55 protein-coding genes and 4 pseudogenes (1 of these 59 cut by a window edge) are annotated in these 55,125 nt (G+C 68.8%); 18 read left to right on the plus strand and 41 right to left on the minus strand.

Annotation, left to right across the window (positions count from 1 at the left end; genetic code table 11):
* Together AB0I23_RS08915 and AB0I23_RS08920 are read right to left on the minus strand one after the other, a co-directional pair.
* Positions 1-151, minus strand: partial view of a lipopolysaccharide biosynthesis protein gene (locus tag AB0I23_RS08915; protein ID WP_359108216.1) — the beginning only. The gene continues 1,544 nt to the left of window position 1, outside the view; 151 of the gene's 1,695 nt are visible here — the first part of the coding sequence; it begins with the start codon at positions 149-151; its stop codon lies beyond the left edge, outside the window.
* Complete coding sequence (locus tag AB0I23_RS08920) at positions 148-1,410, minus strand: glycosyltransferase (RefSeq protein WP_359108218.1); 1,263 nt, start codon at positions 1,408-1,410, stop codon at positions 148-150. Before AB0I23_RS08920 ends, AB0I23_RS08915 begins: the two co-directional genes overlap by 4 nt.
* A 213-nt stretch (positions 1,411-1,623) precedes the next feature.
* Here AB0I23_RS08920 and AB0I23_RS08925 point away from each other — a divergent pair, with 213 nt between their 5' ends.
* Positions 1,624-2,073, plus strand: coding sequence for an adenylyltransferase/cytidyltransferase family protein (locus tag AB0I23_RS08925; RefSeq protein ID WP_359108220.1), 450 nt, complete (start codon positions 1,624-1,626; stop codon positions 2,071-2,073).
* Here the strand turns inward: AB0I23_RS08925 and AB0I23_RS08930 are convergent.
* Together AB0I23_RS08930 and AB0I23_RS08935 are read right to left on the minus strand one after the other, a co-directional pair.
* Complete coding sequence (locus tag AB0I23_RS08930) at positions 2,039-2,776, minus strand: CDP-alcohol phosphatidyltransferase family protein (RefSeq protein ID WP_359108221.1); 738 nt, start codon at positions 2,774-2,776, stop codon at positions 2,039-2,041. The genes AB0I23_RS08925 and AB0I23_RS08930 overlap by 35 nt on opposite strands.
* Positions 2,777-2,907: 131 nt before the next feature.
* On the minus strand, positions 2,908-3,603 hold the full coding sequence (locus AB0I23_RS08935) for a ribonuclease H family protein (RefSeq protein WP_359108223.1): 696 nt from the start codon (positions 3,601-3,603) through the stop codon (positions 2,908-2,910).
* Positions 3,604-3,743: 140 nt separating this feature from the next.
* Between AB0I23_RS08935 and AB0I23_RS08940 the strand changes: the two genes are divergently transcribed.
* A complete protein-coding gene (locus AB0I23_RS08940; protein WP_359108225.1) occupies positions 3,744-3,935 on the plus strand; it encodes a DUF6381 family protein in 192 nt (63 codons plus the stop codon).
* Positions 3,936-4,275: 340 nt separating this feature from the next.
* Here AB0I23_RS08940 and AB0I23_RS08945 read toward each other — a convergent pair whose 3' ends face one another.
* A complete protein-coding gene (locus tag AB0I23_RS08945) occupies positions 4,276-4,743 on the minus strand; it encodes a GNAT family N-acetyltransferase (RefSeq protein WP_359108227.1) in 468 nt (155 codons plus the stop codon).
* Positions 4,744-5,097: 354 nt separating this feature from the next.
* Between AB0I23_RS08945 and AB0I23_RS08950 the strand changes: the two are divergent.
* Positions 5,098-5,316, plus strand: a pseudogene (locus tag AB0I23_RS08950) (VOC family protein); the annotation flags it as partial.
* Positions 5,317-5,349: 33 nt separating this feature from the next.
* On the opposite strand, the gene AB0I23_RS08955 reads toward AB0I23_RS08950, so the two are convergent.
* The 6 genes from AB0I23_RS08955 to AB0I23_RS08980 form a co-directional block, all read right to left on the minus strand.
* The gene (locus tag AB0I23_RS08955) at positions 5,350-5,589 is read right to left on the minus strand and encodes a DUF6296 family protein (RefSeq protein ID WP_359108229.1); all 240 of its coding nucleotides are present in this window, start codon (positions 5,587-5,589) and stop codon (positions 5,350-5,352) included.
* 433 nt (positions 5,590-6,022) lie between these two features.
* Positions 6,023-6,532: a mycothiol transferase gene (locus AB0I23_RS08960; RefSeq protein ID WP_359108231.1), complete on the minus strand. Its 510-nt coding sequence runs from the start codon at positions 6,530-6,532 to the stop codon at positions 6,023-6,025.
* 84 nt (positions 6,533-6,616) lie between these two features.
* A complete protein-coding gene (locus AB0I23_RS08965; protein WP_359108233.1) occupies positions 6,617-7,081 on the minus strand; it encodes a hypothetical protein in 465 nt (154 codons plus the stop codon).
* A gap of 373 nt (positions 7,082-7,454) precedes the next feature.
* A complete protein-coding gene (locus tag AB0I23_RS08970; RefSeq protein WP_359108235.1) occupies positions 7,455-8,492 on the minus strand; it encodes an ABC transporter substrate-binding protein in 1,038 nt (345 codons plus the stop codon).
* Positions 8,493-8,536: 44 nt separating this feature from the next.
* A complete protein-coding gene (locus AB0I23_RS08975) occupies positions 8,537-9,400 on the minus strand; it encodes an ABC transporter permease (RefSeq protein ID WP_359108237.1) in 864 nt (287 codons plus the stop codon).
* Positions 9,390-10,205, minus strand: a complete 816-nt coding sequence (locus tag AB0I23_RS08980) for an ABC transporter ATP-binding protein (RefSeq protein ID WP_359108239.1) — start codon at positions 10,203-10,205, stop codon at positions 9,390-9,392. Before AB0I23_RS08980 ends, AB0I23_RS08975 begins: the two co-directional genes overlap by 11 nt.
* 217 nt (positions 10,206-10,422) lie before the next feature.
* On the opposite strand from AB0I23_RS08980, the gene AB0I23_RS08985 reads away from it, so the two are divergent.
* Both AB0I23_RS08985 and AB0I23_RS08990 read left to right on the plus strand, forming a co-directional pair.
* Positions 10,423-12,021, plus strand: coding sequence for a sensor histidine kinase (locus tag AB0I23_RS08985; protein ID WP_359108241.1), 1,599 nt, complete (start codon positions 10,423-10,425; stop codon positions 12,019-12,021).
* Positions 12,018-12,716 carry a response regulator gene (locus AB0I23_RS08990; RefSeq protein ID WP_359108243.1) on the plus strand — a complete coding sequence of 233 codons (699 nt, stop codon included), beginning with the start codon at positions 12,018-12,020 and terminating at the stop codon, positions 12,714-12,716. The genes AB0I23_RS08985 and AB0I23_RS08990 overlap by 4 nt, the downstream gene beginning before the upstream one ends.
* Before the next feature lie 141 nt (positions 12,717-12,857).
* On the opposite strand, the gene AB0I23_RS08995 is transcribed toward AB0I23_RS08990, so the two are convergent.
* The 6 genes from AB0I23_RS08995 to AB0I23_RS09020 are packed head-to-tail and all read right to left on the minus strand — an operon-like array spanning position 12,858 to position 18,507.
* Positions 12,858-13,622 carry an ABC transporter ATP-binding protein gene (locus AB0I23_RS08995; protein WP_359108245.1) on the minus strand — a complete coding sequence of 255 codons (765 nt, stop codon included), beginning with the start codon at positions 13,620-13,622 and terminating at the stop codon, positions 12,858-12,860.
* Positions 13,622-14,419, minus strand: coding sequence for an ABC transporter ATP-binding protein (locus AB0I23_RS09000; RefSeq protein WP_359108247.1), 798 nt, complete (start codon positions 14,417-14,419; stop codon positions 13,622-13,624). The genes AB0I23_RS08995 and AB0I23_RS09000 overlap by 1 nt, the downstream gene beginning before the upstream one ends.
* A complete protein-coding gene (locus tag AB0I23_RS09005; RefSeq protein WP_359108249.1) occupies positions 14,416-15,243 on the minus strand; it encodes an ABC transporter permease in 828 nt (275 codons plus the stop codon). The genes AB0I23_RS09000 and AB0I23_RS09005 overlap by 4 nt, the downstream gene beginning before the upstream one ends.
* Positions 15,240-16,205 carry an ABC transporter permease gene (locus tag AB0I23_RS09010; RefSeq protein WP_359108251.1) on the minus strand — a complete coding sequence of 322 codons (966 nt, stop codon included), beginning with the start codon at positions 16,203-16,205 and terminating at the stop codon, positions 15,240-15,242. Before AB0I23_RS09010 ends, AB0I23_RS09005 begins: the two co-directional genes overlap by 4 nt.
* Entirely contained in the window at positions 16,205-17,722 is a 1,518-nt protein-coding gene (locus tag AB0I23_RS09015; protein WP_359108253.1) for an ABC transporter substrate-binding protein, read from the minus strand. The genes AB0I23_RS09010 and AB0I23_RS09015 overlap by 1 nt, the downstream gene beginning before the upstream one ends.
* 47 nt (positions 17,723-17,769) lie before the next feature.
* Positions 17,770-18,507: a DUF1684 domain-containing protein gene (locus tag AB0I23_RS09020; RefSeq protein ID WP_359108255.1), complete on the minus strand. Its 738-nt coding sequence runs from the start codon at positions 18,505-18,507 to the stop codon at positions 17,770-17,772.
* A 456-nt stretch (positions 18,508-18,963) separates the two neighbouring features.
* Here AB0I23_RS09020 and AB0I23_RS09025 point away from each other — a divergent pair, with 456 nt between their 5' ends.
* Both AB0I23_RS09025 and AB0I23_RS09030 read left to right on the plus strand, forming a co-directional pair.
* A complete protein-coding gene (locus AB0I23_RS09025; RefSeq protein ID WP_359108257.1) occupies positions 18,964-19,263 on the plus strand; it encodes a hypothetical protein in 300 nt (99 codons plus the stop codon).
* A 212-nt stretch (positions 19,264-19,475) separates the two neighbouring features.
* Complete coding sequence (locus tag AB0I23_RS09030) at positions 19,476-19,934, plus strand: CBS domain-containing protein (RefSeq protein WP_359108259.1); 459 nt, start codon at positions 19,476-19,478, stop codon at positions 19,932-19,934.
* 35 nt (positions 19,935-19,969) lie between these two features.
* Here the strand turns inward: AB0I23_RS09030 and AB0I23_RS09035 are convergent, their stop codons facing one another.
* Together AB0I23_RS09035 and AB0I23_RS09040 are read right to left on the minus strand one after the other, a co-directional pair.
* Positions 19,970-20,674, minus strand: a complete 705-nt coding sequence (locus AB0I23_RS09035) for an anti-sigma factor family protein (RefSeq protein ID WP_359108261.1) — start codon at positions 20,672-20,674, stop codon at positions 19,970-19,972.
* The gene (locus AB0I23_RS09040; RefSeq protein WP_359108263.1) at positions 20,667-21,251 is read right to left on the minus strand and encodes an RNA polymerase sigma factor; all 585 of its coding nucleotides are present in this window, start codon (positions 21,249-21,251) and stop codon (positions 20,667-20,669) included. The genes AB0I23_RS09035 and AB0I23_RS09040 overlap by 8 nt, the downstream gene beginning before the upstream one ends.
* A 278-nt stretch (positions 21,252-21,529) precedes the next feature.
* On the opposite strand from AB0I23_RS09040, the gene AB0I23_RS09045 reads away from it, so the two are divergent.
* Together AB0I23_RS09045 and AB0I23_RS09050 are read left to right on the plus strand one after the other, a co-directional pair.
* Positions 21,530-21,976: a hypothetical protein gene (locus AB0I23_RS09045; protein ID WP_359108264.1), complete on the plus strand. Its 447-nt coding sequence runs from the start codon at positions 21,530-21,532 to the stop codon at positions 21,974-21,976.
* A gap of 363 nt (positions 21,977-22,339) precedes the next feature.
* Complete coding sequence (locus tag AB0I23_RS09050) at positions 22,340-22,780, plus strand: hypothetical protein (protein ID WP_359108266.1); 441 nt, start codon at positions 22,340-22,342, stop codon at positions 22,778-22,780.
* Between the two features lie 367 nt (positions 22,781-23,147).
* Here the strand turns inward: AB0I23_RS09050 and AB0I23_RS09055 are convergent, their stop codons facing one another.
* The 8 genes from AB0I23_RS09055 to AB0I23_RS09090 all read right to left on the minus strand — a co-directional run bounded on the left by AB0I23_RS09055 (position 23,148) and on the right by AB0I23_RS09090 (position 30,524).
* Positions 23,148-24,047 carry a serine/threonine-protein kinase gene (locus tag AB0I23_RS09055; RefSeq protein ID WP_359108268.1) on the minus strand — a complete coding sequence of 300 codons (900 nt, stop codon included), beginning with the start codon at positions 24,045-24,047 and terminating at the stop codon, positions 23,148-23,150.
* Positions 24,044-25,906: an ABC transporter ATP-binding protein gene (locus AB0I23_RS09060; protein WP_359108270.1), complete on the minus strand. Its 1,863-nt coding sequence runs from the start codon at positions 25,904-25,906 to the stop codon at positions 24,044-24,046. The genes AB0I23_RS09055 and AB0I23_RS09060 overlap by 4 nt, the downstream gene beginning before the upstream one ends.
* Positions 25,907-26,620: 714 nt before the next feature.
* Positions 26,621-26,872 (minus strand): hypothetical protein, encoded by a 252-nt coding sequence (locus AB0I23_RS09065; protein ID WP_359108272.1) that lies wholly within the window; start codon positions 26,870-26,872, stop codon positions 26,621-26,623.
* A 50-nt stretch (positions 26,873-26,922) separates the two neighbouring features.
* The gene (locus AB0I23_RS09070) at positions 26,923-27,168 is read right to left on the minus strand and encodes a hypothetical protein (protein ID WP_359108273.1); all 246 of its coding nucleotides are present in this window, start codon (positions 27,166-27,168) and stop codon (positions 26,923-26,925) included.
* On the minus strand, positions 27,152-27,403 hold the full coding sequence (locus AB0I23_RS09075) for a DUF6400 family protein (protein WP_359108275.1): 252 nt from the start codon (positions 27,401-27,403) through the stop codon (positions 27,152-27,154). Before AB0I23_RS09075 ends, AB0I23_RS09070 begins: the two co-directional genes overlap by 17 nt.
* 749 nt (positions 27,404-28,152) lie before the next feature.
* Positions 28,153-29,295, minus strand: a complete 1,143-nt coding sequence (locus AB0I23_RS09080) for an alpha/beta hydrolase (RefSeq protein WP_359108439.1) — start codon at positions 29,293-29,295, stop codon at positions 28,153-28,155.
* Between the two features lie 554 nt (positions 29,296-29,849).
* Positions 29,850-30,065, minus strand: coding sequence for a hypothetical protein (locus AB0I23_RS09085; RefSeq protein WP_359108276.1), 216 nt, complete (start codon positions 30,063-30,065; stop codon positions 29,850-29,852).
* Positions 30,066-30,191: 126 nt separating this feature from the next.
* On the minus strand, positions 30,192-30,524 hold the full coding sequence (locus AB0I23_RS09090) for a hypothetical protein (RefSeq protein WP_359108278.1): 333 nt from the start codon (positions 30,522-30,524) through the stop codon (positions 30,192-30,194).
* Positions 30,525-30,897: 373 nt separating this feature from the next.
* Between AB0I23_RS09090 and AB0I23_RS09095 the strand changes: the two genes are divergently transcribed.
* A complete protein-coding gene (locus AB0I23_RS09095; RefSeq protein WP_359108280.1) occupies positions 30,898-31,452 on the plus strand; it encodes a TetR/AcrR family transcriptional regulator in 555 nt (184 codons plus the stop codon).
* Positions 31,453-32,108: 656 nt separating this feature from the next.
* The gene (locus AB0I23_RS09100) at positions 32,109-33,491 is read left to right on the plus strand and encodes an MFS transporter (RefSeq protein ID WP_359108282.1); all 1,383 of its coding nucleotides are present in this window, start codon (positions 32,109-32,111) and stop codon (positions 33,489-33,491) included.
* Positions 33,492-33,554: 63 nt separating this feature from the next.
* On the opposite strand, the gene AB0I23_RS09105 is transcribed toward AB0I23_RS09100, so the two are convergent.
* Both AB0I23_RS09105 and lnt read right to left on the minus strand, forming a co-directional pair.
* A complete protein-coding gene (locus AB0I23_RS09105) occupies positions 33,555-34,034 on the minus strand; it encodes an NUDIX hydrolase (RefSeq protein WP_359108284.1) in 480 nt (159 codons plus the stop codon).
* A gap of 30 nt (positions 34,035-34,064) precedes the next feature.
* Positions 34,065-35,660 (minus strand): apolipoprotein N-acyltransferase, encoded by a 1,596-nt coding sequence (gene lnt / locus AB0I23_RS09110; RefSeq protein WP_359108286.1) that lies wholly within the window; start codon positions 35,658-35,660, stop codon positions 34,065-34,067.
* A gap of 206 nt (positions 35,661-35,866) precedes the next feature.
* Between lnt and AB0I23_RS09115 the strand changes: the two genes are divergently transcribed.
* Positions 35,867-36,997: an O-antigen ligase family protein gene (locus tag AB0I23_RS09115; protein WP_359108288.1), complete on the plus strand. Its 1,131-nt coding sequence runs from the start codon at positions 35,867-35,869 to the stop codon at positions 36,995-36,997.
* A 22-nt stretch (positions 36,998-37,019) separates the two neighbouring features.
* On the opposite strand, the gene AB0I23_RS09120 is transcribed toward AB0I23_RS09115, so the two are convergent.
* Complete coding sequence (locus tag AB0I23_RS09120) at positions 37,020-37,583, minus strand: hypothetical protein (protein ID WP_359108289.1); 564 nt, start codon at positions 37,581-37,583, stop codon at positions 37,020-37,022.
* A 69-nt stretch (positions 37,584-37,652) separates the two neighbouring features.
* The gene (locus AB0I23_RS09125) at positions 37,653-38,438 is read right to left on the minus strand and encodes a glutamate racemase (protein WP_359108291.1); all 786 of its coding nucleotides are present in this window, start codon (positions 38,436-38,438) and stop codon (positions 37,653-37,655) included.
* A 58-nt stretch (positions 38,439-38,496) separates the two neighbouring features.
* Here AB0I23_RS09125 and AB0I23_RS09130 point away from each other — a divergent pair, with 58 nt between their 5' ends.
* Positions 38,497-39,675, plus strand: coding sequence for a glycosyltransferase (locus AB0I23_RS09130; RefSeq protein WP_359108293.1), 1,179 nt, complete (start codon positions 38,497-38,499; stop codon positions 39,673-39,675).
* Positions 39,676-39,727: 52 nt separating this feature from the next.
* Here the strand turns inward: AB0I23_RS09130 and AB0I23_RS09135 are convergent, their stop codons facing one another.
* Entirely contained in the window at positions 39,728-41,041 is a 1,314-nt protein-coding gene (locus AB0I23_RS09135; RefSeq protein WP_436846899.1) for a TerD family protein, read from the minus strand.
* A gap of 262 nt (positions 41,042-41,303) precedes the next feature.
* Here AB0I23_RS09135 and AB0I23_RS09140 point away from each other — a divergent pair, with 262 nt between their 5' ends.
* On the plus strand, positions 41,304-41,453 hold the full coding sequence (locus AB0I23_RS09140; protein WP_359108297.1) for a hypothetical protein: 150 nt from the start codon (positions 41,304-41,306) through the stop codon (positions 41,451-41,453).
* A 104-nt stretch (positions 41,454-41,557) separates the two neighbouring features.
* Here AB0I23_RS09140 and AB0I23_RS09145 read toward each other — a convergent pair.
* The 4 genes and pseudogenes from AB0I23_RS09145 to AB0I23_RS09160 all read right to left on the minus strand — a co-directional run.
* Positions 41,558-41,917, minus strand: a pseudogene (locus tag AB0I23_RS09145) (hypothetical protein); the annotation flags it as partial.
* Positions 41,914-42,405, minus strand: a pseudogene (locus AB0I23_RS09150) (hypothetical protein). The pseudogenes AB0I23_RS09145 and AB0I23_RS09150, both read right to left, overlap by 4 nt.
* A 178-nt stretch (positions 42,406-42,583) precedes the next feature.
* Complete coding sequence (locus AB0I23_RS09155; RefSeq protein ID WP_359108298.1) at positions 42,584-43,084, minus strand: DUF3224 domain-containing protein; 501 nt, start codon at positions 43,082-43,084, stop codon at positions 42,584-42,586.
* Positions 43,085-44,257: 1,173 nt separating this feature from the next.
* Positions 44,258-44,929, minus strand: a complete 672-nt coding sequence (locus AB0I23_RS09160; protein WP_359108441.1) for a helix-turn-helix transcriptional regulator — start codon at positions 44,927-44,929, stop codon at positions 44,258-44,260.
* A gap of 595 nt (positions 44,930-45,524) precedes the next feature.
* Between AB0I23_RS09160 and AB0I23_RS09165 the strand changes: the two genes are divergently transcribed.
* Positions 45,525-46,187: a hypothetical protein gene (locus AB0I23_RS09165; RefSeq protein ID WP_359108300.1), complete on the plus strand. Its 663-nt coding sequence runs from the start codon at positions 45,525-45,527 to the stop codon at positions 46,185-46,187.
* A 65-nt stretch (positions 46,188-46,252) separates the two neighbouring features.
* On the opposite strand, the gene AB0I23_RS09170 is transcribed toward AB0I23_RS09165, so the two are convergent.
* Positions 46,253-47,044: a DUF4158 domain-containing protein gene (locus AB0I23_RS09170; protein ID WP_359108302.1), complete on the minus strand. Its 792-nt coding sequence runs from the start codon at positions 47,042-47,044 to the stop codon at positions 46,253-46,255.
* A 141-nt stretch (positions 47,045-47,185) separates the two neighbouring features.
* Between AB0I23_RS09170 and AB0I23_RS09175 the strand changes: the two genes are divergently transcribed.
* On the plus strand, positions 47,186-47,884 hold the full coding sequence (locus tag AB0I23_RS09175; RefSeq protein WP_359108304.1) for an amidohydrolase family protein: 699 nt from the start codon (positions 47,186-47,188) through the stop codon (positions 47,882-47,884).
* A 28-nt stretch (positions 47,885-47,912) separates the two neighbouring features.
* Entirely contained in the window at positions 47,913-50,747 is a 2,835-nt protein-coding gene (locus AB0I23_RS09180) for an ATP-binding protein (RefSeq protein ID WP_359108306.1), read from the plus strand.
* Positions 50,748-50,868: 121 nt separating this feature from the next.
* Here the strand turns inward: AB0I23_RS09180 and AB0I23_RS09185 are convergent, their stop codons facing one another.
* Positions 50,869-51,705: an alpha/beta fold hydrolase gene (locus AB0I23_RS09185; RefSeq protein ID WP_359108308.1), complete on the minus strand. Its 837-nt coding sequence runs from the start codon at positions 51,703-51,705 to the stop codon at positions 50,869-50,871.
* 97 nt (positions 51,706-51,802) lie between these two features.
* A complete protein-coding gene (locus AB0I23_RS09190; RefSeq protein WP_359108310.1) occupies positions 51,803-52,492 on the minus strand; it encodes an alpha/beta hydrolase in 690 nt (229 codons plus the stop codon).
* Between the two features lie 143 nt (positions 52,493-52,635).
* Here AB0I23_RS09190 and AB0I23_RS09195 point away from each other — a divergent pair.
* A pseudogene (locus tag AB0I23_RS09195) lies at positions 52,636-53,562 on the plus strand (IS701 family transposase); the annotation flags it as partial.
* A gap of 75 nt (positions 53,563-53,637) precedes the next feature.
* Here AB0I23_RS09195 and AB0I23_RS09200 read toward each other — a convergent pair.
* A complete protein-coding gene (locus AB0I23_RS09200) occupies positions 53,638-54,207 on the minus strand; it encodes an alpha/beta fold hydrolase (protein ID WP_359108312.1) in 570 nt (189 codons plus the stop codon).
* The gene (locus AB0I23_RS09205) at positions 54,197-54,748 is read right to left on the minus strand and encodes a bifunctional DNA primase/polymerase (RefSeq protein ID WP_359108442.1); all 552 of its coding nucleotides are present in this window, start codon (positions 54,746-54,748) and stop codon (positions 54,197-54,199) included. Before AB0I23_RS09205 ends, AB0I23_RS09200 begins: the two co-directional genes overlap by 11 nt.
* Positions 54,749-55,125 lie beyond the last annotated feature (377 nt).

Raw genomic sequence — 55,125 nt, forward strand, 5'->3', positions numbered from 1 at the left:
CCTCACCGCTGAGGGCGAGCCAGCCGCTGCCCAGCAGTCCGACGACCACGCCGACGGCGAGGAGTGCGCGGTAGCGCAGGAGTTGCCGGAACTGGTCGCGCAGCAGGGCGGGTTCGTCCTGCTCCTCCAGCGCGCGGATCGGATGCGTCATCGGCGTGGTCTCCCTTGTGGGTCTTCGAGGACCTCGGTGAGCAGGGCGTCGAACCGGGCGAGGCCCGCTTCGCGGCTCAGGTGACGTGCGACGTACTCCGGCCCGCGGGCGCCCAGCGCGTCCGCTTCGGCCGGTCCCCCGACGAGCTTCCGTACGGCTGCCAGCAGCGCGCCGGGGTCCTCGGGTGCGACCAGGATCCCGGCGCCGGAGCGGCGCACCTCCTGGGCGGTGCCGCCCTCGTCGGCCACCGAGGCGACGACGGGGCGGCCGGAGACGAAGTACGAGGTGAGTTTGGACGGCACGCTCATGTCGAGTACGGAAGCGCGCTGCGTCACCGCGAGGACGTCGGCGGCTGCCAGCACGTCGGTGAACTCGTCCGCGCCGGCGGGCGGCAGGAAGTGAAGGTTGGGCAGGCCGGCCGCGCGGGTGCGCAGTTCCTCGCGCTGATTGCCGTCGCCCATCAGCACGACGCGCACATCAGGGGCCAGTCGGGCCACGTCGACGAGGACGTCGAGCCCTTGTTTGAGCCCCATGTTCCCGGAGTGCAGCACCACCGGGGTGTCCGCGCGCCAGCCGAGCCGGGCCCGGGTGGCGGAGCGGTCGGCCGAAGGCCGCTGCACATGACTCCAGTTGGGAACCACGCGGACGCGTCCCGGGGCGACGCCGTAGGCGGTGACGCGGGGGACGAAGCTCTCGTGGATGACGCCGACGAGGGAGGCGGAGCGGAGCGCATAGCGCTCGGCCCTCGCGGCGACGGCTGCCGCCCGGTCCCCGCCGCGGATGCCGCTCTGCGCGGCGGCGGCGCCCATCAGGTCCTGCACGACGGGTAGGTACGGGACCCTGTGGCGGCGGGCCAGCCGGGCGCCGATGACACCGCCGGCCAGGCTCGGCATCTGGGAGACCACCGCGTCCGGCCGCGCCCCGGGCGGTGCGAGCAGACCGTGCGCGAGGACGGTTGCCTCGAACGCACCTCTGCGGAGGGCGGTCTGGTGGTGCGGCACATAGTGTCTTCGCCGATGGACCAGCACTCCGGCGCGGTTCTCGGCAGTGCGCCAGACCCCTCGGTAGTCGGCGTCCGTGCGCCAGGAAGGGTAGTGCGGCATGCCGGTCAGGACGTGGGTCTCCGCTCCGGACGCGGCCCAGTGCTCGGCGAGTTGTGCGGCGTACGGGCCGATTCCGGTCAGCTCCGGCGCATAGTTGGTCGACACCACGAGAAGCCTGCGGTATGCGAACGGCTTGTGTTGATCAGCATGGGACATCGAGCAACCACCTTCCCCCCGGTACAGCCTCTGTTCCCTCGAGGGAACAACCCCAAAAGTGAGCTTATCCGTTCACGTGATGCGCAAGTGGTCTTCACAGTAAGGTCATTGCACCATCAGCACGGATACCGATATCCCGCAGGACCGGACGCCATGTCCGGACACCTGTGGCCGGAACACGGACATCATGTTCACCGTGGGGGGAGAGAACGGATGGTGCACAGGGTCGGCTACGCGCCGGGGGTCTACGACCTGTTCCACGTAGGGCACCTGAACATCCTGCGGCACGCCCGCAGCCAGTGCGACTACCTCGTGGCGGGCGTCGTCTCGGACGAGATGGCCGCGCTCGCCAAGGGGCACAGGCCGGTGATCCCGCTGCCGGAGCGGCTGGAGATCGTCCGCAGTGTGCGCTATGTGGACGCAGCTTTCGTCGAGACCGTGCCCGACAAGGTCGAAACGTGGCAGCAGGTCAGGTTCGACGTCATCTTCAAGGGGGACGACTGGCGGGGCACGGAGAAAGGGGAACGGCTCGAGCGCGACTTCGCCGAGGTCGGTGTGGAGGTGGTCTACTTCCCGTACACCGTGCACACGTCCAGCACCCAGTTGCGCCGGGCGCTGGACACCCTCGTCAGTCCGCGGCCCGGAGCCCTTTCAGCTCCCTGAACCACTTGCCGAGGAACGCCACCAGGAACAGCGCGTGCACGCCGGCGAGTACGGCATAGCCGATGCGGAACGCGGTCTCGTCGCCGTACAACAGGAACACCAGGCAGAACACCCCGTAGTCCGCGGGGAGCAGTGCCACGGCCCGCACCCGGGACACCGGGGCCGGAGCCGTGGCACGGCCGGCCGGTGCGGGGCGGGCCGCCGCCTTGCCGAGCTGTTCGCGCAGCAGACCGGCGCAGAAGGTGAGCACCGCGACGAACAGAAAGCCCAGCGGCAGCAGGAGCCAGCCCTCGTCGGGCAGCTGCGCAAATCGTTGGAACGCGATCAGGACGGCGGTGTGGACGAGGATCAGCTTGGCGCAGTCCACGACATGGTCCAGCCATTCTCCGTCCGGCCCGCCGCGTCCGGTCAGCCGGGCGAGCTGCCCGTCGGCCGAGTCGAAGGCGAAGCCGACGGCCAGTCCCGCGTACACGGCGAGGGCGAGCCCCCAGGAGGGCCGGACCAGCGCCACCGAGGCGACTGCGGTGAAAGTGAATGCCGCGCTGACCAAGGTGACTTGATTGGGCGTCAGCCCGATCCGGTACGCACCTGCGGCCAGCACCCGCCCGGCCGGGCGGTTCACATACCGCGAGTAGAGCGACACACCCTTTGCGGTCTTCTGTGCGCCGCGCAACTCGCGCAGCACCGTGACTGTGGATCCCATCCGCCCCCCAGCGTCCAGCCGTTCCCGCAGCATCGGCGGAACGCCAGAGCGCCGCGGTCGGAGCCGCATCATGGCACGGAGAACCCCTGTCAGGTGAGCACTCCCCCTGTCCCGCCCCGAAGGCTGTCGGCTCAGGCAGGTGCGGACCCGCACTCCGGGTGGCCCCATCCGTTCGGATGCTTCGCGATCATGTCCTTCTCCGCGTACGGCTTTCCGCAGTGGCAACGCCCGGCGAACTTGGCCCGGATGGTGGCCCCGGTGCGGGCGGGGCGTGCCCCGCCCGCCGTCCTCTTCTTCGCCGCCGCGCCGCCGCTTCGGCTGTCGGAGGCCCTGGCCGGCGCGGGCGTCGGCAGCGGGGAGCCGTGCGCCGTACCGGCCGCCTGTTGCCTCACGGCGGCCTCGCCGGCTGCCTGGTCGGCAAGGGCGTTGAGCGGATCCCCGTCCACCTGATGGGCCGGCACATAGACGAAGCGGACGGTCCGGCCGCTCAGCAGATCGTCGATGCGGACCACCAGCTCCTGGTTGGCCACGGGCTTGCCGGCCGAGGTCTTCCAGCCGTTGCGCTTCCACCCCGGCAGCCACTTCGTCACCGCGTTCATCGCGTACTGCGAGTCCATCCGGACCTCGGTCTCCACGGCCGGGTCCGTGGACTCCAGAAGCGACTGGAGTGCGGTGAGCTCGGCGACGTTGTTCGTCGCGGTGCCCAACGGCCCCGCCTCCCAACGCTGCGGACTCCCCTGGGCATCGGCCACGACCCATGCCCAGGCCGCAGGCCCCGGATTCCCCTTCGATGCCCCGTCACACGCGGCGATGATGCGCTCGTTCATACCCCTGATCATGCCAGCGCCGATCCGGTCCACGGCCCCACGGCCGACCGGTAACGCAGCGTAGCGGTTCGGAATGCGGCGACAGCCGGACGCTGGTTCTCTGAATGAGCCCGCTCTTCCCTACCGTCCTAGGAGTGACGATGAGCGTTGCAGGCGAAACCAGTGGCCGCGCCCAGGAGATGCGCGACAAGGCCCGGCATCTGACCGAGGCCGCGGAGCGCGCGACCGACCCGGAGCAGCGTCAGCGGCTCCAGGAGAAGGCGCGGAAGCTGCAGGAGCAGAGCGAGCAGCTCGGCAACATGGGCTCCGGCGACGTGCGTCGGTCCAAGTAGCAGCCGCACCACGTGAACGGTCGATGGTCTGCCGCTCTTCCATGAGTGAGTGGCAGGCCATCGGCCTCGCTCTCCGTTCGGATATGTTTCAGACCCAGACACGTGCCATTGCTGCGCGCTCCTTCACGTACTCGGGGTGGCGCCGGGTGAAGCGGACCACCGGAACCAGCAGGGCGACGGGGCTGATCCAGTCGAGCCACATACGCCACCGACCTTAGGGAAGCGACCAGTTGGCTCCCCGCCGACAACCCGGGATCGGGTCCGGTCGCCCGGGTCCGCATCCCCGTACGCGTGCCACTGGGTCTGCACGGCAACCGGCTCCCCACCCAGGAGCACACGCTCAGTCCATGACCGGCAGCGTGTAGCGGATCTTCTCCTTGGCCCGGGCGCCGAGGCGGTCGTAGAACCGGATCGCTCCTTCGTTCCACGCGGGAGTCTGCCACTGCACCTCGGCGAGCCCCAACTGCTGTGCCTCGACGGTCATGGCATCCATGAGCAGCGCCCCGAGGCCCAGTCCCCGGTTGCCGTCGCGGAGGAACAGGCAGTCCATGTGGAGGTACTCGCGCCCCTCCCAGGTGGACAGCTCGGGCATGCAGGTCGCGTACCCGACGAGCTCTCCATCGGCCCGCTCCGCCACGAGGCAGCGCAACCGCGGGTCCGGAACGTCGAAGAGGAGCACCGCGAGCCGCTCCGCCAGGCCCGGGGACGGCGGGGCGTCCTTCTCGTACGCGGCGTGCTCGGCCGCGAGTTCGGCGATGCGTGGCAGATCGGCGGGGCGCGCGTGCCGTACGTGGGGAGCGCCGTTCATCGGATACCTCCGGTCATGGTGGTCAGGGCGACCCTCTGGTGGTGCGGCCATCATCCAGGAGCCGCCCCGGCCGCCTCTCGCGGGTCGGGCACGGGCGCGAGGGTGCCGAAACAGCCGACGGACGGTCCGCAGACGCCCGACGGGCGGTGGCACCATGCCGCCCCGACACGCGGACGACGGTGTTCACCCTGGGCCGTGCGGCTCGGTTTCTCCTGGACTCCGGGGACGAGGAGCGCGCGTGGCGGGGCAGTCCGGCACAGCTGGCGGTGCTCGCACGGGCCACCCGGACGGATCCGGCAGAGCGGTTCACCGCGGTGCAGCGGTTTGCTGCCGAATGGCGGACCGTAACCCGTCGAGGTGGACTACTGGAGCAGGCTCTGCGAAGGCGGCGAGGAAGGCCCTTGCGGGTGGCTCAAGGACAAGTACGGCGTGTCGTGGCAGGTCGTGCCGAACATGCTCATCGACTGGATCGGCGACCCCGATCCAGTGAAGACGAGCCGCACCACCGAAGCGATGATGACGATGAAGAAGCTCGACATCGCTGCACTTCAGAAGGTGCACGCGGGTGTCTGAGGTCCACGCGGCGCTTGAGACGGCGCGGTCTCCTCAGGGCTCGGTGGGCTCGGTAACCGCGCGGACCTGCGGTGATCCGAACACCTGGTGCCCGCCGCTGGCCACCATCCGTACCTCACCGAGTTCACTGATCTCCGCACGGACGATTCCCGTCTCGTCCTCGTAGATGGGATAGCCGCCGGCGCCCTCTTTCGCGGTGCGGCGAACGATCACGGTGTCGTCCTCGACGGCGGACGCCTGAAATACCAGCTCGTAACTTTCCGGGTAATCCATGGGGGTCTCCGGACGGGAATCGGCGGCTGCGAGTGTCCTGCCTGCGTCTTCCATTGTCGCCCACAGCGGGGCGCCGTGCCTCAGGGCGGATCGATGCGGAGCCACGGAGTCGGAGGTTTGCCCTGGATACGCGCCGGGCCGGACTCAGCGCCGGACCGTCGAACCGGGCGATTCAGGGCCCGGTGGCTCGCGCCGCGGGCACGATGGACGGGGCCTCGGGAGCAGCGGTCGACGGGTCGTCTTCACAGGCCGTCGGCATCGCTGCCGACGGCTGCGCGTGAATCGCGGGCGGCTACGACGGTCCGGGCGGGCGACTCGGACCGGTCGGCCCCACCGCCACCGCCCGCACCACCCGCAGGGCTCTCGACACCGCGGCCGACGCGCGTCTGCGGACCGCGGGACACCTGGGCGGCCGTCCCGTAGATGTCCGGTTCTACCGACGCTCGACCGAGCCCCGGACGAATGCAGCCTGGCCTGCGTGCTGGAGGTCGTCCGCGATGACGCTGATCAGGCGGACGCCGAGGGTGACCGGCGGCGACCAGGCCTCATCCACGATGCGGTCCAGGGACCTGGCGTCGAGCCCGTGAATGAACTCGACGCTCTGCTCATGGACCGCGTCGTAATAACCGAGCAGCAGTTCGGGCGAGCCCACCCGCACGGACGCGACCTGTTTACTGCTGTGCCCGTACCCGGTGGCTCCCCTCTCGAAAGGCAGATCGAAACGGGAGGCCCAGTCCTGGGAGAACCAGATCTGCTCCACACCGAACGCGTCCGAGACGTGGTCGTCCTGAATCCGAGTGAGGTGCCACACCAGCCATGCGATCGAATTGGCTCCGTCATCGAGCCGAACGTGCAGGTCGTCGACGGAAAGGCCCTCGACCGCCGAGTGCACCGATTCCTGAACCCGTGTGAACGCATCCGTCAGAAGGTCTGCGCTTTTCATGCCACCACCCTCGTCGCTCCCCCATCCGGGCCCTGCCGTCGAGACACGTCGAAAAGCACCGCCGGTCCGGCTTCGGCCGTCCCGTCAGTGCCGTCGGCACCGGCGCCGCCGGCACCGGGTCGCGCATCCACCTCCCCGGTGCGATGCCGCGCTCAGGAAGCCGATTCCCATCCCCAGCATCCAGAAGTCCTTGGCCAGCGGGATGCCGTTCTGCGTCGGTCGCAGACTGCCGGGCTCCCGCATTCCGGGGACACGCAGGTACAGGCCGACCAGCCCCCCGGAGAACCCGGTCAGCGCGAGTCCGGCCAGCGGGGTCGGAACGAAGGGAGCCAGCAGTGTTCCGCCGACCGCGATCTCCGACCAGGCGAGCAGCCGGGTGAAACGCTGGGGGTCCAACTTCTTCAGGAACGGATACGCCACGCAGGCCATGCCGTGCATGCCCACGGCCGTCTCCTCGTCCGCCTTCAGTTTGCTCAACCCGGAGTTCAGGATGAACGCACCAGTGGCCAGGCGCGGGGCGACATCGCGTGTGTCAAGTTTCATGATCATGGGAGCCTCCGTCGATCCGTTGCTCGGCCCCTCGTCGACCATAGCCAGAAGGCGTCGAAGGCGCCTCGCGGAGAGGGCCGGACTCTCGGTGCCGGATCACGCACGCTGTCTCTGTCTGGGGCCCCGTCGCTGTCGCCCCGGCCGCGTGCCGCGCGTTGCGCCCACGGCGTCCAGCGCTTCGGCCGTTCGGCCGTTCGCAGGAAGCGGAGCCCCCGAGGAGAACGATTTGTCCGCCGAGGCGAGACGTTCGAGTTCGGAGGCTCCGCCACCCAGTGGGTACGCCGTGCGCGCCGTCGCGTGAGCCGGAGGCGCCTGCGCACCGGGTGTACGGGCGAGCAGCCCGCCGGTGCGCAGGCGCGATCGACGCGTGCGGTCAGTGCGCGTTCTTGACGAACTCGGTGGTGTAGGTCTTGGCGAGGTCGACCTTGGCGTTCTGCAGGTTCGGGTTGAAGGCCTTCAGCACGCGCTCCACGGTGGCGGGTCCGTCGGCGGGCATGACCCCGTCCGTGGTGAACATCGGCAGCGTGCTCTTGATGGCCTGCGCGTACAGAGCCTTGCCGCCTCCCTGTGCGTAGTCGGCGGGCATCTTGGCCGCGATTTCGTCGGCGCTGTGCGTGGACATCCACTTCAGCGTCTTGACGAAGGCGTTGGCCAGCTTCTGGACGGTCTCCTTGTGGCTGTTGACCCATTCGGTCTGCATGTAGAGGCTGGAGGAGGGGTAGAGCCCGCCGAGCGCCTGCTTGGAGCCTTCGGGGGTGCGCATGTCGATGAGAATCTTGCCGAGCTTCTTGTCCAGGATGGTGGCGACCGTCGGGTCCGTGGTCATGCCGCCCTGGATGGAGCCCTGCTGGAGGGCGGAGATGAATGTCTGCCCCGCTCCGACCGCCACGGGCGTGAATTCGCTCGTCTTCACATCGTTGCTCACGGCAAGGTACTTCGTCAGGAAGTCGGTCGAGGAGCCGATGCCCGTCACTCCGAGCTTCTTGCCCTTGAAGTCCTTCGCCGACTTGATGTCGTCCGCCGCCTGGTTGGAGACGATCTCGACTTCGCCGGGAGCCTGTGAGAACTGGACGACCGACTGGACCTGCTTGCCCTTCACCTGAAGGTCCAGGGTGTGGTCGTAGAAGCCGACGGTGCCCTGTACATCACCGGAGACCAGGGCCGTCTCGGCCTGGACGCCCGCGGGCTCGGTCAGAAGCTGGACCGACACTCCTTCGTCCTTGAAGTAGCCCAGGCGCTCGGTGAGCATCGCGGGCAGGTAGATGACCTTGTCGAGGCCCCCCACCATGATCTTGACCTTGACGTCCTTGTCGCCGGAGGCGGAAGTGGAGTCTCCGCCACACGCGGTCAGAGTGGTCAGGGCGAGTGCGCCTGCGACGGCGGCGGCCGAGATCCGGGTGTATCTACGCATCAGTTTCACGTCCTTGTGAAGAAACAATGGGTTGGCGGGAGATGTCAGCGCGCGGTGTCGGCGTCAGCGGGTTTCCAGCGGAAAAGCCGCTTCTCGAGGAAGGTCAACAACCCTTCGGCCAGCAGCGCGACGATCGCCAGGATGACCATGGCGGCATAGACGCCGGCGGCGTTGAAGGTGCCCTGGGAGGCGGCGACCAGCAGTCCGAGGCCCTTGGTGGCGCCGATGTACTCACCGACGATGGCGCCGATGAGCGCGAAGCCGAAGCTCACGTGCAGGCTGGTGAAGATCCACGACGTGGCCGAGGGGATGACCACCTGGAGGGTGACCTGACGGTTGCTGGCGCCCAGGATGCGGGAATTGGCAACAAGGTTGCGGTCCACCTCCCTGGCGCCCTGGAAGGCGTTGAAGAAGACGGGGAAGAACACGAGGACGACCGCGGAGGCCACCTTCGATGCGGGGCCGAGGCCGAACCAGATCAGGAAGATCGGGGCGAGCACGATACGCGGCAGGGCGTTGAGCACCTTGATGTACGGGCCGAGGACATCGGCGGCGAAGCGGATGCGACCCAGCGCGATACCGAGCAGCACACCGGCGATCACACCGATGATCCAGCCGAGCAGTGCTTCGTAGAGCGTGTACCAGATCTGCTCCCACAGGGAGCCCTGGGCCGTGCCGTCGACGACCCAGGTACGGATCTGATCCCAGATCTTCGACGGCATGGAGAAGTTGAACGGGTCGATGACCGCGGTCCTGGCCAGCCACTCCCACAGCCCGATGACCGCGAAGAGCAGTGCGATCCGGCTGCCGAGCACCAGGAGCCTGCGGTTGCGGGTGGCCCGCGCTCTGGCCTGGGTCCGCTCGGTCTTGGTCACGGCGGCGCTCGCGGTGATGGATTCAGGCGGCATGGAGAGCGCCCCTCTCGCGGGTGATGCGAACCTCTTCGCCGAGCGAGGACCAGATCTCCCGGTAGATCTCGAGGAACCGGGGCTCCAGACGCACCTGTTCGACCTTGCGCGGGCGGGGCAGGTCTATCTCGAAGACCTCCTTGACGGTGGCCGGTCCCGCAGTCATGACCACGACTTTGTCGGCCAGCGCTATGGACTCCTCCAGGTCATGGGTGACGAAGACGACGGAGGCGCCGGTCCCGGCCCACAACTCCAGCAGTTCGTCCGACATCAGGGCCCGGGTCTGCACATCGAGTGCGGAGAAGGGCTCGTCCATGAGCAGGATCTCGGGATCATTGACGAACGTGGCCGCGAGCGCGACACGCTTGCGCTGACCGCCGGACAGCTGGTGGGGATAGCGGTCCTCGAAGGAGGACAGGCCGACCCGGGCGAGCCACTCCCGGGCGCGTTCCTTCGCCTCGGGCTTCGGCACCCCCCGGAAGCGGGGACCTGCCATCACGTTGGAGAGCACGGTGCGCCAGGGGAAGACCGCATCCTGCTGGAAGACGAAGCCGACCTTGTCGCCGATGCCGCGCACCGGCTCACCGGCCACCAGCACCTCGCCCTCGGTGGGCTCCTCCAGGCCGCTGACCAGGGTCAGCGTGGTCGACTTGCCGCATCCGGTCGGTCCCACCACGGCAACGAACTCACCGCGCCCGATCGTGAGGTCCAGATCTCGTACGGCGGTGTGGAGCGCCCCCGACGGTGTCCGGAACGCTTTGCTCGCGCCCCGCAGCTCGATGGCGGGGCTCGTTTCGCTGTTCATGAGGCGGGACGCTAGGTGCGTCCTGGGCACGGCGGCACCCTTGCGCTCACAACTCCCGCTTCTGCCCATAACCTGCGGTTCTGCTCGTTCTGCTCACGCTCGCAGAACGAAAGCGCAACGAGGGCTAGTCAGAGGCGGCGGCGACGTTTACGTTGCGTTAACACAAGGCAAAACGGATCTTCGGGTTCCAGGCTGGCGGAAGGCAGAGGGTGAACGCATGCGGATTCACTGGCCCCGCCGTGTCTTCGCGCAGGTCCTGCTCACTCAGGTGGCCATCACGACCGGGGTGGTCATGCTCGTCACCGGACTCTTCCTCGCCCCGCTCAGCCACCAGCTGGACGACCAGGCGATGCGTCAGGCCCTGTCCATCGCCGAGACCACTGCCGCCGAACCCGGGCTGGTGCTCCACCTGACGAGCACCGAGCCCAGCCCCAGCGGACCGGTACAGGCCGAAGCGGAACGGATCCGGCGGGCCACCGGCGCTCTCTACATCGTGGTCATGGACACCCGCGGGGTCCGCTGGTCGCACACCGACACCCGACAGATCGGCAAGCACGTCTCCACCGATCCCAGCACGGCCCTGGCCGGCCGGGAAATCATGCAGATCGACGACGGAACCCTGGGCCGCTCCGCGCGCGCGAAGGTCCCCCTCCGCAACAGGCGCGGGACCATCGTCGGTGCCGTCTCGGTGGGCATTGCCTACGACAGCGTCCGCGAGCGGCTGCTCGGAACCATTCCCGGACTTCTGCTCTACGCGGGGGCTGCCCTCGCCGCGGGTGTGCTGGCTGCCCTGGCCGTCTCACGACGCCTGCAGCGCAGCACGCATGGACTGGCCTTCGCCGACATCTCGGCGCTGCTGGACGAGCGCGAGGCCATGCTGCACAGCATCCGCGAAGCAGTTCTCGCCCTCGACGCCCGGGGGCGGATCCGGCTGCTGAACGACGAGGCGCAGCGTCTGCTGGAGCTGACGCCGGACGCCGTCGGACGTGCTCTGAGCGAGGTGCTGCCGCCGGGCCGTGCGGCAGAGGTGCTGACGGGGCAGGTCGACGGCGCGGACCTGCTCACCGTGTGCAGGGGACGCGTGCTCGTCGCCAACCGCATGCCGACCGGTGACGGCGGGGCTGTGGTCACCCTGCGCGATCGCACCGAATTGGAGCTGCTCGGCCGCGAACTGGACTCCACGCACGGCCTTCTCGACGCGCTCCGCGCCCAGGACCACGAGCACGCCAACCGGCTCCACACCCTGCTCGGGCTGCTGGAACTCGGGAGGCACGACGCGGCGGTGGAGTTCGTCGCGGAGGTGGCCCATGGTCACCGGGCGTCGGCGGAGCAGGTCGCGGAACGCGTCAATGACCCTCTGCTGTCTTCGCTGCTGGTGGGCAAGTCGGCCATCGCCGCAGAGCGGGGCGCGTCGTTGCGCATCTCCCCCAGCACCCTGCTCCCCGACGTGGTGGTGGACCCGCGCGATCTGGTGACCGTCCTGGGCAACCTGATCGACAACGCACTGGACGTCGCTTCAGCCATCGAGGTCGAACTCTTCGCGGAGGGCACCACAGCGGTCCTGCGGGTGAGCGACAACGGTCCGGGCGTAGCACCCGACCTGCGCGAACAGATTTTCACCGAGGGCTGGTCCACCAAGGAGTCCCCCGCGCACCGGGGTCGTGGGCTCGGCCTGGCACTGGTACGCCGTCTCGCGGAACGTTACGGCGGCGTGGCCCGCGTCAGCGCCAGGGCCGGCGGTGGCGCGGTCTTCACCGTCGTCCTGCCCGAGACACTCGCCGTCCGGCAGCTGACCGAAGTGGGAGAGTTTCAATGATCGACGTCCTGGTGGTGGACGACGACTTCCGTGTGGCCGAGATCAACGCGGCGTACGTGGCCAAGGTGCCCGGCTTCCGTGTCGTCTCCCGCGCCCACACCGCCACGCAGGCACTGTCCGTGCTGGAGCGCGAGCATGTCGACCTCGTACTGCTCGATCACTATCTTCCGGACGAGACGGGACTGACGCTCGTACGGCGACTGCGCCAACGCGGCCACACGGCAGACGTGATCATGGTGACGGCCGCCCGGGATGTCACGACTGTGCAGACCGCCATGCGCTACGGCGCCCTGCAGTATCTGGTCAAGCCCTTCAGTTTCAGCGGTCTGCGGTCCAAGCTGGAGAGCTACACCGCCCTGCGCCGCACCCTCGAAGGCGTGGGCAGCGGCCGGGGCGAGGCCGGGCAGGAGCAGGTCGACCAGATCTTCGGGGCGCTTCGCACCCCGCAGGCCGTTCCTGCGGCCGGCCTGCCCAAGGGACACTCCGCGCCCACCGCCGACGTCATCCGCCACGTCCTGTCGGCAGCCGACGAACCGCTGTCGGCACACGAGGTCGCTGTCCGCGCCGGGTTGAGCCGCTCCACTGCCCAGCGATACCTCAAGTATCTGGAGAGCGCGGGTCGCATCAGCCTCAGTCTCAAGTACGGCGACACGGGCCGACCGGAACACCGCTACGCATGGACCAGGACGAGCTGAGGACCGTGAGGCGCTGAGGCATCCGGCACCATCAGCAGCGCTCGGCCCGGCTGTGGCGTTGACGGAGATCACGCCCGACCGACCGCCGGACGCAATGGGTCGGCCCAGGCGATGCAGGAGCCCGGAGATCGAGCCCACCGGTCATACGGGCAGTCGCGGCACGCTGTCGACCAGGCGACGTGTGTACGGGTGCGCGGGAGCACCCAGCACCTGCCCGGTTTCGCCCTGTTCGACAATGCGGCCGCTCTCCAGGACGGCGGTGCGTTCGCACAGCGAGGCCACCACCGACAAGTCGTGGGAGACCATGACGAGCGTGAGGCCCTGTTCCTGCTTCAACTCGTTCAGCAGGTCGACGACTTTGACGCGGGTCGTGACGTCGAGTGCGCTGACGGGCTCGTCGGCGAGCAGCACCCGCGGGTCGCACACGGTCGCGCGGGCAATCGCGATGCGCTGGCGCTGGCCGCCGGAGAACTCGTGCGGATAGCGCTCGGCGGCGTCGGCCGGAAGTCCGACCCGCTTCAGGGCCTCGGCCACCTTGGGCGCGGCCGTGCTCCGGCTGTCGATACCGAGGGATCGCAGTGGTTCGGACACGATGCTGCCGACGCGGCGACGCGGGTCCAGCGACGAGTACGGATCCTGGAAGACGCACTGCACGCTGCGCCGGAAACGTCGCATCTGCTCGTGGTCGCGCGGTTTCAGCTCGTCGCCGTCGAACCGGACGGTGCCGGAGGTTGCCCGGGCGAGTCCGAGCAGCAGCCGCAGCAGAGTCGTCTTGCCCGCTCCCGATTCGCCGACGAGGGCGAGGCTGTGCCCGGTCTCGACGGTGAAGGAGATGTCCTCGACGACGGGCGCGGTGTGTCCGCGGTAGGCGAAGGAGGCTCCGTCCAGTTCCAGTACGGGCGTCATCACGCGTTCCTCAGGTCAAGAGCCGATTCCAGCTGCCGCGCGCTTGCCACCAGCGCCTTGGTGTACTCCTCACGCGGCTCCCGCACGATCGTGCGGACGTCGCCCTCCTCCACGGCGCGGCCGTCCTTCATCACCACGACGCGATCGGTGACCTTCGAGACGACCGCGAGGTCGTGGCTGACGAAGAGGACGGCCATGTCCCGTTCCCGTACGAGGGTGTCGAGCAGGTCGAGCATGTCGGACTGCACGGTGACGTCGAGTGCGGTGGTCGGCTCGTCCGCGATGAGCAGCTTCGGGTCGCATGCCAGTGCCATGGCGAGTGCGACGCGCTGCCGCTGACCGCCGGAGATTTCGTGCGGGAAGGCGCGGGCGATGCGGTCGGGCTCGGGCAGCCGCACCTGCTCCAGCGCGTCCACGACGGCCCGCTCCAGCTCGGCCCTCCTCAGCCCTCGCCTTCTGCCCAGCGGTTCGGCGATCTGCCTGCCGACACGCATCAGCGGGTCGAGTGCGGTGAGCGGCTCCTGGAAGACGATGGCGGCGTCCCGGCCACGCACACCCGTGAGCTGTTTCTCGCTCGCGCCCACGATCTGGGTGCCGGCGAGTTCGACGCCGCCGGTGGCCGTCATGCCGTCGGGCAGCAGGCCGAGCACGGCGAGGGTGGTCAGCGACTTCCCGGAACCCGACTCTCCGATGAGGCCGAGCCGTTCGCCGGGGGCGATGGTCAGCGAGAGGCCGTCGACGAGCGTGCGCCCGTCGGCCGTACGGATCCCGAGGTCGCGCACGTCGAGGATGTTCATGCGCGCCTCCGTCGGGCCGCCGGGTCGAGGGTGTCGCGCAGTCCGTCGGCGATGAGGTTCACGCCGATGACGAGCAGGACGAGCAGGATGCCGGGCGCCAGCGCGCCGGCCGGGGCCGTGGTGAAGGTGGCCTGTGCCTCCTGGAGCATGCGGCCCCACGAGGCGTTGGGCGGTGGCGCTCCCAGACCCAGGTAGGACAGGCCCGCCTCGGCCAGCACCGCGAGCCCGAACTGGAGGGCCAGGTTCACCACGAGCGTCGGCCAGATGTTGGGCAGCACATGCCCGGCCACGATCCGCGGCCACGAGGTGCCCGACGTGCGCGCGGCCGTGATGTAGTCCTGCGCCAGGACCCGCTTGACCAGGATCCGCACGAGCCGTCCCACGACCGCGCTCTGCGCGAGGCCGATCGCCAGCACGGCCGACCCCAAGGTGGCCGAGTGGGCGGCGACGATGAGCATCGCCAGCAGCAGCGTCGGAAAGGCGATCAGGATGTCGAGGAACGCGGAGAGCGTGTCGTCCAGCCAGCCCTGGGCGAACGCGGCCAGCACCCCCAGCGTGACGCCGACCGCGGCCGCGATGAGAACCGAGCCCAGGCCTGCCTCGAAAGCGACCCGGGAGCCGGTCATCAGCTGGGTGAACAGATCACGGCCCAGCTTGTCGGTGCCCAGCAGATGTCCCGCGCCGGGGCCCGTGAGCCGTCCGCCGGACGTGTCGTCGGCGGCGTACGGGACCCAGAGGGCCGAGACCAGCGCGAGCAGAGCGATCAGGCCGGCCAGTACGCATCCGACGCTCAAGGTGTACGAGCGCGTCGTCGACTGCTTCACCGGTTACCTCCCGAGAGCCTGCCGCGCAGCCGCGGATCGATGATCCGCTGAACGAAGTCGGCCGCGAAGCCGATGATGAGCACCGCGAGCGTGGAGACGAACAGCACGCCCTGGATCACCGGATAGTCGTGCTGTGCGATGCCGGTCGCGAGAAGGGAGCCGAGGCCGGGGAGCGCGTACACGGACTCCACGACCACCGCGCCCAGCAGCGTGGACGCCAACTCGATGCCGAGGATCGAGATCACCGGTACCGAGGCGTTGCGCAGCCCGTGCCGCCACATGGCCTGTCCGAACGACGAGCCCAGGGCTCGCGCGGTGCGGAGATAGTCGCTGTCCAGTACGTCGAGGGTGGCCGACCTGACGTAGCGGATCAGTGAGGCGCTCATCACGAGCGCGATGGTGATGACGGGCAGGGCGAGTGAACGGATCGCCTCGGCCGGCTGCGACCAGCCGTCCTGCGGGAAGCCGCCCGCGGGAAGCCAGCCGGCGTTCAGCGCGAAGACGGCTATCAGGATCATCCCGAGCCAGAACACGGGGACGGCGATGCCCAGTTGGGAGACCCCGCTGAGCAACGCGCCGTACCAGGTCCTGCGCCGGTGCGCCGCCACGAAGCCGACCGGGACGGCGATGAGGACCGCCAGGACGAATGCGGTGAGCGTGAGCGGGATGGTGACGTTCAGCCGCGAGCCGACCTCGGGCCCCACCGGCAGCGAGCTGACGAACGACGTACCGAGGTCACCGCTCGCCAACTGCCCGATCCAGTGGACGAACTGTTCGGGCAGCGGTTTGTCGGAACCGATGGAGTGCCGCGCCGCCGCTATCTGCTCGGGGCTGGCGCCCACCGAGGTGAGTGCGTTGGCGGGGTCGCCGGGCAGCATCCGCAGCAGCACGAACAGGACCACGCTCGCGAGCGCCAGCGATACCAGCAGGAAGGCGAGACGGCGCAGGAGATACCGTGCCATCAGCCCTTCTCGATGTCGTAGGCGAAGAACTGCGAGTTGAGGCCGTTGACCGGGTACCCCGAGAGCTTGCTGTTCGCCACGACGATCTGCGGGTACAGGTACAGCCAGTCGCTGGCCGCGTCCTCGGCGGTCCGGCGGTTGACCTTCTTCAGCAGTTCGGTCTGCTCAGCCGTGCCGGAGGCCTGCTCGGCCTCTTCGACCCACTTCGTGACCTGCTTGTTGTCGTAGCCCCAGTAGAAGTCGGGGTTGCCGTACCAGACCAGATCGCGGTCGTTGACGTGTTCCTGGAGCGTGGCCGTGAAGTCGTGGTTCTTGTAGACCTTCGTGTACCACTCGTCCGGCGTGATGGTGTTGATCTCGACGGTGACGCCGACCTTGGCGAGCTGGGACTTGATGAAGGTCGCCGCGGTCGGGTGCGGGTCGTAGTTCGGGGTGTCGAGGGTGAAGGTGAAGCCGTTCTTGTATCCGGCTTCGGCGAGCAGCTTCTTGGCACGCGCGGTGTCGTAGCCGTTGACCTTGGTGAGGTCCTCGTACCAGGGGTCGGTGGGCGGCACCATCGAGCCGATGACCTTGCCGTAGCCGCCCCAGACCGACTCCAGGAGCTTCTTGTCGTCGATGGCGGCCGAGACGGCCTGGCGAACCTTGACGTCCGTGAACGGCTTGGCCTTGTCGTTGAAGGCGAGCAGCAGCTTGGTCGTCGAATTGCCGTCGTTGACCTTGTAGTTCTGGTTGCTCTTGAACTGGTCGAGGGCGTCGGGCGACTGCTCGCTCGTGACGACGTCCACGGCGTTGGTCAGGAGCGCGTTGTTCAGAGCGGTCGCGTCCTTGTAGTAGTGGAAGACGACCTGCTTGTTCTTGGCAGCGTCGCCCCAGTAGCCGTCGAACCGGTCGAGGCTGAGAGCGGAGCCGTGGGTCCACTTGTTCAGCTGGTACGGGCCGGTGCCGTCCTCGCTCGTCTTGAGGCCCTCCGCTGCGGAGTTGATGATCCACACGTAGGAGAGGTTGTAGACGAAGGAGATCGACTTCTTGGACAGCTGGACCTTCACCGTGCGCGCGTCCGGTGTCTCGAGGGACTTGATGACCTCGAGATTGCTCTTGCGGGCGGACTGCGAGTCCTTGGCGATCACCTTCTCCAGGCTGTACTTGACGTCCTGGCTGGTGAGCTTCTTGCCGCTGTGGAACTTCACGCCGTCGCGCAGGGTGAAGGTGTACGTGAGTCCGTCATCGCTGACCTTGTAGTCCTGGGCGAGCAGGTTCTCGACCTTGCCGGCGTCGGTGAGCTTGAACAGCCCTTCGTACACGTTGCCGTTGAGCGCCTCGGTGACGCCCTGACCGCCGCCCGCGGTGTTGTCGAGATTCTGCGGCTCGTAGAGCGAACCGATGTTGACGGTGGCGTTCTTGTCGTACGCCCCTGCGGAAGCACCGCCCCCGTTGGAGCCACCGCCGCAGGCGGTGAGGGTCAGGGCGAGGGCAGCGGCGGTGGCGCCACCGTACAGGGAGGTCTTCTTGATGCTCATGAGGAGTACGCGCTTTCGTGCTGCGAGACGGGAGTACGGGGGGGTGATCAGTGCTGCGCGAGGAAGCCGTCGCGGAAGACGGGGCGCTTCTCGCCGGCCTCGACGGGCAGGTGGAAACGGTTCTGCCGCGGCGGCATCGGACAGTTGTACTGGTCGGAGAATCCGCAGGGCGGCACGAAGGCGCGGTTGAAGTCGAGAAGAACCCGGCCCTCGCCGACGTGGGTGACGAAGAGGAAGCGCCCGGCGCCGTAGGTGGTGTCGCCATTGGTGGGGTCACCGAAGACGAGCAGCAGGGTGCCGTCGTCGTCGAAGGCGCTCAGCGTGTAGTCCCGGCCGTCCAGGGTGAGCACGATGTCTCCCGGCACGGCGAGGTCACGGGTGCCGCCGTTGTCCCGGATGTGCTCGAACCCGACCCGACGGGCACCGGGCACCGGGGTGTACGACGCCTCCAGCACCCAGGCCGGGTCGTACGGGAAGGCATCGGTGCGATCGAAGTTCTGGATCGCGGGTGACCGCGCGTCCCAGAAGCGCAGTCCGTGCTCGGGCTCGCCGGTGACGAAGTCGGTGCGCTCGACTGTGGTGACGGTCACAGTCTCCGGCTGTCCTGCGCGGGCCGCATCGAGGTCAGGACGCTCACCGGCGGAAGCCCAGCGGGTCTCGACGAGGGCGAGGTTCCCCGCGGGCGAAGTGACCGAGCGGCGCCGCTCGGCGCGCCAGGCCTCCCAGTCCGCGGCGGGGTCGGTCGGCTGATCCGGGGCGGCGGCGTGGGACACGGCTTGACTCATTCGCGTAGACGATCGTCGGCTGCCACACATCGAATGTCACGTTGTGTGAAGTTCAGCCCAAAGGACCTTCTTTATCTTTCATAAGGCGAACTAATGTCAAGTCGGACTGCATCGTGAGACCGGGGCGGGAGACGCAGGCCAGGCCCGGCCACCGGAGGCAGGCGCCGAATCCGAACCGCTTGCGACACCGCCGCCGGCCTCCCGGCCCGACCGAATCGACAGCACACGTGCACTGAGGGTGACCGGAGCCCCGTCTTCGTCGATGCCGAACGTGTTTACCGCCACTACCGGTTCGCCGCCCGGTGCGCATCTCGTAACCGCCCGGATCGGCCCCCACCGGGCCTGTGGACACCTGGGAGCGCTGCTCGGCATGCGGCGTGCGGCCTGCCGGAGCACGCTGGTCGTGAGGCTGCTTGTCCCCCGACCGGCAGCCGGCCAGAAAAAGGGGTGACAGCGATGTTCGCGAGGCTGAGCACCTATCAGGGTTCACCGGTTCCCGCAGAGGGAGACCTGACCGCGAACTGGGAAGCGATTCTCGCGCAGATCCGGGAGGACTCCGGCTTCCGCGGCGTGTACTACCTCGTCGACCGAGCCTCCGGGAAGACCAAGTCCCTGACGCTGTGGGACGACGAGCAGGCCATGCGGGCCAGCGAGGACCGGGCCACCCGGCTCCGCGAGGAAGTCGCACACAGGGAAGGCCAACGGGTTGTCTCCGTCGAGCGCTTCGAGGTGGGATTCGGTCACGTGGAGCCATAGAGATCGGCGCTCCGGATGGTGACCGTGCCGCCCAGTCGCCGGACCGGCATCACGGGCAACGGCCCATGACGGGTTGTACAAGCACCTGAATCCGTGCCCGATCGCGGCCTGTTCGGGAACCGCCACGTCGCCGACGCATCCGGGGAGCGGTGCTGAGCCATTCGTGTTGTGATCGATAGCAGGGGGCGACGCTGTCGAGGACGGAGGAAATCATGGCTGCCAAGCTGCGAGCGCGAGACATCATGTCCAGTGGCGTGCAGTGCGTCGGTGCGCACCAGTCGCTGTTCGATGTGGCGAAGATGATGCGCGATCTGAACGTCGGTTGTCTGCCCATCTGCGGCGACAACAACAGGCTCACCGGCTTGATCACCGATCGTGACATCGTCATCAAGTGCTGCGCCGAAGGCATCGACCCTGCGACCGTGCAGGCCGGGTCCCTCAGTGGCAAGGTCCACTGGATCGATGCCGAAGCGGACGCCTCCGAGGTCCTGACGACCATGGAGGAGCATCAGATCAAGCGGCTGCCGGTGATCGACGTCCAGAGCGGCCACCGCCTGGTCGGCATGATCACGGAAGCCAATCTCGCGAAGAACCTGAGCGACGAACAGATCGCTGAATTCGCGAGCCGCGTGTACGCGATATCTCAGGCCTCCGGTCAGTCCGCACTCTGAGGTGTCCGCTCCGTCGCGCCGATCCCCGTCCCTGCTCAGTGGTGGTAAGAGCCGAAGGTGGCGGCGGCGAGCACGGAGCCGTCGGCGGTGAACAGGCGGACGCCGGTGACCGGCGCCGTGCCGACGGGGTAGGGCGCGCCCCAGGCGCCGTAGCCCTCCTTGCTGAGCGCGAAGGAACCGACCTGGACGGTGGAGCCGTCGGCCCGCCGTAGCTCGCACCGGACGGTGCCGGAGTGTCCGCCGGCGTCCACCGTCATGTACAGCCAGGGCGAGTGCCCCGTGTAGAGGTAGACCTGCCCGAGCGACCGGCCCCCGTGGGCGAGTTGGGCAGTGAGCAGCTGAGGCTGCACCGGGGAGACGATCGGCGCGACCGGGGCCGGACGACCGGCGTATGCGCCGAGCACCCAACCGCCTCCGCCAAGGGCAAGACCCGCCGCGGCTGCCGCTGCGGCGAGGGCGAAGCGCCGCCACCGCACGCGCCGCAGTGGCCGTCGCCCGGAAGACAGCCCCAGCCGGTCCATCACCCTGTCCTCGAAGCCGACCGGCGGTTCGCTTCCCGGGACAAGACCCAGCAGCGCGTCCGCCGTGGCCACCAGCTCGTGGACGTATTCGCGGCAGGCGGGACAGTGCTCCAGGTGGTCCATCGCCCCGGCCCGCTCCTTGGCAGGCAGAACGCCGAGCGCCAGCTCCGCACCGATCTCCCGGAGCTGCTCACAGGTGAATCCACGGGGCTCAGTCATCGTGGTTCGCCTGCTTGGTCGCGAGGGATGCGCGGAGCTTGCCCATGGCTGCCCTGATCCGGGTCTTGGCGGTACCGAGCGGGATCTTCTCGAAATCGGCGACCTGCTGAGCTGTCAATCCGTAGATGCCGGCCATCACCAGCGCACGTGCCTGATCGCGCGGCAGCGCGGCAACCGCTCGACGCAGTTCCGCTGCGGTTTCGGCGGAGAGCGCCTGCCGCTCCGGCGTGCTGGTGACGGTCTCCATCATGTTCTCCAGGTCTGCGAGGTCGACTGGAGTGGCCTTGCGGGCGCGTACGGCGTCAATCGCAAGGTTATGCGCGATGGCCGCCAGCCAGGTGGGCACCGATCCCCGGCGCGGGTCGTAGACCTGAGCGTGCCGGCAGGCGCGCTCGAAGGTCTGCTGGGCGATGTCCTCGGCGAGCTGGATGTCACCGACCACTGCGACGGCCACGCCGAAGACCCGACGCTGGAACCGCCGGACGAAAGCCACGGCGATCTCGGGATCGCCGGTCATGAGGCCGGCCAGCAGCGCTTCGTCGGGCACCCGCTCCAGGGGAATGCCAATCCTGCGCATACTCCCTACGTAACACGAGCCCCCAGGGATTGCCTCCGCCGGGCGGCCCTCGGCGCTGCCGAAGAACCGGCACGGAGCCGACCCGAACCGGGCCGATCATGAACCCTTGGCCCGACAGCACCGTAGGTAATACAGGCACACCCTTACGAACGGCTGTGGCCGACCGGTCCCAGGGCCGGAAGGCATGGCGGGCACCGGGAGCGCGCCCCGGCGTGGCCCCGGTCCGCAGCCCCTGTCAGACGCATGGCGGCATCGGCTGCCCTCAGACCCCTGGAGTCGTGACGACGTCCCGCACGACCCACCTCGCCCTGCGCGGGACGGCAGCGTCGTGCGCCCTGGCCAACGCGGTGATCCACCTCTCGCTGGTCCCTTCCCACCTGGCGGAGAAGCCCTACATCGGCATCCTGTTCCTGGTCGGCAGCGTGGTGCTGCTCGCCGTCGCCGCAGGACTCGCCCTTCAGAGGCAGCCGCTCGGCGCATGGCTGATCGGGGCGGTGACCAGCATCGGCATGATCATCGGATTCCTGCTGTCCCGCACCGTCGGGTTGCCGGGCTATCACGAATCCGACTGGGAGCCTCCGTACGGCGTCCTGTCCCTGGTGGTGGAAGGCATCTTCGTTCTCACCTTCCTGGCCTGGCTCCGAGCGAGCGGCGCCGGGCAGGTTGTGGATCTGCGGCCCCGAGAACATCCCCGCATGAAGGCTCCGTCGGCACGGTTGCCGTAAACAGGAATGCAGCCCCGTTTGCTGCGCCTCCGGCGCCTTCGCGGACTCCGCTCGCGCACTTGGCGCCCGGTCCTGGCCGCCGGGTGCGTTGCCGGTCTCCGCACCGCTCCTGTCCGCGCCCATCAAGCGGGTCGAGCCGACCGACGGTGAAGAAGATGGGCGGATATTTGCCCCTTTGCGAAGTTGTTACCTGTGCGGGTGGTGCGTCCCCGAACGCGGTCGTAGCGTCGATACCGGAACAATCGTCGAGTAGGGCCAGCAGCGCCATCCGGCGTCCGCTCCGGTTTCGCGGATCGCAGCCCGGGGCGGGCCAGGCGCACGCGCAAGGCCAGATGGACTCGGAGAGACGGCTGGGGAGCGGACATGCAGAGACACAAGCTGAAGGCAGCGGTACTGATCTGTGCCGCGGCATCGCTGACAACAGCGATCGCACCGGCATCCGCTTCCACAGGGGCACGGTCACCCGCTGACGCGGTGATCGTCGACTGCTTCTCGCATCCTCAAGTACGCCCGCACGAGTTCTTGATTGCCTGTGGGGATGGCAACAGCATCCTCACCGCACTCCGGTGGTCGGATTGGAAGCCGAATTTCGCCGTGGGCAGCGGGCTCAACGTAGTGAACGACTGCCGGCCGTTCTGCGCCGAGGGCACGTTCCACCCCTATCCCGTGACCGTCAGACTCGACCGCCCGGAGCCTCTGACGAAGCATTCTCACCAACGGCACTACACCCAACTCCACCTCGTCTTCACCGACAGCAGGCCGTCGCAGATGCCGAAACAAGTGACGTACCGGCTCTGGTCCTGACGGTTCACCCATCCCTTGGTCGACATCGGCCATGGCGCCCCTCGGACATACTCCGAGGGGCGCCGTCCCGTTTCAGCGACGCGCTCCCTCTGCACCGGCGTCCACCGGGCGTCACCCTCCGAATCGGCACCCCGGTACGCGATCGCAATTCGTGCGGCACCTGGACGAGCGCACGCCTTCTCCCTGCGCCCCAGCGACAAGCCCATCGGCGTCGACACCACCGATAGGCCGCGCCCGACCGCGCCTGCGCGGCCTGGAGCATCCGCTCGAAGCGGCCGTCCTTCACCCGGCGGCGAAGCGCGGGTGCGATGCGGCCCCGCACCGCTCGGCCACACTGCGGCGATCCCGTAAGCGGCTGTCCGCCGTGTCAGACGGCCGCCGACGGAGCGATGTGACGCCGCTGCCGAGGCAGAGTCGCATCGAGGGCGGCGGCGAGTTCGGAAATCGTGGGCCTGGCAGCCGGATCGGGCCGCAGACAGCTGTCGATGGCCGTGGCGAGGTCACGCGGGAGGCGTCGGCGGGACCTGATCGCCGGAGCAGGTTCTTCAAGCTGCGGATACCGGTCGTCCTGGCCGCCCGTGTCGTCGCCGCCATCGGTCCCGTCCGTGGTGACGCCGACGTCGAACAGCGCTTCGCCGACGGCGACTTCGTACAACGTGACGCCGATGCCCCACACGTCGGCCGCGGCCGACAGCGGCCCGCCGCACGCCTGCTCGGGAGCCATGTAGCAGAAGGTGCCGACGCCCGGAGGGGCGAGTCCGGGCGGTCGTGCGACGCTCAGGTCGAGCACTTTGGCGTGCCCGCAGTCGACCACGACATTGGACGGCTTGAGGTCCAGATGCAGTAGGCCGTGACCGTGGAGATAGTGCGTCGCGGAACACAGGTGCACGCCGAGGAGGGCCACGTCCTCTGCGGGCGGCCGCCGACGCAACCGGCCGATGAGGTGGTCCAGAGTTTCGCCGGTCAGCGTTTCCAGCACGACGAGCGGCTCGGGCGACTCGAAGATCTCGTACGCGCGGACCAGGTGCGGATGCGTGAATGTCCGGAGCCAACGACCCTCTCGCAACAGCCGGTCGCGCAGCTGCTCCTCGTGGCGGTGGTCGGGGCGCAGCAGCTTCACGACGCATCGGCAGTCCCGCTCCTCGCTCCAGGCGTCGTAGATGTCGAGCCAGCCGGTCCGGGTCAGGTGCGTCAGGACCTCGTACCCCGGCGCCGGTTTCGTTCCGGACGCGAGGGGCGGAACCGGTTGGGCCGTGGCGCAGTTCATGAGAGAACCTTCCGCACGGGTGGGGAACCGGCGAGGGCGGGGCCGGTCACTCCGTTCAGCCGGTGAAGCCGGGCGTAGGTCCCGTCGCGCAGGAGCAGGTCTTCGTGCGTGCCGCGCTCGACGACCCGGCCCTGGTCGAGCACCACGGTGGAGGTGGCGTCGCGGACGGTGAGCAGATTGTGCGAGATGACGACGGTGGTCCGCCCGGCCATGAGCCTACGCAGCGGTTCCATGATCCGGCGGCCCGACTGGGCGTCCAGGCCGGTGGTCGGTTCGTCCAGGATCAGTACGGGCGCGTCCCTGATCATCGCGCGGGCGATCGCGAGGCGCTGGGCCTGCCCGCCGGACAGCGTGCGGCCGCGCTGGCCCACTACGGTGTCGTAGCCCTCGGGAAGCAGCTGGATGAAGTCATGGGCGTCGGCGGCGCGGGCCGCCGCGACGATGTCCGCCTCTGCCGCGTCCGGGCGGCCGTAGGCAATGTTCTCCCGTACGGTGCCGTGGAAGACGAGCGTCTCCTGCAGTACCACCGCGACGTTCTCGCGGAGCTCGGACAGCCGCAGGTCCCTGAGGTCGGTGCCGTCGAGGATTACGGACCCCTGATCCGGGTCGTAGAAGCGCAGTTGCAACTTGCCGACCGTGGATTTTCCGGCACCGCTCGCGCCGACCAGTGCCAGCGTCGTGCCGGGCTCCACGTGGAACGACACGTGGGACAGCGCCCACCGGGACGTACCCGGATAGCGGAAGGAGACGTCACGGAACTCGATGTCGCCCCGGGCGCGCCCGATCCGCAGGGCGTCGACGGCTTCGACGACCTGGGGACGCTGGTCCAGCAACTCGATGATCCGCTCGGCGGAGGCCGACGCCGCGTAAAACGTGTTGGCGAGGTGGGACAGGTCGCGGATCGGACTGTAGAGACTGCTCAGCAGCGCAAGGAAGACCAGCAGCCCGCCCAGCGTGAGCTGTCCCTGCGCCAGTTTCCACGTGCCCAGGCCCATGACGGCCAACGCGCCGGTCAGCTCGATGACCTCGACGACAGGGCTGTAGACAGCACGGATGCGTGCCGCGGCCATCGCCGCACGGAACTTGCCCACGCCCTCACGTTCGAACCGGCGTTCCTCGGACTCCTGCCGGTTGTACGCCTGCACCAGCGCGATGTTGCCGAGCGACTCCTCGGCGATCGCGCTGATCGAACCGCTGCGTCGCCGCCGCTCCCGCGATGCGGCCTTGATCAGCCGGGAGAAGCGCCGGGCCGCGCACCAGAAAAGCGGCACGATGACGAGCGCGAGGAGGGTCAGATCCCACCGCAGGTAGAACAGCAGACCGAGGAAGACGCCCAACCGGATCACGTAGTAGAGGCCGTCCGCCACCCCCGAAAGGAGGAACGTCTCGACAGCGTCGACATCGCCCGTGATACGCGACAGCACGTCCCCGAGCCGTCGCCGTTCGAAGAACCCGAGCGACAGGCCCTGGACGTGCCGGAACACATCCGACCGGAGGGCCAGCAGGAAGTGCTCGCTGACCCAGGTGGACGTCACGTCGTCGGCGAACTCCAGAACGCCGGAGAAGATGATGAGCCCTGTGTATGCCAGGGCGATCCAGAGGAAGGGACGCAGATCGCGTGGAACGAGGACGTCGTCCACCACGATCTTGAAGAGCCAGATCTCGGCCGCGTCGACCATGGGTCCGATCATGCTGAAGACGAGTATCGGAATGAGCCAGCGCCGGCCACCGCGCGTGTAGGGCCAGAAGCGCCGGAACGCGTCGCGTGGGGCGACCGGCGGCGCGGCGGCGACGACCGCGTCGGGATCATCGGCCACCGACAGCAGGCGCCGCAGAACATGAAGCGAGACACGCCTCATAGACGCGTTCCTCACGGTCGCCGGCTGGGCGGGCCAAGAGCCATGGCCCGCTCAGCCGTCCTGTGGGGTCACCGGTGGTGACCGTGGTTGGAGTGACGACGATGGCGGCGACCGCCCCTTTCGGAGCCGTCGGAGTGCCTCGACGTCATGTCCCTCTTTTCTTGACGGAGTTTCGCGGGGACGAGATGACTGAAGATCGCCATGAGCTTCCTTCCTGAAGAGCCTTCCAGACGGAATACGCTCCAGAGCGCTCGTGGGATTGCCTTGTTCGAGAAATTTTCCTGCCCGGATCCGCCTGCCGTTTTCGCCCACGGACACCTGGGCCCGCTCCCGGGTACGCCTCGCAGGGCGCCGACGGCCGTTGAGGGAGGAGGACTCCTGCGTCCCGGTCTGCTGCGCCCTGTTGAACGGTGCCGGGACGTATGCCGTCCCCCGGCGACGGCCCTGCGTGCGCAGGAAGAGCTGAGACGGGCGCCGGAACGGGCATTCTGGGGCCGGCCACCCGCGTGCGACGTCGGCGGGTACGTCCGCGCGGGAGTGCACGAGCCGGATGCGTCGTCCCAGAGGTCGCATCGTGGCGGCGACAGGGCCGGTGTGATGACGCCTGGCAGGTCGTGGAGTTCCGGGACGGGACGTCACGGGCCTGGCCGCGGGTGGCTCATTCGTCCCTGAGCCAGTCGGGTGTGCGGAACGTGCCACCGTACAGGGGCAGTTCTATCTGTTCTCCGTAGCGGGCCAGTTGATCCAGGGCCGGTTGACGCCGGCAGAGCCGTGACGGCGGACGCGGGTCACCGTGGCCAGGTCCGGTACGTCCACGAGGATCTCCTCGCCGGAGCCGGCCTGTTGGCGGACGATGCCCTCGGGGTCGAAGAGGCTGCCCGGGACCAGCCACAGACCGGTTTCCACGGCAAGGTCACGGATCCGGTCGGTGAGCGGGCCCGGGATCGGGACGCTGGCCTGTTCCATCCAGTCGGATGAGGACTCCAGCAAAAGCGACGCGCTCGGCCCGCCGTCGGTCAGGAACCGGGGGCGCTGTCGTCACGGCAGGTGACGCCAGGCCGCGTGTTCACCGACCACATGTGCGTGCACTGCGGACACTGAAGGTGAACGACCGGTCCTTTGTTGGATATCAAATAGCGCCAGTGATCAGCGCAGTTACGGCCGTCGGCGCAGGTCTCACAATGGCGGGCGTCGTCGCAGACGGGGCAGGCCATCCAGGCACGGCGGGCGGCGTCAGCCTGTGGATCAATGGGGAGCCTCACGGCCCGGCTCCCTTCCCGGCAGGACACCGACCGCAGCCAGCAGGTCGTAGGTGCGCTGCTGCTCGGCGTCCAGTCCCGAGTAGAGGAGCGCGTACGCCTCGTCCTCGCCCTGGAGGACGGCGACTGGGTTCCAGTCGGGCCCGAGTGCGGCCACGACCTCGGCCCGCCGCCGGGCTTCCTCGAAGGTCAGATCGATCGTGAAAGGTATGAGATCGGTGGGATCTTCCTTGTTCATGGGGAAACTTCCGATGCGCTGGTGGAATTCCACATCTATCAGGCGACCACAGCAACAGGGAAGGGTGACCTAAGTTGCCCGGGGCCGGGCGCAGCGCCCGGCCCCGTCGGCGGGGAACCCCCGGATCGGCCGACAGGGATGGGGCGTTGCCGGCGCCAGGGCCCCGACGGCAGACACGGTCCGCGTACGGCACTGTGACGTACTTCACGGCCAGCCTCGCAGAATGGACTGCGCCCGGCCCTGGAGAGGTGAGGCCGCCGGGCCGGGTCTGCCGGAGTGCCGTCGTGTCGGGGCCCGGTGGTCAAGGCACTCAACACAACGCGCGGCCGCGCACTGAACGAAGGCCATCTGCCGACGCCGGCCGTCGGCAGAGAGGTGAATCCTGGTTGTCAGTCCACCGCAGGACCGGCCGAGCCCGGGATCCGGCCAGGTCGGCGAAACCGCGCCCGCGCAGTACCCAACGGACACACCTTCCGTGTCGGACCCCGCACCTGAGATCGGCGTAGAGGTGGTGCCGGGAGTCGCTACCCCTGGCTGCAACGCCGCATTCGACACCGGACGGCGCGAACCGCCTTACCTCCCACCCGGCGCGCAGGGTCGCCGACCTGGTCGAGCACATCCAGGAGGCCACCACGACCGCGAAAGTCGCCGAGGCTCCCACCGAGCTGACTGCCGCCCACGACGCCAACCTCACCGCCGATGATCCACGCGCCGGACCCCGGCGCCCCGGCCCGGCTCGCCCTCATCGATCAGATGCCCTTCGCAGGAGCGACTCGGCCCGCGTGGCGCGACAGTTCGGCCGTCAGCCAGCGGAAGACCTGCGGCACCTGGCGTTTCCACAGCCCGATGGTGTGCGGCCCACTCGCCTCGGCCACCACCACCCGCGTCGGGGGCGCTGCCGCCCGCCGCAGCGCGAGGCCGTCGCGGTAGCCGTCGTTGCGCCCGCCCGAGAGGTAGAGCGCGACACGCGGCAGGGTGGTGGCGTGGCGCAGAATCCACAGCGGGTTGTTGACCCGCCGCAGCTTCGGATCCCGGCCCGTGAGGGAGACCCGCTCGGCGGCCGGATCGTTGTAGCCGGAGAGGCCCACGGCGGCCCGGTACCGGTCGGGGTGGGCGAGCGCCATCTTCACGGCGCAGTGCGCCCCGGCCGAATACCCGGCCACCGCCCAGCCACGCGCACGCCTCTGCGCGCGGAAGGTGTCGGTCACCATCCGCCGGACGTCCACACTCAGCCACGACTCGGCGTCCACGACACCCGGCACATTGGCGCACCCGGTGTCCTGGCCTGCCAGCAGATTGGTGCGCGGCTCCACGAGGATGAACGGGGCGATCTCCCCGCTCCGCATCCCGGCCTCCAGCTGCGACTGCACCCGCAGGCTGCTGAACCACGCCTTCGCCGATCCGGGGAAGCCGCCGAGGAGCTCGACCACGGGGAACTTCCGCTGCCGGAAGGCCGGTTGGTTGTACTGGGGCGGCAGCCATACGTACACCTCGCCGCGCACCCCCGACACCCGACCACTCAGCTGGGTGACGCGGACGCCCCGGCCCATCCGGGCGTCGTGGGCCGGGCTGAAGTCCTGGACGGCCTTCGGCTCGTTCGCTGATAGCTCGTGGCCCCCGAGTCCGTCGCGCCCGAGGTTCGGCGCGGCGACGATGTGGTGTCCGGTGCCGAGCAGGTCGGCCCAGCTGTCGTACAGGCCGTTGGTGTTGTTGACCGTCACGAAAACGCTCAGCACGGCCGCCGACTGCGCGAGGACGACCATCGCCAGGCGCACCGCGCCGCGTACCACGGCCGGGCCGCGTACCCGACCCCACAGCAGCAGGGGAAGCAGCATGGTGGCCACGGCCAGCGCGATCGTGGCCAGGAAGAACGGTGTCCCCGTCAGGTTCATCACGCCTGGGAGGATGCCGCACCCACTGCGACGGTTACCCGTTTTTCCACCTTTTTACGTCGGATGCGAGAAACCGGGGAACGCCGTGTTGACGCCAGGGACGTCGGCCGGTGTCCCCCTGGCCCGATCCGCCCGGCGCGTAACGCGGGGAACCGGCGCGCGGGGTGACCCGACGCGCCGGTGCACTGCCGTCCGTGTCGGTCGAGCCGGCGGACGGTGGCCCAGCGGCTCAGAAGGGCCCCGAGGTCCGACCCATGGCGATCGTCGGGTTCAATGCCGCATGGTCAGCGCCACGTCGGCACGGGAGAGATGACGCCGAGGCGGACGAGGGCACAGCCCTACGGGCGGCTGCGACGCGCAGTTCGACATCCGCCGGCTGCCCGAGTGCGCACGTCTACGGGGAGAGCGGCCACCCACCGGTCCCCGCACTCGGGGCGCTCGGCCCCGCCAGTACCGCCCTGTACGGCCGCCGACATCCGGACCAGCGTCCCGCCGTCAGCTCTTCCTGCGCATGTCGTTGCGTTCCGGGTGCCTCGTGGATTCCGGCGACGGGGTCACCAGGTGCGACCGGGCGTTTCCTGATCGTTGCGTCGGAGGACATCCAGCAGGTCGCCCCGGTGCACGACACCCCAGCCGTAGACGGCCGCGGGTGGGGCGCGCACCAACACGGTGATCTCTTGCCCGGCATCGCGTAACTTGGCCAAGATCACGAAGTGCAATCCCGCAGGCCCCGCATCGACGCACACGATCCTCACAGCCAGCACACCCATCACGACTACGCAACGGGTGAGACGCCTGCCGCTCCAGACGCACCCGGGTGCCCGAGGAGCTCGGGCACCCGGGTGCGGCACTCACAAACTGCCGCGTGTTGATTGCAAACTCACCGAGTTGGAGCCTCAGCGACCACCGCCGCCGCGGTCACCGCCGCCATGGTCACCACCGAAGCCGTGGTCACCACCGAAGCCATGGTCGAAACCGAAGCCGTGGTCACCACCGAAGCCATGGTCGAAACCGAAGCCATGGTCACCACCGTGACAGCGGAAGCCCCAATCCCAGCCGTCACCGAACTGGCAACCCCAGCCGCTGTCCCGGGACGGGGCGGAGGCGACAGCGGACGACGGGGGAGAAGCGGCCGCGCTGACAGCGCCGGCTCCGGCCGCGATGGCGAGAAGAGGCGCCGTGCAGACCGCGGCGGCTATTCGCCGCATCCTGATCGTATTCGCGCGCATGATACGTCCCCCTTCCGGGGGTCGAGAAAGAGATCTCGGGCGTTCACAGGGGACGCCCATCCGCACCAGATCCTGCGCGCGGGTCTGGTGCGCGGTGATCCACCCATCGGAATTGCTAGTTCCCCGGCGGGCTTCAGGATCTTACTATTGAGTACACGAGGGGTCATACGGTACGAAACGCCTCGTATCGCCACGATAGGGTCCCTTATAGGGCAAAGTCAAAGGGCGCACCAGTGGCTCACAAAGGAGGCACACGGTGGTTACTCCCAGGCAGCAGAACGGCCGTCAGGACCCTTTGGCTCCCGAGTACGCCGCCCAGCGCAACCGCATCGTGCCTCGTTCCGGGCGGAGGCGCCGGGAGTCTCATGAAGCCGTGCTCCGAGCCACGAAAGCCCTGCTCGGCGAGGTCGGATATCAGCGGCTTTCCTTCGAAGGCGTCGCACGGCGCGCAGGAGTCAGCAAGGCGACGATCTATCGGTGGTGGCCGAACAAGGCCGCGCTGGTGATCGAGGCCCTCAGCGGGGACGTCCCACTTCCTCCCATCCAAGAGACCGGCGACCTGGAAGCCGACCTGCGAACCGCCGTCCGGCTGACCATCGAGCTCGTCTCCGCCATGCCCACGTGCCTGATCCTCCCGGCGCTGCTCGCCGATGTGATCGAGGATCCCACCGGTACCGGAGCCTTCGCCGAGCTCATCGAACCCCGCCGCGCGTCGGTCGTGGAAATGCTGGAGCGAGCCCGACTCGAAGGCCGGTTGCAGCCCGACACCGATACCTCACTGATGGTCGACATCTACTCCGGAACCATCGTCTACCTGGCCGCGGTGCGCCGCGAACCGCCGGGCGAGGCGGTGATAGACCAGATCGTCAGCCTCCTCCTGAACGGCCACCTCCCAGCCCAGACCCCTCCGACGACAACGACGGCCTGAGCACGCGGGTGCGGCGGCGCCAGTCGCCCGCGCCCCCGGGCGCCGGCCTCGGAGGCAAGCACCTGGCCGAGCGGCACGCCGCTCATGAACCGAGGAATCTGCGCGAATCGGGTGCGCCTCCTGACAGCCCGCCGCCAACGGAGGAACTACCACCGGCATGCTCATCAGGCTCTGGAATTCCGCATTCCGGCCCCGACGCCAACCAGCTGCCCGGCACTGTCCCCACACCTGTCGCCGCATGGCCGGTCACGAACCTGGCCGGCGCCCGATCGTTCTGAGGCCGTAGAGGCCGCCGGGTGAACTCGGATCCCCACGTGAAGAGCTTCGCGATCGCTGCGGCGAGGCTTGCGGCCGTCGCCAAGGACGGGGACGGCATCTGGCGGCATCTGGTGTGCGCCCCGGCTCCCTATCAGTCAGCACCGAACCGGCACGGGAATCGGCCCCGGGCCGCCAAACCATGCCGAACGACGCAACTCCGACGGACACCCGCGCCCCGCTCAACCGGCCCTCGACGGAGCCCGGACCTCTCCCTCATGGTGGCCGCGCGCACAGCCGCCTCCCGAACTATGGTCTCCCACCACATACGCCTCTGACCTGCCCGTTCCTACGGTGTGGCGACACGGAAACGTCCCCGCAACAGTCCGGAAGTGGTATCCATGGCCGCCTCGGCATCCGCCCCACCGACCACTCGCTCGCTCAAGCGCATCGTCGCCGCGAGCCTCATCGGAACCACCATCGAGTGGTACGACTTCTTTCTCTACGGGTCAGCAGCCGCGCTGGTCTTCAACAAGCTGTTCTTCCCCGACTCCGAACCGCTCGTCGGAACGCTCCTCTCCTTCCTGACCTACGCGGTCGGCTTCGCCGCCCGGCCGCTCGGCGCCCTGGTCTTCGGGCACTACGGCGACCGGCTCGGCCGCAAGAAGCTGCTGGTGCTGAGTCTGCTGCTGATGGGAGGTGCGACCTGCGCCATCGGGCTGCTGCCCACGCACGCCACCGTCGGCGTCGCCGCTCCCGTACTGCTCACGGTGCTGCGTCTGGTGCAGGGCTTCGCCCTCGGTGGTGAGTGGGGCGGGGCCGTGTTGCTGGTGTCGGAGCACGGGGATGCGAAGCGGCGCGGGTTCTGGGCCTCCTGGCCGCAGACCGGGGCGCCGGCCGGGCAGTTGCTCGCCACCGGAGTGCTCTCCGCGCTCACCGCGCTGATGTCGGACTCGGCCTTCGAGGCGTGGGGCTGGCGTATCCCGTTCCTGCTCTCCGGTGTGCTGGTGGTCATCGGCTTGTGGATTCGTCTCTCTGTCGATGAATCGCCGGTGTTCAAGGCGGCGTTGGCGCAGGCCGAGGGACGCAAGGCGGCCGGGGCGGCTGCCGAGAAGACGCCGCTCGTCGCCGTGCTGCGGCACCACTGGCGGGATGTGCTCATCGCCATGGGCGCCAGGATGGCGGAGAACATCAGCTACTACGTGATCACCGCGTTCATCCTCGTCTATGCGGTGACGGCCGCCGACCTGAGCAAGCAGACGGCGCTGAACGCCGTACTCATCGCCTCCGCCATCCACTTCGCGGTCATCCCGATGTGGGGTGCGCTGTCGGACCGGATCGGCCGCAAGCCCGTCTATCTCGTCGGGGCGATCGGCGTGGGGCTGTGGATGTTCCCGTTCTTCGCACTGATCGACAGCCGCAGCTTCGGCAGTCTGCTGCTCGCCGTCACCGTCGGGCTCATCTTCCACGGCGCGATGTACGCACCGCAGGCCGCCTTCTTCTCGGAAATGTTCGCGACCCGGATGCGGTACTCGGGTGCGTCGATCGGTGCGCAGTTCTCCTCGGTCGCGGCCGGTGCTCCGGCGCCGCTCATCGCCACCGCGCTGCTCGTGGACTACGACAGCTCGACACCGATCGCGCTGTACGTCATCGCCGCGGCGCTCATCACTGTGCTGGCGGTCGTGTGCGCCAAGGAGACCCGGCACCGGGATCTCACGGACATCGAGGCGACGGCGGAGCCGGACGCGATCGCGGTGCTGCCCGCCGATGCCCGTACCGCCTGAGTTCCGATGGCCGGACGGGCCGGGGAAACCGGCCCGTCGGGCCACGGTGCGTGTACTACCGCGTCACGGCTGGACGGTCGGCTCGAACCAGGTCGGTTCGTCGGTGAGGGACTGCTTGATCCGGAAGAGACCGAACTCGTTCAACGGCGGCAGGGCGTCGAGCGGGAACCAGTCCACCTCCAGCGACTCGTCGTCATTGACGCGCGCCTCACCGCCGGTCGCCCGGCAGCGGAAGGTGATGTCCAGGAACTGACACCGGTCACCATTGGCGTACTGCACAGGGTCAAGCGCCTGAGTGAGCACCACCCGCTCCGCCACGCAAGTCACGGCGGTCTCCTCGTACACCTCGCGCACCGCCGTCGTCGCGGGCTGCTCCCCCGGTTCGCAAATACCGCCGATGAGCGCCCACTTGCCGGTGTCGGAGCGTCTGCCGAGCAGAACCCTGCCTTCGTCGTCGAAGACCACGGCGCTGACGCCCGGTAGCAGGAGCAGCTGTGTGCCCGCCGTGGCACGGATTTCACGGATGAAGTCAGGAATGGCCATGCGCCGACCCTACGTGGTCCACGCTGTGGCTCAGCGTCCTCGGCGCGCCCGTACCGACCTGACGGTCACCCAGCCCAGTCCCGCTGCGGCGATCAGCACGAGCAGCCCTTCGGGGAGCGTGCCCAGCCGGGTCGCGGGGGTCAGCGAGGAGCGCAGCGGCACCTTGTCCACCAGCGCGTCCGGGGTGAACATCTTCGTCTTCCGGACGATCGTCCCGTCCGGGCGGATGATCGCGCTGACGCCGCTGGTGACGGGGACGACGACGGACCGGCTGTGTTCCACGGCCCGCACCCGGCTCATGGCCAGCTGCTGATACGTCATCTCGCTGCGCCCGAAGGTGGCGTTGTTGCTGGGGACTGCGATCAGTTGACCGCCGTGTTCGACCGTGTCCCGTACGGCGTCGTCGAACGCGGCCTCGTAGCAGGTGACGAGCCCCACCTCGGTGCCCGCGAGGTCGAAGACGCCGACCTTCTTGCCCGGTCCGAAGTCGCGCTGCACCCGGTCGACGTCGGAGCTGAAGATGCGTACGAAGGAGCGCATCGGCATGTACTCGCCGAACGGCTGGATGTGGCGCTTGTCGTAGGTCGCGACGGGACCGCCCGTCGGGTCCCACTGGATGAGGGTGTTGCGCAGCTTGCCGGTGTCGGGCTCGACGACCGCGCCGACCACGGTGGGGGCGTTGATCGCCTTCACCGCTTCGTCGATGACGATCCGCGCGTCGGCGTTGCGGTAGGGGTCGAGGTCGGAGGAGTTCTCGGGCCACAGGACGAAGTCGGGCTGCGGCACCTTGCCCGCCTTCACCTCCTGGGCGAGCTGTTCGGTGCGGCGCGCGTGGTTGTCGAGGACGGCGCGGCGCTGGGAGTTGAAGTCGAGTCCGAGGCGCGGCACGTTGCCCTGGATCGCGGCGACGGTCGCGGTTCCGTCCTCCGCCGAGTCGTCGACGAGCGGGCGCGCGGCCAGCGCCCCGGCCAGGGGTACGAGGACGGTCGCGGTCGCGGCGGCGACCGCGGCGCGTGGGATCCGACCGGTGCCGCGGTACGTACGGAGAGAACGCACCGCTTCGAACAGGCCGAAGCCGCACAGCACCACCGCGAACGAGAGCAGCGGCGTGCCGCCCACGGCCGCGAGCGGCAGGAACACGCTGTCGGCCTGCCCGAAGGCGATCTTGCCCCAGGGGAACCCGCCGAACGGCACCCGGGCCCGGACCGCCTCGTCCAGGGCCCAGACCGCGGCCGCCCAGACCGGCCACCAGGCAAGCCGGGACACGGCGGCGATCCCGATGCAGCCCACGGCGACGAACAGCGCTTCGGCGGTGGCGAGCGCCAGCCACGGTACCGGGCCGACCTCCTCGCCCGTCCAGTGCAGCAGCGGCAGCATGAAGCCGAGCCCGGCGAGCAGGCCGAGGCCGAATCCGGCGCGCAGCCGGCGGTCGTGCAGCACCCAGCCGAGCAGCGCGAAACCGGGCAGAACCAGCCACCACAGCGGTCGGGGCGGGAAGCTCAGATACAGCAGCACCCCCGACAGCACGGCCGCGACCGGTCGTACGAGCCGGGGCAGGAACCGTCTCCCCCGCGGCTGAGTGGCAGAGGACTGCGAGTCGTCGACTGGACTGATGGTGGTGCTCACCCGGCGGAGTCTACGGGGGTGAGGCGGACGCGGGGCAGCCCCGGGGCGGTGCCGGAACGCATGCGGAATGCTTCCTGCCGGATCGTTCCTGCGCTTTACCTCCACAAACCCGCACCACTCCCGTTACCGTGTGCGCCAGTCCTTCACCGACCGGCCGGATCCGGCCGTCGTGGACGGGACGGTCACAGTTCGGGGGGTCGGACGGGATGACTGCACGGGCAGGCCGGTACGCGGCTCGGGAACGCGGCAACGCGTCCGACGCCGCCGGAGCCGTGATCCTCGCCGCCTGCGCGATCTGGTCCTTGATCAGCGCGGCCGGACGGGAGACCAGGCCGGAAGGTGTTCTGCTGGCGCTGCTGGCCGTCGCCGCGGGATTCGCCTGCGGCCGAATCTGCGGCACTCTCCTGCCGGTGGCCACCGCGGCGGTCTCCGCCGTCGCCGCGCTCGTTCTGGCGCTCCTGTCGCGCGGCGGTATGCCTGGCGCCACCGCCGCTGCCGACATCGCCCCCGGTCACACCGGGGCGGCGGCCGCGCTGCTGGTGCTGGGCGCGGGCGCCGCCTGCTGCGCGGCCGCGGCGGCCCGCCTGACACCGGTGCGCCTCACGCTGCGACTGCTCGCACTCGGCATCGCCTGCGCCGCGCTGGCCCTGCACTCGGTGGCCGGATTCGTCACAGCCCTCGGGGTGCTGCTCAGTTCACTGGCCGCCGTCAGGATGCGCCGCAGACTGCTCGGTCTGACCGGGCTGGCGCTGGTCACGGCGCTGGTCGTCGGTACGTCATGGGCGGTGGCCGAGGACGCGCTGCCCGACGGGCTGATGGTCTCCCTGGAGGGGCAGCTCACCCGGAACCGGGTGCTGCTCTGGCAGGACGCGGTCGATCTCGCCGAGGAACATCCGCTGCTGGGCATCGGACCCGACCGCTTCGCCGAGCTCAGCCCCACCGCCCAGCGGACCGTGCGGTCGGACGGCAAGCCCCACTCGGCGCCGCTGCAGCAGGCCGTCGAGCAGGGGGTGGTGGGGTTGGCGCTGCTGGGGGCGGCGTTCGGCTGGCTGCTGTACGTCCTGTGGCGCTCACCCCGCTCCACGGCGGTCGTGCTCACGGCGGGCGCCTCGCTCACCGCACTGGCGGTGCTGGCGAGTGTCGGGAACGCGCTGAGCTTCACGCCGGTGACGGCGGGCGCGGGGCTGCTCGCCGGGCTGGCCTCGGCCCGGCAGCCGATCGGGGACGGCACGCCGAGCATGTCCCGTACGGAGAGTGACGGGGATGCGGACCGTGCCGCGTACGGGACGGGGACTGCGGCCGGACGCAGTCCGAGGGCCGGCCACACCCCCCTCTGACAGGTGCGGCGCCGCGGACAGCTCAGGCCCCGGCAGGCGTGCCGGCCGCCGACAGGTGGAGCCGTTCGCGGATGAACCGTACGCCCTCCTCCGCATCGTCCACCGTCACGGTGAACGTCCTGCCGTCGCCGAGCTTGAGCACCAGGCCCTCTCCCCTGCGGACCACGACGGCCGTGCCCTGCTCGGGACGCCACCGGTAGCCCCAGCCGCCCCATTGGCGGGGGGTGACCCGGGGGGCGAACTCCGCGCCGACCACATGCGTGAGCAGGATCCGACGGCGTGGCAGACCCATGTGGCCGCAGCGCACCTCCAGGGCGTCGCCGTCGACCCGGACGGCCACGTTCACAAAGGCGAGTGTCCCGAACAGCATGAGCAGTCCGGCCGCCACGCAGCCGATCACCGACATCAGCAGAGGGGCGATGCCGGAGGTCCAATTGGAGCTCACGGCGAGCTCGATGCCCAGTGCCAAGCACGCCGCACCGGCTGCGGCGAGCACCCACTGGGCCTTGTTGGTGGCCCGGCCGGTCCAGACGGCGGGAGCCGCCTCGGTGCCGGTGCGACTCGGTTTCCGGGGGTGGTCCCTCATGCCAGCAGCGTACTCAGAATCCGGGCAGCCGGGATGGGTCCGAACGGCCCTCGCCGAGCCGCCGACGGCTCAGCGGACGGGGCTGACGGCTGCCAGCAACCGCCCCTCGGCGTAGGCCAGGGCGGCTTCCGGCAGCTCGGCGTCACGGCCGCTGAGGAGCACGGTGAGGGAGCCGGCCGGTTCCGCCGACGGGGCGGGTGCGACGCCGATCCGGCGCAGCGCCTGGGCGGCCACGGCCCCGGCGGATCCGTGCAGTGCCACGGGCTGCAGGCCGGGCTGCTGTACGGCGGCACGGATCCGTTCGGCGACCAGTTCGTAGTGGGTGCAGCCGAGAACGACGGCGCGTACGCCCGGTGGAGTGAGCGCGGCGGCTGCGGCGACGGCACGGTCGATCGCGGCTTCGTCCGCGTTCTGCACGGCGTCGGCGAGACCGGGGCAGGGGACCTCGGTGACGTCGACGGAGCGGGCGAATTCGCTGATGAGTCCGCGCTGGTAAGGACTGCCCGTGGTGGCAGGCGTCGCCCAGATGGCGACGGGTCCGCCACCGGCCGCGGCCGGCTTGATCGCGGGGACGGTGCCGATCACCGGCAGCGTGGGTTCCAGTGCGGCGCGGAGCGTCGGCAGGGCGTGCACGGAGGCGGTGTTGCAGGCGACGATCAGTGCGTCGGGCCGGTGGGCGGCGGCCGCGCGGGCCACGGCCAGCGCGTGCGCGGTCAGGTCCTGCGGCGTCCGCGGACCCCACGGCATGCTGTCGGGGTCGGAGGAGACCACCAGATCGGCGTCGGGCCTCAGCCGACGTACGGCGGCGGCCGCCGGGAGCAGGCCGATTCCGGAGTCCATGAGCGCGATCTTCACCCGGTCACCATAGTCGACCGCCCTTGCGGTCTCGTGGGAGTGGGGCAGACTGCGGCGAATGAGCGCCGTTGCCTGGATCGCCGTGGGTTCGCTGGCCGCATGGGTGTGGCTGCTGCTGGGACAGGGGTTCTTCTGGCGGACCGACCAGCGGCTGCCTCGGCGTGCGGCGCCGGACCGCTGGCCGTCGGTCGCGATCGTCGTGCCCGCGCGTGACGAAGCCGACATGCTGCCGGTGAGCCTGCCGTCGTTGCAGGCGCAGGACTATCCGGGGGCTGCGGAGATCATCCTGGTCGACGACTGCAGCAAGGACGGCACCGGCGATCTCGCCCGTGCGCTGTCCGTGCGGTACGGCGGGCTGCCGGTGACGGTGGTGTCTCCCGGGGAGCCGGAGGCCGGCTGGACGGGCAAACTCTGGGCCGTCCGGCACGGAATCGCGCTGGCGCGGGCCCGGGAGCCGGCGCCGGAATTTCTGCTGCTGACGGACGCCGACATCGCGCATGAGCCGGACAGCCTGAGGGAGCTGGTCGCCGCCACCCACTCCGGCGGGTTCGATCTGGTCTCGCAGATGGCCCGGCTGAGGGTGGCGAGCGTCTGGGAGCGCCTTGTCGTGCCGGCGTTCGTGTACTTCTTCGCGCAGCTCTATCCGTTCCGGTGGGTGAACCGGGCGACGGCGCGGACCGCTGCCGCTGCGGGCGGCTGTGTTCTGCTGCGGACCGCGGCCGCCGAGCGGGCACGGGTGCCGGAGTCCATCCGGCAGGCCGTCATCGACGACGTGTCGCTGGCGCGTGCCGTGCAGCGCAGCGGCGGGCGCATCTGGCTGGGGCTCGCGGAGCGGGTGGACAGTGTGCGGCCGTATCCCCGGCTGGCGGATCTGTGGCGGATGGTCTCGCGCAGCGCGTACGCACAGTTGCGGCACAGCCCGGTCCTGCTCATCGGTACGGTGCTGGGTCTCGCGCTCGTCTATCTCGCCCCGCCGGTCACGCTGGCGGCAGGGCTGCTGCATGGCGACCGGCCGGCGGCGTGGGCGGGTGGCGCGGCGTGGGCGGTGATGGCGGGGACGTACATGCCGATGCTCGGCTACTACCGGCAGTCGATGTGGCTCGCGCCGTTGCTGCCATTCACCGCCGTGCTGTATCTGCTGATGACGGTGGATTCGGCCGTGCAGCACCACCGCGGCCGCGGCGCGGCCTGGAAGGGGCGTACCTACGCCCGTCCCGAGGCCGCACCGGACCGATGAGCGGAGGGAACACCGGTCCGTCCGCGGTGGCGGGACCCGGACGAACCGGGGGTCATTTACGGCCGCGTGTCCAGTTCATCCCCCACCCATAGGCGTAGTCGATGGTGCGCTGCGGACTCACCCCGCGTTCGGGTACGAGATAGCGGGCTTCGCGCTGCACGGTGAGGTCTCCCCCGTCGTTGGTGATGAGTGCGAGTGCGCAGACGGTGGAGGGAACCGTGCATTCGTCGAGCGAGAAGTCGATCGCGGCGCCGTGCTGCGGCTGCAGGGTGACGGTCGCGTGCAGATCGGCGAAACTCCGGGCGCCTTCATAGATGGTGACGAAGATCAGAACTCGGCGCAGCCGGTCCTTGTGGTCGAGGTCGATGGTCAGGTTCTCGCCGGTGGAGACGGCGCCCGTGCGGTCGTCCCCGTCGAGGTGGATATAAGGGGGCTGCCCGAGAGCGCCGAAGGCGTTTCCGAGCGCCTGCACAACTCCCTTCCTGCCGTCGGTCAGTTCGTAGAGGGCGCAGAGATCAAGATCGAGATCCGCGTGGTTGGCGACGGCCCTGCCGAGTTTGCTGCCCCAGCTCTTGAACTGTTTGCGCACTTCCCAGTTGAGATTGACGCGCATGGCTCCCGACGTGCCGCCCTGTTTGGCGAGGGAGACGGACGGCGCGTCCTTGGTGAGCGTCACCTTGGAGAGCCGGACGGGCTGGGGGGACGGTGGCACGGGCGGCGCCGCAGGCACCGGTGGCGCCGTCGGGACGGCGGCCGGGGGCTGGGCGCGCGGGGGAACCCGGGGCGGCGGCGGCAGATCAACTCGTGTTGCCGCTTGGGGCTGTTGGGACTGAAGAGGCTGATGCGATTGTTGAGACTTTTGGGGTTGATGGGGCTCGTCGACGGAAATACCGAAGTCCGTGGCGAGACCTTCGAGGCCGCTGCTGTATCCCTGCCCCACGGCGCGGAATTTCCAGGCGCCCTGCCGACGGTAGAGCTCACCCAGAATGAATGCGGTCTCCACCGTCGCGTCCACACTGTCGAAGCGCGCGATCTCCGAGCCGTTCGACATGTCCATGATCCGCACGTACAGGCCTGCCACCTGCCCGAAGCTGCCGCCGTCCGCGGAGGCGGCCAGGACGATGCGCTCGATGACGGGCTCCACCCGCGCCAGATCCACCGCGAGGCTGTCCGTGACGCTGCCGGCGTCGTTCCGCTTGCCCTCATGACGCACCGCGCCGGAGCCGTGCACCGGCTGGTTGTAAAAGACGAAGTCCGCGTCGCTGCGCACCTTTCCCGACACGAGAAGGAGCGCCGACGCGTCCACGTCCGGCGTCCCCGGGGCGGTACGCCACCCCAATTCGACCCGCACGACCTGGGCCGCCACTGGAACATTGGCTCCTTTTAGCATGGTCATGCTCACCCCCATCACGAGTCCGGCTGCCCGAAGGCTTTCCGTGCCAACCTAATCCGCACCCTGCCACGGAGCCCACAGTCGCGCCGGCCCCGTCCCGCGATCCGCCGATAACCCCCGTGAATCGCCGATGTGCGGCGGGACGCCCGTGACCTCCGCGCCGGCTTGCGGGCCCGCAGCCTGGCCCACATCGTTACCCTCGCCCGGCAGTACCGGCTTCCTCCCGGCCGATCACGTGATCGCGTGGCTGTGCCCGTCCGGGCCGACCGTTCCGGTCGAGGAGCTGAGGGCCCGGCTCGGGACGATCCTCGCCTGGGACGTGGACGGCCCCGGCCTGCCTGAGACCAGCACCATCGTGTCTGAGATCAAGGACCTCACGCGCTGAGGCTTCGGGCTCGCCGAGGAACTGACCCGACAGATAGCCACCATCTCCCAGGACTCCGCCGCGGCGTTGGAGGCGTCCGTCGTTCTCGGCGAGGCCAGCTACGTGAACTGGACCGCCCGGGGCTGCCGTACGAGGGGCGGCATGGTGCGCAGCAGATCGTCGAGGGCCGCCCGGTAGCCGTTAGGGGCATCGAGCGCCGCATCCAGCCACTGCTCATCCCGCCGCAGGGTTTCCGCCGACAGTTCGCCCATGTCGCGGTCGGGCGCCATGGCGGCGTGCACGCGGTTACGGACACGGGCGACCTGCTCCTCGGCCAAGGCGAGGAACGACTGCAGTTCGAGCGCGCGGATCACCGCAGGAGAAGCACCAGTACTGGTCGCCGTCTCGTACAGCTCAGCGACGGGGACGCCGAAGACGTCCTGCAACTCGCCGTCGACGGTGCTGGGCTGGCGCCGGACGCTCATCGCTGCGCTGCCCTTCCCGTTCGCGCCGCCGATGGCGGTGCCGGTGCGGTTGCGGGTCGGTGCGGAGGGCTGGTCTGCACGGCTGGGCCCTTACGGCCAGCGCGGCTGAGACGGGCGAGCCGTTCGGCAGCGAGATCCCTCTTCCCCGGAGCGTCCGTGTCGAGAAGCCACCGCACGACCAGAACTCGCCCATCCCGTGCGGCAACAGCCGCGTTGACGCGATGAGCGAGGCCCAGCGTCGGATTGTCCACCTCGCTGGGCTGGGTCTCCAGCGCGGCAAGGAGGGCGTCCTCCGCCCGGTCGAGCTACGCCCGGGACTCCGCCAGAAGCCCGTGCCACTTGACGACGTCGGTGGCGTCAGGGTTGGCAGCCGGGGCCACGGAGACCGCGGCCTTCAACTGATCCATGCGCACCCCGAAATGCGCTTCGATCCGTGCGGTGAGTACGCCCACGACATTCTCCGTGGTGTCGGATATATCGTCGGACAAGGGGATCTCCTCTTCGCGGGAAGGGAATTGAAGGAGGCAGGTGTAGGAGTAGCCCATCGCGTAGTGGTCACCGTCACCCGAAGCGAACGGGCTTCGGCGGTCACGAGAGGATCTCCCGTGGTAGACAGTTCAACCACCTCATCCGAAAGCGGCCGTTCAGCGCCCGTTCCCCCGCCTCTCAGCAGGCGAACACTCCCCGGAAGTGCCCGTAGTTCTCCAACGTCGGGCTGGTTGTCGCGGTGTTCGTTCCGCTTCCACGCGCGTCGGCCAGGTCGCCGGTGCCCGATCTCCGGACGATCCGCCAGGTTCCGCCACCTGCTGTGCTGCCCCGTCCGATCCAGGTGAACGATCCCGATCCGCACCCCTCGGCCGAGCCCGTCAGCGTCTCCGTCCCGACGTAGCGGTACTGACCCGGCGTAGACTCCGGGTACAGGCAGTAGTCGTAGGTCGTCGTGCCTTGCCAGACATCGCCCGGCTGCGTCCCGAACGTGGCACTCCCGTGGATCGCTGTGCCACCCGGAGCACAGACTATGTCCGTCGAAGGGACGATCTCCGTGCCCGGGTCGTAGTAGTGACTCAGGATCTGCGAGTCCGCTGCGCTGCCGGGCGTCGCGGCGAGCACAGACGCTGTCAGTGAGAGCGCCACCACGCCGGCCGCTCTGGTTATGCTCCAATTCATTTGCCTTTTCCGTTCTCTGAGGGTTCATCAAGGAGTTTCGGGGAGGTCCGAAAAAGCTCGTATGCGGTGACGGTTTCGAATCCCAAGCGCTCGTACAGGGAAAGCCGAACGGGCTGACCTGAAGGGTGCCGACGCTCAGTCCGCGTTCCCGTCCCGCTTCGAGTGCCGCCCCCGTGAGTGCCGTGCCGATGCCTTCGCGCCGTTGGTCCTCGGCAGTCGTGACGACATAGACGCCGACCACGCGCGTCGAACAGGGGAGACGTGCCCACCGCCCGCCCCGCAGGGCGACAGACGAATCCAACGACGCGGTCGGCATCAGGGCGGTCCAACTCGTTGCGCACCACGTCGTCGAGAAGATTCGACGGGACATCGAACGAGTGGGTATAGGCCTGCACCCACGCCTTCAGTGCATCCCCTCCTTCCACCGTCTCGATCTCCAGGTCCGAAGGCCGTTCGACAGGAGCCACTTTTCCGTGCGAATGTCCATGACGGACATCGCACCGAGCCTGACAGCACCATGGTCGGCGAGTCCCGCGGCCGTGCCAGGGGCACTGTCAGGCCCCACCCACCACATCCACGGGACCCCGGGCAGCCGGTCGACGGCGTCCCTGAGCGACTGTTCCAGCCGGTCCATGTCACCCAGGCGAAGTGCCCCGTCGAGTTGGCCGTGCGCAAGCCGCCCCGGCAGTAGGCCAGTTGACCTTCAACGCGCTCGGCTGCACCCCAGCCGAGCCAGTAGTCCCGGCAGTTGGCGACCAGCGGCTCGATATCAGAATCCACGGTCCTCTTCATGCCTCGGCTGTTCCTCGGTTCTGCCGCGTTTCCGGTGTGCCAGCAAGACGCCGGCTAAGGGGAGAAGCTCAATGACGCCCATGTGTGGACATCAGACCCTTCCCGAGTTCGCCATACCAGCCAAGTCCAGGAAGACTTCCATGTCCGCGCCCAGCACGAGCTCGGGGTAAAACACCACATCCGGGCCGAGCATGAGGAGTTCCGGACGTGCACTGAGCGGTCTGCCTCCCCAGTCGACGCCCAGCGATCTGATCCGGCCCGCGCCTTCCCGAGGCCGCTCCGCGAGAATACTGGACCAGTCGTCGAACAACGGCCGTACCCGCCACCGCGCCACTCGACCGGACCGCCGGATGAATTCACGGGAATCCTCGAAAAGGCCTTTCAGAGAATACCCGTCCGGACCGCACACGCCACGGCCTGCGTCCTGTTCTTACAGTTCAGCTGCTTCACAGTCTCATGGATGATTCCCTTGATCGTCCGCTCCGAGTAGCTCATCTTCTCGGAGATCTCAAGCGTGTTCATCCCTTCGGACAGCATGCGGAGCACCTCGATCTCCCGCGGCGCGAGTCCGCCTCTCCTCGACAACTGCGCAAGCGTCTGCTGTCGTTGCTGATGCCCCAGTTCGGCAATCAGATGACCCACCAGATCATTCGGAAAACGACTGCGTCCGGAGCTCGCCCCGATAATCGCGTCGAGAAGTTGCTCAAGGCTCGAGCTGCTTCGGTAGAGAAAGCTGGTCAGTCCGTATTCGACTGCCAGGGTGAGTTGCTGCTCGTTGACGCGATCTGCCATCACCACGACCGGGACCGATGCGCCGCCGGCGCGCGCAGCATCCTGCCTGAGAACCCTCAGCCAGTCGTCGTTCAGGCAGTGCAGCAGCATGACCGACACGTCCACATCGGGGAGTCCATGCTGGGGAACGATGTCCACGCCAGAATGCGACTGCAGGTAGGCACCGGTCGCATGCTCCAGGAAGGCGTCGCTCGCCCTCAGGACAACTCGGATCGGAACTGCCAGCGCGGTTCCCGTTCCATCCGTCTGAGTCACAGTCATGGTCACTTCAGCAATCCCCAGATAGAACCGACATGCACACCTCGGCACGCACCCTGGCCTGCCGCCTGGACGACAGGGCCTGCGAGTGGGCTTCGAGCTACATCGGCACACTACGGCGACTGCCAGTGGCGCAGCTTCGGTCAAATGACCCAGTAAGATTTCAGCCAGCTTGGTTCTCTTAGTGCACTATGCGCCGGTTTCACGTCGGATCGATGTCGAGGGCCACGGCCGACACGAACAGGAAGCATCACATACCCTTTCGCGCTGACGTGGCCCTCGCGTGTGCCCTGGGGCCTCATGGCGTTCCTACAGTCTTCGGGAGAGCCACTGACACAGCGCTCCTGCTGACTCCTCCATCCTCCGCGGCTCAGGGAGAAGCGACGCCATGAACGTGACGAAGAGATCCCTCGACAAAGAACCGAACATACGCTCGACGATCGTTCCGTCCGACCTCAGGCCCGACCCCGAGGTCCGAGCGCAGCCGGTCCCGCGTGCCGCTGCCCGGATAGTCTCCAGCGGCGGGCGCGGAATAGCCCGCGACCGGCTCCAGCTGTGCAGCCAGTACGGCACGCGATTCCGCCGGACCATGTCGGACGTGGGAGGGGCACTCCCGAAGGAGTGGGCCTCTGGGGACGGCCGTCGCGCCGGCGACGTCGGCGCTCTCGCCGACCTGGCCGCGGTCCGCCTCTACCTGGCCGAGGAGTGGGCATGGCTGGATCCGACGCTACTCGAGGGAGAGCCCGGTACACACATCCCCCTTGCTCGTTGCGTCGCATCAGGCCTGCGCAGGCTGCCTGCCTACCAAGGTCCCGCGATCGTGCGCACCGGTGTGGCCGACAGCCTGGTGAGGTGGTATCGCGACAACCCCGTGGTCGTCGACCACGGTTTCTGGAACGCGACGTCGTCCCCAGCGGCGCTTGGCGCGGGAGGCCCCGGGTATCTGGTGTGGTCGCTCACCGGACGCCGTACGGACTCCGTCGATCCGTACACCCGAGGAAGGCTGGTGTTCGTTCCCGGCACTCGTTTCAAGGTCCTCAAGGTGCTCGACGGCCGGGGGCCCCGCGTGCTGATGCGCGAGATGTTCCCCCAGGAGCCCGCTGAGAAGCGTCCGGCCAGTCCCGGCGCCCGCAACGCCGGGTGGCTGGACGGGACTACGCTGGAAGAGCTGACGCAGTCGACGGCCAGGCCGGCCGGACTGATCGTCGCCGAGTGCACGGGCCCGCGGAACCGCCCCCCGGGGCTGATCACCGCGAAGTAGGGGTGCCGTTAACGAACGTGTCACCTGCTGCAGCCGGTGCCGTGCGGCTTGATTGGGCTGCTGTTTCAGGTGGTTGTACGGGCGCGTTCGAGGACCCGGTACACCGTGGCGCGGCTGAAGGAGAACTGTTCGGCGAGGTCAGCGATGGAGTGCTGACCGGTGGCATGCTGCTCGGCCAGGTGGGCGTGCCGGCGGGTGACCGGCTTCGGCTGCTTGCATTTCAGCTTCCCCTCCGCCCAAGCGACTGCCGCGCCCTCGCGGCTGCGCAACCGCAGCAGGTCGACCTCGAACTCAGCCAAGCTGGCGCGGATGTTGAAAAACATCTCGCCCATCAGGTCGGCCGGGTCGTAGACCGTGCCCCGAGGGAGAGCCGGACGCCACGGGCGACGAGGGAGTCGGCGATTGTCGCGGGCGTCGGGACGGAGCGGGCAAGGCGGTCGAGTTTGGGCGAGTACCCGGGCCCGCACCTCCGTCGGCAGCCGGCAGCCGGGCGGCGATACGCGAGAAACACGTCTCCTCCGCGGTGCGCAGGCGGATCGGACCATCCGCGTGTTCCGGCCCGCTGCCACCGGCTCGATGCACTCCTCACCGCAGTGCTGCAGTAGCTCCTCACGGACCCGGTCCGGCCTGCGCTCCGCGTACGCGACGTTCGCCACCAGCCAGGCCGTCAGCTTCTCCGCGTCCTGAATCGAGCACACCCGAAACCCCAGGTGCTCGCGTATTCGGCCACGGTGGTACTTGATCGTGCTGCCGGTCCACTGGTAAGAGTCGAACTCCCCGGCCGGCACCTTCATCTGCCCGGCAACGTGGGCGACCACCTCATCCGGGAGCTCCGCCCGGCCCCGGGGGAAGCGCACTCTGCCGCGTGTAGCGCTTCCGCAGCAGCGCGAAGCCCAGCCGCGTCGGACCGCGCTTCCCCTCCACGGGCCACCATCGGGAAGTGGATCGACGAGGACGTCCTGCGCTTCGGACCAGGCGAACGCATCGAACTGTGCTAGGTGTCGCATTCGACCTACACTCTGCCTCCCGAAGCCCTGCGCATCACGGCGGAGGAGTCCGCACGGCGAGGCGCCCTGGTGCACATTCATGCCGCGGAGACGTCGGCCGAGGACATCACACCCCGGGAGCGGTTCGGATCCGTTCCCGGCTGCTCCGGGAGACCGGGCTCATGGACGGGCGACTGCTGGCAGCCCATTGCCGTCCACCTCTCCGAGGGCGACATCTCCTTGGCGGCCGAGCCAGGAGCCGGCGTCGCACACTGCCCCGGCTCGAACGCCAAGCTCGCTTCCCGAACGGCCCCTCTCCATGCCCTCCGCGCGGCGTCGGTTTCCGTCGGCCTCCGCACCGACGGCCCCGCAAGCAAGTACGAACTCGACCTGTGGGAGAAAGCCCGCCTCGTGATGATGTTCTCCCGCCTCGCCACCACGGACCCGCCGGCGCTCACCGCCGAGGAAGCGTTCCTGACGGCGGCGACAGTCGGCGCCGCGGCACTCAGCAGGGCACATGTGGGCGGCCGGATCCCGAGCGGTCAAGGACGTCTGGGCGGTCGGCAGCACGCGTCGCCTGAGGCGGTGCACGTACCGCTCGTACGAGGCGAACGACCAGAGGTCTTGGCGAGCGACGCAAGGTCTGGCAATGTGATGTGGCTCACGCGCCTACAAGCGAACTTTCGGGTGTCCCTTCCGTCATGCCCTTGATCCGGCTCGAGCAGAATGGAAGGTCCTCATGTCATTCCCTACCTCACCAGCCTCGGACGGCCGCAATCACCCAGCGGACGAAGACGGCGCGCGTTCAGCGGGCCGCCTCGTCGGACGGTCGGCGGAGCGGGCTCTCATCGACGATCTCTTCGATTCCGCCGCCACCAGGGGCGCCGCACTGGTGCTGACGGGAGAAGCGGGGGTAGGGAAAAGCGCCTTGCTGGACACCGCGGCGGAACGGGCGTCCGAGGCGGGCTTCACAGTCGTAAGGATCGTGGGCTCGCAGTTCGAGCAGAGTGGCAGCTTCTCGGGCCTCACCCAGCTACTCCAACCGCTGGCGGAGGAGATCCCGGCTCTGCCGGCGCGGCAGGCGGAGACGCTCCAGGCAGTCCGAGGACTGTCCGAGGAGCAGCCGGCCGAGCTGCTCGCCATTGCCAACGCTGTACAGGTCCTGCTGTCCCAGACCGCGGCGAAGCGTGGCCCCATCACGCTGGTCATCGATGACTCAGCCTGGCTCGACCGGCCCAGCGCTGTGGTTCTGGGCACCGTCGCCCGTAACGTCCGGACCGGTTCCCTGGTCCTGCTCGCGGCATCCCGGACCGGCGACGAATCCTTCCTGAGCAGCACCGGGATACCCTCGTATGAGGTTCGGGCCCTGGACGAGGAATCCGCGAAGGCACTGGTGGCAGAGCGATTCCCCGTCATGACGGCCAGGGTCCGGCAGCGTCTTGTCACGGAGGCCGCCGGCAACCCGCTGGCACTACTGGAACTGCCCGTCCCGCTCAACGAGGCTCAGCAGACGGAACGGGGACCGCTGCCGGCTGTGCTGCCGCTCTCCGAGCGCCTGAAGAAGATCTTTTCCGTACGGGTCAGTGCCCTGCCGCGCGCGACACGGAAGCTGCTCCTGCTCGCCGTTCTGGACGGCTCCGGTGATCTGCACATCCTCGAGCGGGCTGTTGACAGCTCGGACGTCCTCACCAGGCTGGGCCCTGCCGAGCGGGCAGGCCTGGTATGGGTAGATTCCCTGACGGGCCGCCTGGTCTTCCGGCACCCCCTCACCCGTTCCGCGGTCATCGAGCTGTCCACGAGCGGGGAGCGTCGACAGATGCACCTGGACCTGGCCGAAGAATTCCCGGAAGGTTCGGAACGCCGGGTCCGCCATCTGGCCGCCGCGGCGGTCGGCCCGGACGATCAGGTGGCTGCGCTCCTGCACGATGCGGCCTACAGGACGCTGCGTCGCGGCGACGCAGTCGGCGCCATCACCACCCTGCTGCGCGCTTCCGAGCTGAGTAGCTCCGGGACGACGAAGGGGCGCATGCTGGCTGAGGCAGCATGCCTCGGCGCCAACATCACTGGTGACCTCCGCAACGTACGCTCCCTGCTGGACAATGCCATGTCCGCCGATCCCGTGGGCGCGGATTCGCTGGCCGCGGCGACCGCGGCAGCCAGCCAGCTCCTCAACGGCGAAGGCGACGCGGACACCGCCCACCGGCTTCTCGTCGGCGCGATCCGCAGTCATGCCCAACCTGGTCAGACGGACGACAACATCCTCCGCGAAGCTCTGCACACGCTGCTCATGGTGTGCTTCTTCAGCGGCCGGCCGGACCAGTGGCAGGCCTTCGACAGCGCGGTGGCAGATGTCCTGCGGCACTCTCCCGATCCCCTGCTGCGCGTGCTTCGCGGCGCCTTCGGTGATCCCGCTCACGCGGCGTCGTCGGTTCTGGACGTGCTGGACGACCTCATCCTCGGCCTCACCAGGGAGACCGATCCCCGGCGCATCGTGCGGACCGCCATCGCGGGTGCCTATGTCGACCGCCTGCCCAGCTGTCGTAGTGCTCTGCGGCGTGTCGTCGACGACGGCCGCAACGGAGGAGCCATCGCCACGGCGATAGAGGCCCACTTCCTGCTGGCGAACGACGCCTACGCCGGCGGACAGTGGGACGACGTTCCGGACGTCACCGACGAAGGTCTGCGCTGGTGCGCGACACACAACTACCGCCTGCTGGGATGGCCGGGTCACTTCCTGCGGGGACTCCTGTCAGCCGCGCGAGGCGACAACCAGACCGCGCTGGAGATCGCTGACCGTCTCGATTGCTGGGGGAACCCCAGAGGACTGGGTGCGCTGCATGTGTACGCCTGCCACATACGGGCGCTGTCCGCGCTCGGCAGCGCGGACTTCGAGAGCGCGTACCGCTGTCTGAGATCGCTGAGCGCCCCTGGTCGGCTGCCCTCGCACATGCCCCATTCCCTGTGGCTCTTCTGGGACTTCGCCGAATCCGCGGCTCGGACCGGTCACCATGCCGAGGCCATCGAACACGTCGCGGCGGTCAGGACATCCGGCATCCCGTCCATCTCACCGCGCCTGGCCATGATGACCGACGCCGCCGGGGCCATAGCCACCCCGGACGTCATCGACCATGACCTGTTCGAGAGAGCCATCGCGGCCCCCGGCGCCGAACGATGGCCTTTCGACTGGGCGCGGATCTGTCTGGCCTACGGCGAGAGGCTGCGCAGAGCCAAAGCAGGAGGGGCCGCCGGCGTCCATCTGGAGGCCGCGCTCAGCACGTTCCAGCGCCTGGGGGCCCAACCGTGGTGCGCACGAGCCGCGAACGAACTACGGGCGAGCGGCGTCCACGTCACGACCGTGACATCGACTGAGGACAGTCGTACGCCACTGACCGCGCAGGAAGCGCAGATCGCCCAGCTGGCCGCCACAGGACTGACCAACAAACAGATCGCCGCCCAGCTCTTCCTGTCCCCTCGCACCGTGGCCGCACATCTGCGCAGTGTCTTTCCTAAGCTGAACGTCACCTCTCGTGCGGGACTGCGGGACGCACTCACGCGAAGCATCGCCTCTTCATGACGCAAGCGGCAGACCCGCGCGATGGTCCTGTGGACTACTCCGGAATCCGGATACGCCAGTGGAAGCGCACGACGGACAGCCCACCTGGGACAGGTGGGCTGTCGCGGAAGACGGAACGGGGTCAGCGGGCGGAGCGGTCGGCGTTCTTGATGAGCTTGGTGACCGCGTCCGGATGACTGATCATGACGGAGTGCGACGCTCCGGAGACCTCGACCGTGCCACGGGCGTGGGCCCGCTGGTACTCGAAGCGCTGCAGGGCCGGCGGAATGGCCTTGTCCGAGGCAGAGACCAACCCCCAGGAGGGGATGTCGTGCCAGGCGGCGGCCTTGGTGACGTCGGTGAAGGAGGAGGCGCTGAACGGCCGTTGGGCCGCCTGCATGACGTTGGTGACCGAGACCGGGAGGTCCGCCGCGAAGGTGCTGCGGAACTTGTCGGCCTTGAGGTAGAGGTCCGTGCCGGTGCTGCCGTCCGGGTTCGGGAACGGTACGGGATCGAGCGCGGCAGGGATCTCGGTGCCCGGGTACTTGTTGATGAGATCGCCGAGCAGCTCGCCCTCGTCGGGCACGAAGGCGGCGACGTAGACCAGCGCCTTGACGTGGGGATTGGCAGCCGCGGCGTTGGTGATCACGGCGCCGCCGTAGGAGTGGCCTGCCAGGATGATCGGGCCGTCGATGGACTTGAGGACGCTCTCCAGGTACGGAACGTCGGTGGGAAGCCCACGCAGCGGGTTGGCGGTCGCGACGACCGGGTAACCGTCATTCTGGAGCCGCTCGATCACTCCCGCCCAGCTCGCGGATGCGTCCGCGAAACCGCCGTGCACCAGCACGACCGTCGGCTTGGTGCCGTCCGACTGGCGCTCCGGCGTTGCCGCCGAAGCCATCGACGCCAGAACGGCGACTGCCGCTGCGCCGGAAACGCCTGCCGCGATCATACGGCGGCGTACGACCTTGATACGCATGTCTTGCCTCTCATCATTCTGGTCGTTGCCCCTGCCGCAGCCGAGGCGCTCAACAGGGCAGATCGCACACCTGTGGCGCAGGCGCGTGTACTTCAGGTCAGCCCTGGACGCCCGCGGCCTGCTTGATCAGCTCCGCGACGGCCGCGGGTCGGGACATGTAGACGGCGTGGCTACCGAGGACCTCGCTCACGGTGGCGCCCGCTCGCTCCGCCATGGCGCGCTGCGCCGGCGGAGGGATCATCCTGTCCAGGGTCGCTACGAGATACCAGCTCGGCTTGGTACGCCAAGCGGCCTCCGCCACCACCCCGTTGAGAGCGTCGACGCCCCAGGGAACCTGTGAGTCCGCCATGAACTGCGCGTCCTCCACCGCCACATCGTCTGCGAACGAGTGCGCGAACTTGTCACGGTCGAGGAACAGGAAGCCGTCCCGGGGCGGCAGAATCGGCGGAACGGGTGCGCCCGGCGCCGGGTCGGCGATCAGCGTGCTGACCGACTCGCCCTTGTCCGGGGCGAAAGCAGCGATGTAGGCGAGCGCGGCGACCTTGGGGTGCCGGCCGGCCTCGGTGATCACGACGCCGCCGTAGGAGTGGCCCACCAACACGGTCGGCCCGTCCTGAGCGTCGAGGACCTGCCGCGTGACCGCGACATCGCCCTCGAGGGAGTGGGTCGGGTTCTGCACGATGCTGACATTGAAGCCTTCGCGGGTGAGGAGATGGTGCACGGCCTGCCAGCCGGAACCGTCGACGAATCCTCCGTGCACGAGGACGACGTTCTTCAGGGGACTCATTTCATGGCTCCTGTTGTCTGTAAAGAACCTGTGATGCAGGTGAAAAACTAGCTCCTTCCGTCCTTTTGGGCTTCGGCTGAATGACCTAGTAGGGCTTTGTTACGTGCCTGGGCAGGTGGTGGTTCTGATGGTTTCCTGCGGGTATGAGGGCGGATGAACTTGTCGCGTGTCGTGGCCGGTTGGAGGAGTTCGCCGGGGAGGTGTTCACGCCTTTGGCGCGTGCTGACCAGCGGGTGAAGGGCGGGTTGTATCTGCGGGGTCTGTTGCTGGACGGGCGGCGGAAGTCGATGCGGCCGATGGCCGGGCGCCTGGGTGTGGACCATCAGCAGTTGCAGCAGTTCATGACGTCCTCGACCTGGCCGGTGGGCACAGTCCGTGCCGGGCTGGCCCGCCGGGCAGTGGCGGTGGTGCGTCCGCAGGTGTGGGCGGTGGACGACACCCGCTTCCCCCAGGACGGATATTCCTCGCCCGGGGTGGCGAGGAGTACTCCGGCGCCCTGGGCAAGGTCGGCAACTGCCGGATCGGGGTCAGTGTCCATGCCGCCTCCGACACCGCTTCGTGCCCGCTGTCATGGCGGCTGTTCCTGCCCCGCAGCTGGGACGGGCCCGAGGCGGCTGGCCGGCGGGCCCGCTGCCGGGTCCCCGACGAGGAACATCACCGACCGAAATGGCAGCTGGCTCTGGACATGCTCGACGAGCTCGCGACTGTCGGGCTGCGGCCCGCGGTGCTGGTCGCGGATGCCGGCTACGGAGCGAACGCCGACTTCCGGCACGCTCTTCAGGACCGGGGCCTGGCCTACGTGCTGCAAGTCAAGGGCAAGATGACCGCCCACGCTGAAGCGGTCGAACCCTACGAGCCGCGCTACGGCGGGCTCGGCCCGCGCCCGCTGCCCCGCTACCGCACCCGACCACTCAGCCTGCGCGCATGTCCTGGCCGCGGGACGCCGCCAGGCGGCGACCGTCACCTGGCGCAAGGGATCCAAAGCAGCGATGACCTCACGCTTTGTGTTCCTGCGGGTCCGGCTTGCCGAGCGTCGCCCGAAGCCTGCGGCCGACGGTGTCATCGGCCTGACCTAAGCAGAGAGGGTCACCTCAGCAGACCGGTGCCCTGTCGGCGCGCTGCCGCAGTGTCCACGGTGTCATGTGTCAGGCGGCGCGCGAAGTTGTGGCGGTGACGAACCGTGTCACTCCTCGGGAGAACTCTTCCGGTTCCTCGATGTGACCGAAGTGCCCGCTTTGCTCCAGGATCATCAGTTCCGAGCCCGGGATCATCTGATGCAGCTCCTGGGCCCACCTTACTCCGCAGATGAAGTCGTGACGGCCGACGACGACCAGGGTCGGCACCGTGAGCGAGCCGAGCTGCTGACTGTCGTCGCTGAGATGCGGTTCGAGGTTCTCGTCCAGTCCCGAGATGAATGTGGCGCTCACCGCGGCGCGGAAGGGCGCGAACTCCGTTTCGCGGCCCCAGTAGTCGGCGAAGTACACGGGCACCAGCGCCCTGACCAGCGTCGTGAACCCGGCGTTGTCGGAGGTGGTGGGAATCGCCGTGAAGGCGGCCAGGATCGCGGAAAGTTCAGGGTTGCCGGAGTGCCGCTCGGCGAACTGCTGCACCAGACGCACGGCTTCGGCGGCGTGTTCGGGACCGGTGAACGGCGCACTTTCGTACAGGATCACCCCGGCGCGCACGTCGAGCCGCTCCATGGTGTCATCCCGCATGCGCCCACACCCCCTCGCGCGCGGCCGGAGCGAGGGCAGGTGTGGGCCGAGGGTTCTCGCCGTACCGGTCCGCGCAGGTGAGCACCTCGGCGGAGGCGACGAGCACGGCGGCCAGAGCGACCGGGAGGAGCGGGCCGGCCGACGGCCGCCGGGTCGGGGCGCGGAGCCACTCGTAGCGGTCGCCGAGCACGGGCTGGGGGCCGGGGACGACGACCACGGAGCCGTGGCTCAGGTAGCGGTGCGCGGGAGCCGCTCCCTCTCCTCGCGCGAGTTGGTGGGCGAAGTCCTGCCAGCTCTGCGAGACCAGGAAGAAGCCCATTCTTCGCGCCCGGTGATCCAGTACTATCGGCCCGAAGGGCAGTCTTCGGCGCAGCAGTTGATCGAGCGCCTCGATGCCGACTCGCTGGTCGACCGACACCACGTCGAAGAAGCGGCCAGTGGGCAGCATGTACGGCGCCCGGGGGTCGCTCGCCCACGTGGTCAAACATGCTGACGGATCATCAGCTGCCTCGGACAGCCAGGCGAATTCCCTGCATGTCATCCTCTTCACGTCACTCACCTCTGTCGGACTCAGTGTCGGCAGCGAGGCCGCCCGACGCCTATGCTGAGTGTCATCTGCCCTGGCCAGGGCAGATGACGAGGAGTGACGGGGAATGACGTGTCACGCGTGGACTCGTCTCTCTGCCGCAAGCCGGCCGTCCCCGGTCTCCGGGCACATGCGACGCGCGGCGATGAACAACATGTCGTTCCGTCGGGCGACCGACGAGTGACTCACTCCGCTCTCTCAACGGAGTGCGCAGTGCCTCGCATGACGGCGGCTCTTGCCTCTGCTCATGAATTCCCGCTGTTGCGTCACAGGTTTGTATGACACCCCAGGTTAGGCAGTGCCGTCCCCCACCGGCTTCGACCAAATGGCCT

The sequence above is a fragment of the Streptomyces atratus genome (assembly GCF_040655115.1).
Classification (GTDB): domain Bacteria; phylum Actinomycetota; class Actinomycetes; order Streptomycetales; family Streptomycetaceae; genus Streptomyces; species Streptomyces atratus_D.

Coding starts and splice junctions, on each gene's coding strand:
- AB0I23_RS09060 (WP_359108270.1), bottom strand. CDS start 25,906: ATGAGGCGTGTCTCGCTTCATGTTCTGCGGCGCCTGCTGTCGGTGGCC.
- AB0I23_RS08970 (WP_359108235.1), bottom strand. CDS start 8,492: ATGCGTAGATACACCCGGATCTCGGCCGCCGCCGTCGCAGGCGCACTC.
- AB0I23_RS09130 (WP_359108293.1), top strand. CDS start 38,497: ATGAGCGCCGTTGCCTGGATCGCCGTGGGTTCGCTGGCCGCATGGGTG.
- AB0I23_RS09050 (WP_359108266.1), top strand. CDS start 22,340: ATGCAGAGACACAAGCTGAAGGCAGCGGTACTGATCTGTGCCGCGGCA.
- AB0I23_RS09015 (WP_359108253.1), bottom strand. CDS start 17,722: ATGAGCATCAAGAAGACCTCCCTGTACGGTGGCGCCACCGCCGCTGCC.
- AB0I23_RS09065 (WP_359108272.1), bottom strand. CDS start 26,872: ATGGAACAGGCCAGCGTCCCGATCCCGGGCCCGCTCACCGACCGGATC.
- AB0I23_RS08960 (WP_359108231.1), bottom strand. CDS start 6,532: ATGAAAAGCGCAGACCTTCTGACGGATGCGTTCACACGGGTTCAGGAA.
- AB0I23_RS09205 (WP_359108442.1), bottom strand. CDS start 54,748: ATGACATGCAGGGAATTCGCCTGGCTGTCCGAGGCAGCTGATGATCCG.
- AB0I23_RS09075 (WP_359108275.1), bottom strand. CDS start 27,403: ATGAACAAGGAAGATCCCACCGATCTCATACCTTTCACGATCGATCTG.
- AB0I23_RS09155 (WP_359108298.1), bottom strand. CDS start 43,084: ATGAATTGGAGCATAACCAGAGCGGCCGGCGTGGTGGCGCTCTCACTG.
- AB0I23_RS08965 (WP_359108233.1), bottom strand. CDS start 7,081: ATGATCATGAAACTTGACACACGCGATGTCGCCCCGCGCCTGGCCACT.
- AB0I23_RS08920 (WP_359108218.1), bottom strand. CDS start 1,410: ATGTCCCATGCTGATCAACACAAGCCGTTCGCATACCGCAGGCTTCTC.
- AB0I23_RS08985 (WP_359108241.1), top strand. CDS start 10,423: ATGCGGATTCACTGGCCCCGCCGTGTCTTCGCGCAGGTCCTGCTCACT.
- AB0I23_RS08980 (WP_359108239.1), bottom strand. CDS start 10,205: ATGAACAGCGAAACGAGCCCCGCCATCGAGCTGCGGGGCGCGAGCAAA.
- AB0I23_RS08995 (WP_359108245.1), bottom strand. CDS start 13,622: ATGACGCCCGTACTGGAACTGGACGGAGCCTCCTTCGCCTACCGCGGA.
- AB0I23_RS09000 (WP_359108247.1), bottom strand. CDS start 14,419: ATGAACATCCTCGACGTGCGCGACCTCGGGATCCGTACGGCCGACGGG.
- AB0I23_RS09080 (WP_359108439.1), bottom strand. CDS start 29,295: ATGAACCTGACGGGGACACCGTTCTTCCTGGCCACGATCGCGCTGGCC.
- AB0I23_RS09190 (WP_359108310.1), bottom strand. CDS start 52,492: ATGAGTCCCCTGAAGAACGTCGTCCTCGTGCACGGAGGATTCGTCGAC.
- AB0I23_RS08975 (WP_359108237.1), bottom strand. CDS start 9,400: ATGCCGCCTGAATCCATCACCGCGAGCGCCGCCGTGACCAAGACCGAG.
- AB0I23_RS08935 (WP_359108223.1), bottom strand. CDS start 3,603: ATGAACGAGCGCATCATCGCCGCGTGTGACGGGGCATCGAAGGGGAAT.
- AB0I23_RS09010 (WP_359108251.1), bottom strand. CDS start 16,205: ATGGCACGGTATCTCCTGCGCCGTCTCGCCTTCCTGCTGGTATCGCTG.
- AB0I23_RS09035 (WP_359108261.1), bottom strand. CDS start 20,674: ATGACTGAGCCCCGTGGATTCACCTGTGAGCAGCTCCGGGAGATCGGT.
- AB0I23_RS08955 (WP_359108229.1), bottom strand. CDS start 5,589: ATGGATTACCCGGAAAGTTACGAGCTGGTATTTCAGGCGTCCGCCGTC.
- AB0I23_RS09085 (WP_359108276.1), bottom strand. CDS start 30,065: ATGGGTGTGCTGGCTGTGAGGATCGTGTGCGTCGATGCGGGGCCTGCG.
- AB0I23_RS09040 (WP_359108263.1), bottom strand. CDS start 21,251: ATGCGCAGGATTGGCATTCCCCTGGAGCGGGTGCCCGACGAAGCGCTG.
- AB0I23_RS08945 (WP_359108227.1), bottom strand. CDS start 4,743: ATGAACGGCGCTCCCCACGTACGGCACGCGCGCCCCGCCGATCTGCCA.
- AB0I23_RS08990 (WP_359108243.1), top strand. CDS start 12,018: ATGATCGACGTCCTGGTGGTGGACGACGACTTCCGTGTGGCCGAGATC.
- AB0I23_RS09100 (WP_359108282.1), top strand. CDS start 32,109: ATGGCCGCCTCGGCATCCGCCCCACCGACCACTCGCTCGCTCAAGCGC.
- AB0I23_RS09160 (WP_359108441.1), bottom strand. CDS start 44,929: ATGACTGTGACTCAGACGGATGGAACGGGAACCGCGCTGGCAGTTCCG.
- AB0I23_RS09200 (WP_359108312.1), bottom strand. CDS start 54,207: ATGCGGGATGACACCATGGAGCGGCTCGACGTGCGCGCCGGGGTGATC.
- AB0I23_RS08930 (WP_359108221.1), bottom strand. CDS start 2,776: ATGGGATCCACAGTCACGGTGCTGCGCGAGTTGCGCGGCGCACAGAAG.
- AB0I23_RS09115 (WP_359108288.1), top strand. CDS start 35,867: ATGACTGCACGGGCAGGCCGGTACGCGGCTCGGGAACGCGGCAACGCG.
- AB0I23_RS09180 (WP_359108306.1), top strand. CDS start 47,913: ATGTCATTCCCTACCTCACCAGCCTCGGACGGCCGCAATCACCCAGCG.
- AB0I23_RS09020 (WP_359108255.1), bottom strand. CDS start 18,507: ATGAGTCAAGCCGTGTCCCACGCCGCCGCCCCGGATCAGCCGACCGAC.
- AB0I23_RS09025 (WP_359108257.1), top strand. CDS start 18,964: ATGTTCGCGAGGCTGAGCACCTATCAGGGTTCACCGGTTCCCGCAGAG.
- AB0I23_RS09185 (WP_359108308.1), bottom strand. CDS start 51,705: ATGCGTATCAAGGTCGTACGCCGCCGTATGATCGCGGCAGGCGTTTCC.
- AB0I23_RS08925 (WP_359108220.1), top strand. CDS start 1,624: ATGGTGCACAGGGTCGGCTACGCGCCGGGGGTCTACGACCTGTTCCAC.
- AB0I23_RS09090 (WP_359108278.1), bottom strand. CDS start 30,524: ATGCGCGCGAATACGATCAGGATGCGGCGAATAGCCGCCGCGGTCTGC.
- AB0I23_RS09055 (WP_359108268.1), bottom strand. CDS start 24,047: ATGAACTGCGCCACGGCCCAACCGGTTCCGCCCCTCGCGTCCGGAACG.
- AB0I23_RS09105 (WP_359108284.1), bottom strand. CDS start 34,034: ATGGCCATTCCTGACTTCATCCGTGAAATCCGTGCCACGGCGGGCACA.
- AB0I23_RS08940 (WP_359108225.1), top strand. CDS start 3,744: ATGAGCGTTGCAGGCGAAACCAGTGGCCGCGCCCAGGAGATGCGCGAC.
- AB0I23_RS09030 (WP_359108259.1), top strand. CDS start 19,476: ATGGCTGCCAAGCTGCGAGCGCGAGACATCATGTCCAGTGGCGTGCAG.
- AB0I23_RS09120 (WP_359108289.1), bottom strand. CDS start 37,583: ATGAGGGACCACCCCCGGAAACCGAGTCGCACCGGCACCGAGGCGGCT.